Annotated in this window: 43 protein-coding genes and 1 tRNA gene; 24 read left to right on the top strand and 20 right to left on the bottom strand. The window is 62.9% G+C overall.

Going from position 1 to position 54,135, the window contains the following annotated elements:
• The first annotated feature begins 112 nt into the window (after window positions 1-112).
• The 4 genes from EBBID32_RS03205 to EBBID32_RS03190 all read left to right on the top strand — a co-directional run bounded on the left by EBBID32_RS03205 (window position 113) and on the right by EBBID32_RS03190 (window position 5,340).
• Window positions 113-2,152 (top strand): TonB-dependent receptor family protein, encoded by a 2,040-nt coding sequence (locus EBBID32_RS03205; RefSeq protein WP_006950632.1) that lies wholly within the window; start codon window positions 113-115, stop codon window positions 2,150-2,152.
• Window positions 2,153-2,167: 15 nt separating this feature from the next.
• Complete coding sequence (locus tag EBBID32_RS03200) at window positions 2,168-3,430, top strand: PepSY-associated TM helix domain-containing protein (RefSeq protein ID WP_037488463.1); 1,263 nt, start codon at window positions 2,168-2,170, stop codon at window positions 3,428-3,430.
• Between the two features lie 41 nt (window positions 3,431-3,471).
• A complete protein-coding gene (locus EBBID32_RS03195; protein ID WP_006950629.1) occupies window positions 3,472-5,091 on the top strand; it encodes an NAD(P)/FAD-dependent oxidoreductase in 1,620 nt (539 codons plus the stop codon).
• Window positions 5,092-5,154: 63 nt separating this feature from the next.
• The gene (locus tag EBBID32_RS03190; protein WP_006950623.1) at window positions 5,155-5,340 is read left to right on the top strand and encodes a hypothetical protein; all 186 of its coding nucleotides are present in this window, start codon (window positions 5,155-5,157) and stop codon (window positions 5,338-5,340) included.
• A gap of 47 nt (window positions 5,341-5,387) precedes the next feature.
• Here the strand turns inward: EBBID32_RS03190 and EBBID32_RS03185 are convergent.
• The 3 genes from EBBID32_RS03185 to rpoB form a co-directional block, all read right to left on the bottom strand.
• Window positions 5,388-5,461: transfer RNA gene (locus EBBID32_RS03185), tRNA-Gln, on the bottom strand.
• 208 nt (window positions 5,462-5,669) lie between these two features.
• Window positions 5,670-9,926 carry a DNA-directed RNA polymerase subunit beta' gene (gene rpoC / locus EBBID32_RS03180; protein ID WP_006950621.1) on the bottom strand — a complete coding sequence of 1,419 codons (4,257 nt, stop codon included), beginning with the start codon at window positions 9,924-9,926 and terminating at the stop codon, window positions 5,670-5,672.
• 82 nt (window positions 9,927-10,008) lie between these two features.
• Window positions 10,009-14,172 (bottom strand): DNA-directed RNA polymerase subunit beta, encoded by a 4,164-nt coding sequence (rpoB, locus tag EBBID32_RS03175; RefSeq protein ID WP_006950619.1) that lies wholly within the window; start codon window positions 14,170-14,172, stop codon window positions 10,009-10,011.
• 527 nt (window positions 14,173-14,699) lie between these two features.
• On the opposite strand from rpoB, the gene EBBID32_RS03170 reads away from it, so the two are divergent.
• The 3 genes from EBBID32_RS03170 (at window position 14,700) to EBBID32_RS03165 (ending at window position 15,575) form a co-directional block, all read left to right on the top strand.
• A complete protein-coding gene (locus EBBID32_RS03170; protein ID WP_006950615.1) occupies window positions 14,700-15,038 on the top strand; it encodes a DUF6481 family protein in 339 nt (112 codons plus the stop codon).
• Window positions 15,039-15,158: 120 nt separating this feature from the next.
• On the top strand, window positions 15,159-15,299 hold the full coding sequence (locus EBBID32_RS23955; RefSeq protein ID WP_006950611.1) for a hypothetical protein: 141 nt from the start codon (window positions 15,159-15,161) through the stop codon (window positions 15,297-15,299).
• 66 nt (window positions 15,300-15,365) lie between these two features.
• Window positions 15,366-15,575: a hypothetical protein gene (locus EBBID32_RS03165; protein ID WP_006950609.1), complete on the top strand. Its 210-nt coding sequence runs from the start codon at window positions 15,366-15,368 to the stop codon at window positions 15,573-15,575.
• A 9-nt stretch (window positions 15,576-15,584) separates the two neighbouring features.
• Here EBBID32_RS03165 and EBBID32_RS03160 read toward each other — a convergent pair whose 3' ends face one another.
• The 7 genes from EBBID32_RS03160 to hflK form a co-directional block, all read right to left on the bottom strand.
• Window positions 15,585-16,937 (bottom strand): cell wall hydrolase, encoded by a 1,353-nt coding sequence (locus EBBID32_RS03160; protein WP_037488458.1) that lies wholly within the window; start codon window positions 16,935-16,937, stop codon window positions 15,585-15,587.
• Window positions 16,938-16,947: 10 nt separating this feature from the next.
• Window positions 16,948-17,877, bottom strand: a complete 930-nt coding sequence (cysK, locus tag EBBID32_RS03155; RefSeq protein WP_006950605.1) for a cysteine synthase A — start codon at window positions 17,875-17,877, stop codon at window positions 16,948-16,950.
• Window positions 17,874-19,178 carry an MFS transporter gene (locus EBBID32_RS03150; protein ID WP_006950603.1) on the bottom strand — a complete coding sequence of 435 codons (1,305 nt, stop codon included), beginning with the start codon at window positions 19,176-19,178 and terminating at the stop codon, window positions 17,874-17,876. The genes cysK and EBBID32_RS03150 overlap by 4 nt, the downstream gene beginning before the upstream one ends.
• A 211-nt stretch (window positions 19,179-19,389) precedes the next feature.
• Window positions 19,390-21,021 carry a helicase HerA-like domain-containing protein gene (locus tag EBBID32_RS03145; RefSeq protein WP_006950599.1) on the bottom strand — a complete coding sequence of 544 codons (1,632 nt, stop codon included), beginning with the start codon at window positions 21,019-21,021 and terminating at the stop codon, window positions 19,390-19,392.
• Window positions 21,022-21,182: 161 nt separating this feature from the next.
• Entirely contained in the window at window positions 21,183-22,682 is a 1,500-nt protein-coding gene (locus EBBID32_RS03140; RefSeq protein WP_006950597.1) for a Do family serine endopeptidase, read from the bottom strand.
• A gap of 314 nt (window positions 22,683-22,996) precedes the next feature.
• The gene (gene hflC / locus EBBID32_RS03135) at window positions 22,997-23,845 is read right to left on the bottom strand and encodes a protease modulator HflC (RefSeq protein WP_006950595.1); all 849 of its coding nucleotides are present in this window, start codon (window positions 23,843-23,845) and stop codon (window positions 22,997-22,999) included.
• On the bottom strand, window positions 23,845-24,969 hold the full coding sequence (gene hflK / locus EBBID32_RS03130; RefSeq protein ID WP_006950594.1) for an FtsH protease activity modulator HflK: 1,125 nt from the start codon (window positions 24,967-24,969) through the stop codon (window positions 23,845-23,847). The genes hflC and hflK overlap by 1 nt, the downstream gene beginning before the upstream one ends.
• 73 nt (window positions 24,970-25,042) lie before the next feature.
• On the opposite strand from hflK, the gene EBBID32_RS03125 reads away from it, so the two are divergent.
• From EBBID32_RS03125 to EBBID32_RS03085, 9 genes are all read left to right on the top strand, one after another.
• The gene (locus EBBID32_RS03125) at window positions 25,043-26,008 is read left to right on the top strand and encodes an Mrp/NBP35 family ATP-binding protein (protein WP_006950592.1); all 966 of its coding nucleotides are present in this window, start codon (window positions 25,043-25,045) and stop codon (window positions 26,006-26,008) included.
• 170 nt (window positions 26,009-26,178) lie between these two features.
• Complete coding sequence (locus EBBID32_RS03120; RefSeq protein ID WP_006950590.1) at window positions 26,179-26,613, top strand: CoA-binding protein; 435 nt, start codon at window positions 26,179-26,181, stop codon at window positions 26,611-26,613.
• 38 nt (window positions 26,614-26,651) lie between these two features.
• The gene (locus tag EBBID32_RS03115) at window positions 26,652-28,919 is read left to right on the top strand and encodes a molybdopterin cofactor-binding domain-containing protein (RefSeq protein ID WP_006950582.1); all 2,268 of its coding nucleotides are present in this window, start codon (window positions 26,652-26,654) and stop codon (window positions 28,917-28,919) included.
• Window positions 28,916-29,926: a ferrochelatase gene (hemH, locus tag EBBID32_RS03110; protein ID WP_006950581.1), complete on the top strand. Its 1,011-nt coding sequence runs from the start codon at window positions 28,916-28,918 to the stop codon at window positions 29,924-29,926. Before EBBID32_RS03115 ends, hemH begins: the two co-directional genes overlap by 4 nt.
• 18 nt (window positions 29,927-29,944) lie before the next feature.
• Window positions 29,945-30,667: an acetoacetyl-CoA reductase gene (gene phbB / locus EBBID32_RS03105; protein ID WP_006950580.1), complete on the top strand. Its 723-nt coding sequence runs from the start codon at window positions 29,945-29,947 to the stop codon at window positions 30,665-30,667.
• Window positions 30,667-30,963, top strand: a complete 297-nt coding sequence (locus EBBID32_RS03100) for a ribbon-helix-helix domain-containing protein (RefSeq protein WP_006950579.1) — start codon at window positions 30,667-30,669, stop codon at window positions 30,961-30,963. The genes phbB and EBBID32_RS03100 overlap by 1 nt, the downstream gene beginning before the upstream one ends.
• Window positions 30,964-31,025: 62 nt before the next feature.
• Window positions 31,026-33,323, top strand: a complete 2,298-nt coding sequence (locus EBBID32_RS03095; protein ID WP_006950577.1) for a TonB-dependent receptor — start codon at window positions 31,026-31,028, stop codon at window positions 33,321-33,323.
• Window positions 33,324-33,501: 178 nt separating this feature from the next.
• Window positions 33,502-34,269, top strand: coding sequence for an energy transducer TonB (locus EBBID32_RS03090; RefSeq protein WP_006950570.1), 768 nt, complete (start codon window positions 33,502-33,504; stop codon window positions 34,267-34,269).
• A 15-nt stretch (window positions 34,270-34,284) separates the two neighbouring features.
• Window positions 34,285-34,968: a Fe2+-dependent dioxygenase gene (locus EBBID32_RS03085; protein ID WP_006950566.1), complete on the top strand. Its 684-nt coding sequence runs from the start codon at window positions 34,285-34,287 to the stop codon at window positions 34,966-34,968.
• Between the two features lie 3 nt (window positions 34,969-34,971).
• Here the strand turns inward: EBBID32_RS03085 and EBBID32_RS03080 are convergent, their stop codons facing one another.
• From EBBID32_RS03080 to EBBID32_RS03040, 9 genes are all read right to left on the bottom strand, one after another.
• Complete coding sequence (locus EBBID32_RS03080; protein ID WP_006950564.1) at window positions 34,972-35,283, bottom strand: hypothetical protein; 312 nt, start codon at window positions 35,281-35,283, stop codon at window positions 34,972-34,974.
• A 39-nt stretch (window positions 35,284-35,322) separates the two neighbouring features.
• Window positions 35,323-36,192, bottom strand: coding sequence for an FAD:protein FMN transferase (locus EBBID32_RS03075; RefSeq protein WP_037488450.1), 870 nt, complete (start codon window positions 36,190-36,192; stop codon window positions 35,323-35,325).
• A 98-nt stretch (window positions 36,193-36,290) separates the two neighbouring features.
• Window positions 36,291-37,178, bottom strand: a complete 888-nt coding sequence (locus EBBID32_RS03070; protein WP_037488472.1) for a DUF4198 domain-containing protein — start codon at window positions 37,176-37,178, stop codon at window positions 36,291-36,293.
• Window positions 37,179-37,190: 12 nt separating this feature from the next.
• Window positions 37,191-37,715 carry a DUF2271 domain-containing protein gene (locus EBBID32_RS03065; RefSeq protein ID WP_006950559.1) on the bottom strand — a complete coding sequence of 175 codons (525 nt, stop codon included), beginning with the start codon at window positions 37,713-37,715 and terminating at the stop codon, window positions 37,191-37,193.
• Window positions 37,716-37,727: 12 nt separating this feature from the next.
• Window positions 37,728-38,372 (bottom strand): PepSY-associated TM helix domain-containing protein, encoded by a 645-nt coding sequence (locus EBBID32_RS03060; RefSeq protein ID WP_006950558.1) that lies wholly within the window; start codon window positions 38,370-38,372, stop codon window positions 37,728-37,730.
• Window positions 38,373-38,491: 119 nt separating this feature from the next.
• On the bottom strand, window positions 38,492-39,232 hold the full coding sequence (locus EBBID32_RS03055; protein ID WP_006950556.1) for a FadR/GntR family transcriptional regulator: 741 nt from the start codon (window positions 39,230-39,232) through the stop codon (window positions 38,492-38,494).
• A 16-nt stretch (window positions 39,233-39,248) separates the two neighbouring features.
• Complete coding sequence (locus EBBID32_RS03050; RefSeq protein ID WP_006950554.1) at window positions 39,249-40,172, bottom strand: Gfo/Idh/MocA family protein; 924 nt, start codon at window positions 40,170-40,172, stop codon at window positions 39,249-39,251.
• Entirely contained in the window at window positions 40,169-41,746 is a 1,578-nt protein-coding gene (locus EBBID32_RS03045; protein WP_006950552.1) for an aldehyde dehydrogenase (NADP(+)), read from the bottom strand. The genes EBBID32_RS03050 and EBBID32_RS03045 overlap by 4 nt, the downstream gene beginning before the upstream one ends.
• Window positions 41,747-41,891: 145 nt before the next feature.
• The gene (locus EBBID32_RS03040; RefSeq protein WP_006950548.1) at window positions 41,892-43,694 is read right to left on the bottom strand and encodes an IlvD/Edd family dehydratase; all 1,803 of its coding nucleotides are present in this window, start codon (window positions 43,692-43,694) and stop codon (window positions 41,892-41,894) included.
• Between the two features lie 137 nt (window positions 43,695-43,831).
• On the opposite strand from EBBID32_RS03040, the gene EBBID32_RS03035 reads away from it, so the two are divergent.
• The 7 genes from EBBID32_RS03035 (at window position 43,832) to EBBID32_RS03005 (ending at window position 49,959) form a co-directional block, all read left to right on the top strand.
• Complete coding sequence (locus tag EBBID32_RS03035; protein ID WP_006950546.1) at window positions 43,832-44,734, top strand: 2-dehydro-3-deoxygalactonokinase; 903 nt, start codon at window positions 43,832-43,834, stop codon at window positions 44,732-44,734.
• Window positions 44,734-45,363, top strand: coding sequence for a 2-dehydro-3-deoxy-6-phosphogalactonate aldolase (locus EBBID32_RS03030; protein WP_037488469.1), 630 nt, complete (start codon window positions 44,734-44,736; stop codon window positions 45,361-45,363). The genes EBBID32_RS03035 and EBBID32_RS03030 overlap by 1 nt, the downstream gene beginning before the upstream one ends.
• A gap of 66 nt (window positions 45,364-45,429) precedes the next feature.
• Entirely contained in the window at window positions 45,430-46,452 is a 1,023-nt protein-coding gene (locus EBBID32_RS03025; protein ID WP_006950543.1) for a COX15/CtaA family protein, read from the top strand.
• Between the two features lie 5 nt (window positions 46,453-46,457).
• Window positions 46,458-47,246, top strand: a complete 789-nt coding sequence (locus tag EBBID32_RS03020; RefSeq protein WP_006950541.1) for a hypothetical protein — start codon at window positions 46,458-46,460, stop codon at window positions 47,244-47,246.
• A gap of 135 nt (window positions 47,247-47,381) precedes the next feature.
• Complete coding sequence (gene rplM / locus EBBID32_RS03015; RefSeq protein WP_006950539.1) at window positions 47,382-47,861, top strand: 50S ribosomal protein L13; 480 nt, start codon at window positions 47,382-47,384, stop codon at window positions 47,859-47,861.
• Complete coding sequence (gene rpsI / locus EBBID32_RS03010; RefSeq protein WP_006950536.1) at window positions 47,861-48,427, top strand: 30S ribosomal protein S9; 567 nt, start codon at window positions 47,861-47,863, stop codon at window positions 48,425-48,427. The genes rplM and rpsI overlap by 1 nt, the downstream gene beginning before the upstream one ends.
• A gap of 221 nt (window positions 48,428-48,648) precedes the next feature.
• Window positions 48,649-49,959 (top strand): tyrosine-type recombinase/integrase, encoded by a 1,311-nt coding sequence (locus EBBID32_RS03005; protein ID WP_006950525.1) that lies wholly within the window; start codon window positions 48,649-48,651, stop codon window positions 49,957-49,959.
• A 143-nt stretch (window positions 49,960-50,102) separates the two neighbouring features.
• On the opposite strand, the gene EBBID32_RS03000 is transcribed toward EBBID32_RS03005, so the two are convergent.
• Window positions 50,103-50,507, bottom strand: coding sequence for a hypothetical protein (locus EBBID32_RS03000; RefSeq protein WP_037488445.1), 405 nt, complete (start codon window positions 50,505-50,507; stop codon window positions 50,103-50,105).
• A gap of 465 nt (window positions 50,508-50,972) precedes the next feature.
• On the opposite strand from EBBID32_RS03000, the gene EBBID32_RS02990 reads away from it, so the two are divergent.
• Window positions 50,973-54,135: restriction endonuclease (locus EBBID32_RS02990; protein WP_037488466.1), on the top strand; the 3,163-nt coding region annotated here is incomplete at its 3' end.

Raw genomic sequence — 54,135 nt, 5'->3', positions numbered from 1 at the left:
CTCCGTCTGGCCTGCGGCCAGCCACCTCCCCTGCAAGGGGAGGACGTTATTTGTCCGGCCCAATTTCTGACAAATCCGTCATAAAATACATTATATCAATAGGGTACACATAATGCGTCATATCCATGCCATACGCAGCGCCTCGCTCTGCGCGCTCGCATTTGCCCTGTCCACCATCCCCGCCTTCGCCGACGAAGCCGCCGACCAGAGCCGCATCATCGTCACCGCCCGCGCGCTGGTCGAAGATGCCGCCGCCCGCGTCCAGCGCACCCCCGGCGGTGTCGACGTCGTTGGCGCGCAGGATTTCGAGGACAAGTTGGCGGTCTCCCTGCGCGATGCGCTCACTTTCTCGCCGGGCGCCTATACCCAGCCGCGTTTTGGGCAGGAGGTCCGCATATCGATTCGCGGCTCTGGCCTCTCGCGCGGCTTCCACATGCGCGGCCTTACCCTGTTGCAGGACGGCATCCCGATCAACATGGCCGACGACAATGGCGATTTTCAGGAGCTCGACCCGCAAGTCTTTCAGCATATCGAGGTCTATCGCGGCGGCAATGCCCTGCGTTTGGGCGGATCGACGCTGGGCGGCGCCATCAACGCGGTGACCCCGACCGGGCGCAGTGCGCCGGGCGTCGAACTGCGCGTCGATGGCGGCAGTTTCGACACTGTCCGCACCAAGGTCGCCTATGGCTATGCCGACGAAACAGGCGACGCCTTCGCCGCGATCACCAGCGACCGTTCGGATGGCGACCGCGATCATGGCAGGCGCACATCCTATCGCTTCAACGGGAATGTCGGCCTGAAGGTCAGCGACAGGATCGAAACCCGCTTCTACGCCCGCGTCCAGACCATCCGCCAGAAACTGTCAGGATCGCTCAGCGAAAAATCGGTCCTGACCGATCCGGCCAAGGGCAATTTCACCGGCGATCAGGCGCGCGACATAGATTCGATCCGCCTGCAAAACCGCACCACGCTCCAGCTGGATGGCGGGCAACTGACGGTCGGCGTCCATTACAGCGCCAAGCAACTCTTCCATCCGATCTATCAGGTCATCGACCAGAAGTCAGAGGATCGCGGCCTGTTCGCCAGCCTCGCCCTGGCGCGCAATCTCGGCGGCGTGCCGGTCGAAGTCACGTTCGGCAGTCAGGCGCGCTTCGGCAAGGGGACGGCGCGCCAGTTCGTCAATGTCGCGGGCCAATCCGGCGCGCCGACCGCCTATGCCAGGGTGCGCGCACAGACCATCACCAGCTATGGCGAAGTCCGGGTCGCGCCGACGCCCGGCCTGTGGCTGATCGCGGGCGGCCTCTACACCCATGGCGAACGGCGGATCGACAATCGCTTCGCCCCGCAGCGCAGCGGCGACGCCCGTTTCGACGCCTTCGCGCCCAAGATCGGTCTGCTTTATCAACCCAATGAAGCACTGCAATTCTACGCCAATTACAACCGCTCCGTAGAACTGCCGGGCTATAGTGAACTCAGCCAGACACCCGCAGGCGGCGCGCCCGGCTTCACCCCGGTCGGCCCGCAAAAGGCATGGACGGCAGAAATCGGCACGCGGGGCCGCATCGGCATCGCGTCCTGGGACGTCAGCCTCTACCGTGCCGACATCAGGGGCGAGATACTGCAATTTAGCGTGATCGCAGGCGTCATCCCGGCTGCGACCTTCAACGCGGACAAGACCCGGCATCAGGGCGTCGAGGCTGGTCTGGAACTCGCCTTCACCCCCTGGGCATCGCTGCGGCAGGTCTATCAATATAGCGATTTCCGCTTCCGCAATGACGCTATCTATGGCGACAATCGCCTGCCCGTGGTGCCGCGCCATTTCTACCGCGCCGAATTCAGACTGGGCACCGACAGGCTCAGCATCTCCCCCTCGGTCGAATGGCTACCGCAGGGGGCGTGGGTCGACTATGTCAACAGCAAGCGGGTCGGCAGCTACGCGCTGCTCAACCTTGGCGCAAAGGCGACAGTGCAAGATGGCGTCACCCTGTTCCTCGACGCGCGCAATCTGACGCAAAAGCGCGCGATCGGCGACATCAGCGCGCTGGTCCGCTACACGCCCGACGTCGCGGCAACGGCGGCAGACGAAGGCAGCGTCGCCTTCTACCCGCTCGAACGCCGCGCCATTTATGGCGGCGTGCGCGCGCGTTTCTGATCCGGGGGCAGGACGATGAACGATACAGGCTTTTACCGGGCAATGTGGCGCTGGCATTTCTATGCCGGGCTGATCGTCCTGCCGATATTGGCTCTGATGGCCGTGACAGGTGCGCTCTATCTCTACAAGCCGGAGATAGAGGCGCTGCTCTATCCGGTGCATGTCGCCGACACGTCGAAGGCCACGACCCTCCCGCCATCGCGCCTGATCGCGGCGGTGGGGCAGGGGGCCGGCGCGCAGGCGACCCAGATCGTCCGTCCCGCAAGCACCGCTGAAAGCTGGCGGGTGATGACGAAGGTGGAAGGCGGCCCGTCCACCATCCATTTCGTCGATCCACGCGATGGCCGCGTTCTGGGCGTCATGCGCGGTGGCGGCATCATGAAAACCGTCAAGGATCTGCACAGCCTGGCGCTGACCGGCCCGGTCGGCAACCGGCTGGTGGAGGTGGTCGCGGGCTGGGCGATCCTGCTCTGTGTCACCGGTCTCTATCTGCGCTGGCCCCGGCGCGGCCAGCCTGCGCTGGCGATCCGGGGGCGGGCATCGGGTCGCCTCTTCTGGCGCGACCTGCACGGCACGCTGGGCTTCCTGTCGTCCGGGGTGATCCTGTTCCTGGCCGTCACCGGGATGCCATGGACGGACGTGTGGGGTGGCGGGTTGCGCGCGGTTGTCGCGGCCAATGACTGGGGGCGACCCAAAATGGCGGTGATCCCATGGAGCGCGCCGGCAAAGGACGCGCTGCCCTGGACCCTGCGCGAAGGCGGCGGGGCAGCGGGCGGGGCAGGCGACATCGGCGTCGATGAAGCCCTGCGCATCGCCACCGCGCGCGGCATGGGCGGCGTCCAGCTGATTCTGCCCGCTACCCCCGGCGCACCCTATCTGGCGGCATCCATCGTCACAAAGGCACAGGACGCCCGCGCCATCACCATCGATGCGGCGTCCGGCGCGGTGGTGCAGGATATGGACTGGCGCATGTTCGGTCCCGGCGCGCAGGCGGTCGAATGGGGCATCGCCACCCATCAGGGCCAGCAATATGGAGAGGTCAACCGGCTGCTGATGCTGGCGGGGTGCCTGTGCCTGCTGCTGCTCTGCCTGACCGCACCGCTGCTCTGGTGGAAACGGCGGCAACAGGGACGGCTCACCACGCCACCCGCCGCCTCCCCGGCGGCTCGACGCATGGTCGCCGGGCTGATGTTGCTGATCGGCCTGCTGTTCCCGTTGACGGGCCTCAGCATGGCGGCGGCGCTACTCGGCGAATGGATCATGGGCCGGTCCGCCTGACATAGCTTTCGTTTGGCCCGGAGAGGGACTATGGGCCAACCATGATCCGTCTTTCCGGCCTGCAACTCCCGCTCGACCACCCTGTTGAGGCGATCCCCGCCGCCATCTGCGCCCGGCTGGGCATCGCCGCGTCCGATCTTCTGTCGCACAGCCTCGTCCGGCGCGGCAATGACGCACGCCGTCGCAGCGCGATCCGGCTTGTCTATACGTTCGACCTGGCCGTCACTGACGAAGCCGCCATCCTCGCCCGCTTTCCCGGCGACAAGGACATACGCCCCACACCCGACTCCCGCTACACATTCGTCACCCGCGCCCCTGAAGGCGGCCCGGCCCTTCGCCCGGTGGTTATCGGCGCGGGACCATGCGGGCTGTTCGCGGGCCTCATCCTCGCACAGATGGGCTTCCGCCCGATCATTCTGGATCGCGGCAAGGTTGTGCGGGAACGGACCAAGGACACATGGGGTCTGTGGCGTCGCGCGGAATTGAACCCCGACTCCAACGTCCAGTTTGGCGAGGGCGGGGCGGGCACTTTCTCCGACGGCAAACTCTATTGCCGGGTCAAGGACCCGCGCTTTCTTGGCCGCAAGGTGCTGGAGGAATTTGTCGCGGCGGGTGCGCCCGACGACATATTGTGGGAAGCCCATCCCCATATCGGCACCTTCCGCCTCGTCACCATGGTGGAATCCATGCGCCGCCAGATCGAGGCGCTGGGCGGCGAATATCGCTGGCAGACCCGCGTTGACGACATCGCGCTGGAGCCAGCGGGTGACGGCACCCAAAGGCTGCGCGGCCTCCATATGCAGGACGGCAGCTTCCTCGAAGCGGACCATGTCATACTCGCTGTCGGGCACAGTGCCCGCCCGACTTTCGAGATGCTGCACAGTCGCGGCGTCCATATCGAAGCCAAGCCCTTCTCGATTGGCGTACGGATCGAACATCCGCAAAGCTGGGTCGATCGCGCCCGCTATGGCCAATGCGCAGGCCACCCGGATCTGGGTGCGGCCTCCTATAGCCTCGCCCATCACTGCGCCAATGGCCGCACCGTCTACAGCTTTTGCATGTGTCCCGGCGGCCGCGTCGTCGCCGCCACGTCGGAAGAAGGGCGCGTCGTCACCAACGGCATGAGCCAATATAGCCGCGCCGAATTCAACGCCAATAGCGGACTCGTCGTCGGCATCGACCCCGCGCGCGACTATCCCGAAGGACCGCTGGCGGGGATCGAACTGCAACGCCGTTGGGAATCGGCCGCCTTTATCGCAGGCGGCTCCTCCTACTGGGCACCGGGGCAGACCGTGGGCGACTTCATGGCAGGCCGCGCCTCGACCGCGCTGGGAGAGGTCGTCCCCTCCTACAAGCCGGGCGTGACCCCCACCGACCTGTCGCGCTGCCTGCCCGATTATGTGATCGACGCCATCCGCGAGGCACTGCCAGCCTTCGGCCGCCAGATCAGCCATTATGACCACCCGGATGCGGTGATGACCGGCGTGGAAACCCGCACATCCTCCCCCATCCGCATCACCCGCGGCAAGGACTTTCAGAGCCTCAACGTCGCGGGCCTCTATCCGGCAGGGGAGGGCGCGGGCTATGCGGGCGGCATCCTGTCGGCCGCGATCGACGGTATCAAGGTGGCAGAAGCGGTTGCTTTGGGAATGATGCGATAGGCTGGCAAAGTCTGGCGCGCCGTATATGCTCTATCCCGACATTGCATGACGGGAGAGACAGGCATGACCAGCGACGTCCGCGCAGCCCTTGATCGGTTCGAGAATTTTATTGGCCGTTTCAGTCAGAGCGGCATCATCGACGCCACCAGCGGCTTCACCACCGGCGACGCGGCGCTGCTGATCGGCGAAATCGAACTGTCCGAAGCCAATCGCCGCATGAAGGAACATTACCCGCACGATGACACATGAAGCCATCAGGCAAATGAGCGGGGCGGAAAATCACATCAGTAGGGAAATGGATGCCCGACAAGGACTCGAACCTTGATTGACGGAGTCAGAGTCCGCTCTCTTACCATTAGAGGATCGGGCATCAATCCTTAGCGCCATGCGCTTGGGAGGCCGCAGATAGGCGGGGGCAGGGGGCAGGTCAAGAGCATTTTTAGGCCAAAGCATGGCCCGAAAAGAAAAGCCCGCCGGCGCGTCAAACGCATCCGGCGGGCATTTGCGTTGCCCGGTCAGGGGCAACGAGCCTGGGCGCCGATCCCTATATAGGAACCGGCCCCCGTGTTTTCAAAGTGTCAGTCCATGTCCTGCGTGGTGAAATCTTCACCCTGCACCGCGCCCAGCGGATCGTCGCCAATCGCGGCCTCCGGTCCCTGGCGCAGTTCGGCGGCATGTTCGGCTGCCGCGCTGGCTGGCGCGATCAGGTCGACCTGGCTCGACGCCCGCAGCGCGGCGCGCATCGCTGCGTCCCGCGAGGAGGCGGCGACGCGCAGGCGGTTCATGCCCGCGCCCGTGCCTGCCGGGATCAGTCGGCCGACGATGACATTTTCCTTCAGGCCAACCAGCGTGTCCTTCTTGCCCTGAACCGCCGCTTCGGTGAGGACGCGGGTGGTTTCCTGGAAGGATGCCGCCGAGATGAACGAACGGGTCTGGAGCGAGGCCTTGGTGATGCCGAGCAGCACCGGCTTGCCGGCAGCAGGCAGGAAGCCCGGTGCCAGCTTGGCATTGATCTCGTCCATTTCCTCGCGATCGACCTGCTCGCCCACCAGCAAGGTGGTGTCGCCGGACTCGATGATCTCGACCTTTTGCAGCATCTGACGAACGATCGTCTCGATATGCTTGTCGTTGATCTTCACGCCCTGCAAGCGATAGACTTCCTGGATTTCCGCGACCAGATATTCGGCCAGCGGCTCGATGCCGAGAACTTCCAAGATGTCGTGCGGATCGGGCGAACCGCCGATCAGATTGTCGCCGCGCTTGACATAGTCGCCTTCCTGAACGTCGATCACCTTGCTCTTGGGGATCAGATATTCGACCGGCTCGCCGCCATCCTCAGGATTGATGGCGATCTTGCGCTTCGCCTTATAGTCCTTGAGGAACTGGACGCGGCCGGACACCTTGGCGATGATGGCGTTGTCCTTGGGCTTGCGCGCCTCGAACAGCTCGGCCACGCGCGGCAGACCGCCCGTGATGTCGCGGGTCTTGGCAGCTTCGCGGCTGACACGCGCCAGCACGTCACCGGCCTGCACCGTCTGGCCATCCTCGACCGAGAGCATCGCGCCCACGGCCAGCATGTAGCGGGCCGCTTCGCCCGAACCATCGTCCAGCAGGGTCAGGCGCGGACGCAGATCCTCCTTGGTGCGGCTGGAACCGCGATGCTCGGTGACGACGCGCTGCGAAATGCCGGTCGCTTCGTCGGTCTGCTCGGTCAGCGTCTTGCTGTCGATCAGGTCGACATATTTGACGATGCCCGGACGTTCGGTGATCACCGGCATGGTGAACGGATCCCATTCGGCGATCCGGTCGCCCTGCTTCACTGTGGCGTTATTCTCAAAGAGAATGGTCGCACCATAAGGCAGGCGATGCACCGCGCGCTCACGGCCTTCATTGTCGATGATCGCCAGTTCGCCGTTGCGGGCGAGCGACAGGCGGCGTCCACGGCTGTCCGTGATCGTCGGCATGTCACGCAGCTCCAGCGTCCCGTCGGCAATCGCTTCCAGGTTCGACGTTTCATTGAGCTGCGCCGCACCACCGATGTGGAAGGTCCGCATCGTCAGCTGGGTGCCAGGCTCACCGATCGACTGCGCCGCGATGACGCCGACCGCTTCACCGATATTGACCGGCGTACCACGGGCAAGGTCACGGCCATAGCATTTGCCGCACACGCCCATCTTGCTTTCGCAGATCAGGGGGCTGCGGATCTTCACGGCCTGCGTGCCGATCGCCTCGATCTTGGCGATCATCGGTTCGTCCAGCAATGTGCCGATCGGGATGATGACGGTGCCGTCCTTGCTGTCGACAATGTCCTGCGCCGTGGTGCGGCCCAGGATGCGTTCGCCCAGCGAGGCGATGGTCGAACCGCCCTGGACGATCGCCTTCATCTCCAGCGCGCGGTCGGTGCCGCAATCTTCCTCGACGATCGTGCAATCCTGCGACACATCGACCAGACGGCGGGTCAGGTAGCCCGAATTCGCCGTCTTGAGCGCGGTGTCGGCCAGACCCTTGCGGGCGCCGTGGGTGGAGTTGAAATATTCAAGGACGGTCAGGCCTTCCTTGAAGTTGGAGATGATCGGCGTTTCGATGATCTCGCCCGACGGCTTGGCCATCAGGCCGCGCATCCCCGCAAGCTGCTTCATCTGTGCCTGCGAACCACGCGCACCGGAGTGGGCCATCATGTAGATCGAGTTGATCTGCGCCAGGCGGCCGGTCTGCGGGTCCTTGGGCTGGGCGCGGATCTCGTCCATCATCGCGTTGGCGACGCGATCGCCGCAACCCGACCAGGCGTCGATCACCTTATTGTATTTTTCCTGCTGGGTGATCAGGCCGTCCTGATATTGCTGCTCATAATCGGCCACCAGCGCCTTGGTCTCGTCAACCAGGGTCACCTTGCTGTCGGGGATGACCATGTCGTCCTTGCCGAACGAGATGCCCGCCTGGAATGCATGGCGGAAGCCCAGCGCCATGATGGCGTCGGCAAACAGCACCGTGTCCTTCTGGCCGGTGTGACGATAGACCTCGTCGATCACGTCGCCGACATCCTTCTTGGTCAGCAGGCGGTTGACGACATCGAACGGAACCTTGTGGTTCTGTGGCAGACATTCGCCCAGCAACATGCGGCCCGGCGTGGTTTCATACCGCTTGAGGTAGCTGTTGCCTGCCTCGTCGGTCTGCGGCACGCGGCTGATGATCTTGCTGTGCAGCGTCACCGACTTGGTGAACAGCGCCTGATGCACTTCCTGCATGTCGCTCAGCAACATGCCTTCGCCGGGCTCGCCTTCGCGTTCCATCGACAGATAATAGATGCCCAGCACCATGTCCTGCGACGGCACGATGATCGGCTTGCCGTTCGCGGGCGACAGGATGTTGTTGGTCGACATCATCAGCACGCGCGCTTCCAGCTGAGCCTCAAGGCTCAGCGGAACGTGGACGGCCATCTGATCGCCATCGAAGTCGGCGTTGAAGGCCGAGCAGACCAGCGGGTGAAGCTGGATCGCCTTGCCCTCGATCAGCACAGGCTCAAACGCCTGGATGCCCAGACGGTGAAGCGTCGGCGCGCGGTTCAGCATCACGGGATGCTCGCGGATCACCTCGTCCAGAATGTCCCAGACTTCCTTGCGCTCCTTCTCGACCCACTTCTTGGCCTGCTTCAGGGTCATGGACAGACCCTTGGCATCCAGACGCGCGTAGATGAACGGCTTGAACAGTTCGAGCGCCATCTTCTTGGGCAGGCCGCACTGGTGCAGCTTCAGCTCAGGACCGGTCACGATGACCGAACGGCCGGAATAGTCGACGCGCTTGCCGAGCAGGTTCTGGCGGAAGCGGCCCTGCTTGCCCTTGAGCATGTCGGACAGCGACTTGAGCGGACGCTTGTTCGCGCCGGTGATGACGCGGCCACGACGGCCATTGTCGAACAGGGCGTCGACGGCTTCCTGCAACATGCGCTTTTCGTTGCGGACGATGATGTCCGGCGCGCGCAGTTCCATCAGCCGCTTCAAGCGGTTGTTGCGGTTGATGACGCGGCGATACAGGTCGTTCAGATCCGACGTCGCGAACCGGCCACCATCCAGCGGCACCAGCGGGCGCAGTTCTGGCGGGATGACGGGAACGACGTCCAGGATCATCCATTCGGGGCGGTTGCCCGAATCGATGAAGCTTTCGACGACCTTCAGGCGCTTGATGATCTTCTTGGGCTTCAGCTCCGACTTGGTCGTCGCCAGCTCTTCCAGCAGAACCTGCTTTTCGCCTTCCAGGTCGAGGTCCATCAGCATCTGCTTGACCGCTTCGGCGCCGATCCCGGCGGAGAAGGCGTCCTCGCCATATTCGTCCTGCGCGTCGAGCAGTTCGTCCTCATTGAGCAGCTGATATTTCTCAAGCGGGGTCAGGCCCGGCTCGATGACGATATAGCTCTCGAAATAAAGGACGCGCTCCAGCTGCTTCAACTGCATGTCGAGCAGCAGGCCGATGCGCGAGGGCAGCGACTTCAGGAACCAGATATGCGCAACCGGCGCGGCCAGCTCGATATGGCCCATGCGCTCACGGCGCACCTTGCTCACCGTGACTTCGACACCGCACTTCTCGCAGACGATGCCCTTATATTTCATGCGCTTATACTTGCCGCACAGGCATTCATAATCCTTGATCGGGCCAAAGATGCGCGCGCAGAACAGGCCGTCACGTTCCGGCTTGAACGTGCGATAGTTGATGGTTTCGGGCTTCTTGATCTCGCCGAAGGACCAGCTGCGGATGCGCTCAGGCGAGGCAAGGCCGATCTGGATCTGGTCGAAAGTCTCGGTCTTGGCGACCGGATTGGCGAAGTTGGTCAGTTCGTTCATATTCTTTTTCCTCAGTTCCCCTCCCGCTTGCGGGAGGGGTTAGGGGAGGGGATGTCTTGCGCTAGGCTTGGGCCTGAAACCCTTATTCCGCCGCTGCCGCGAAGCCGCCTTCGTCCTCTGGAATCTCGTCGAGCGTGTTCAGCTCCACGTTCAGACCCAGCGAGCGCATTTCCTTGACGAGAACGTTGAAGCTTTCGGGGATACCCGCTTCAAACGTATCGTCGCCCTTGACGATCGCTTCATAGACTTTGGTGCGGCCGACCACGTCATCGGATTTCACCGTCAGCATTTCCTGCAACGTATAGGCGGCACCATAGGCCTGGAGCGCCCAGACCTCCATTTCCCCGAAGCGCTGGCCACCGAACTGCGCCTTACCACCCAGCGGCTGCTGCGTGACGAGCGAGTAGGGACCGATCGAACGGGCATGGATCTTGTCGTCGACAAGGTGATGCAGCTTCAACATATAGATGATGCCGACCGTGACCTTGCGGTCGAACTTGTCGCCGGTGCGGCCGTCGAACAGGTCGCTCTGCCCCGAAGTGTGCAGACCCGCCAGCGACAGCATCGCCGACACGTCCGCTTCCCGCGCGCCGTCGAACACCGGCGTCGCCATCGGGATGCCCCGCTGGAGATGTTCGGCCAGATCGATGATCTGCTCCGGCGTGCGGCCTTCGATCTGCTCGGCGTAGCGCGGACCATAAGAGGTCAGCAGCCGTTCCTTGACCGCGTCGGGCATGTCGCCCGCCGACGGGTTCGGATTGGCCTCGCGCCAGTCCTCCAGCGCGTGCTTGAGCTGCTGGCCAAGGCCACGGGCCGCCCAGCCCAGATGCGTTTCAAAGATCTGCCCGACATTCATGCGCGACGGCACGCCCAGCGGGTTCAGCACGATGTCGACATGGGTGCCATCTTCCAGGAACGGCATGTCCTCGACGGGCAGGATGCGCGAAATGACGCCCTTGTTACCGTGACGGCCGGCCATCTTGTCGCCCGGTTGCAGCTTGCGCTTCACCGCGACGAACACCTTGACCATCTTCAGCACGCCCGGCGGCAGTTCGTCGCCACGCTGCAGCTTGTCGACGCGATCCTCGAACTTGTCGACGATGATCTTCACCGCTTCGTCATATTGCGCCTTGACGGCTTCGATGCCCGCCTGACGGACATCGTCCGCCACCGCGAATTTCCACCATTCATGACGCTCGACTTCACCCAGCAGGGCTTCGTCGATCTCGACGCCCTTGCGCACGCCCTTGGGCGCGGCGGTGGCGATCTGACCCGTCAGCATTTCCTGCAACCGGTTGAAGGTCGCGCGGTTCAGAATGGCGCGTTCGTCCTCGCGATCCTTGGCCAGGCGATCGATTTCCTCCCGCTCGATCGCCATGGCGCGCTCGTCCTTGTCGATGCCGTGGCGGTTGAATACGCGCACTTCAACGACGGTCCCGGCAACGCCCGGCGGCAGGCGCAGCGACGTGTCGCGCACGTCGGACGCCTTTTCACCGAAGATCGCGCGGAGCAGCTTTTCTTCCGGGGTCATCGGCGATTCACCCTTGGGGGTGATCTTGCCGCACAGGATGTCGCCCGGCTCCACTTCGGCGCCGATATAGACGATGCCCGCCTCATCGAGGTTGCGCAGCGCTTCCTCGCCGACATTGGGGATATCGCGGGTGATATCCTCTGGCCCAAGCTTGGTGTCGCGCGCCATGACCTCGAACTCCTCGATATGGATCGAGGTGAACACGTCATCCTTCACGATGCGTTCGCTGATGAGGATACTATCCTCATAGTTGTAGCCGTTCCAGGGCATGAACGCGACGAGCGTGTTCCGGCCCAGCGCCAGCTCGCCAAATTCGGTCGAGGGACCGTCGGCAATGACGTCGCCCGCTTCAATGAGGTCGCCGACCTTCACCAGCGGACGCTGGTTGATGCAGGTGTCCTGGTTGGAGCGCTGGAACTTCTGGAGCGTGTAGATGTCCACGCCCGACTGGCCCGGCGCAATGTCACCGGTGGCGCGGATGACGATACGGGTCGCATCGACCTGATCGACGATGCCCGCCCGCTTGGACGCGACCGCCGCGCCGGAGTCACGGGCGACCGTGCCTTCCATGCCGGTGCCGACGAACGGTGCTTCGGCGCGTACCAGAGGCACGGCCTGACGCTGCATGTTCGATCCCATCAGCGCGCGGTTGGCGTCATCGTTTTCCAGGAACGGAATGAGCGACGCGGCGACCGACACCAGCTGCTTGGGGCTGACGTCCATCAGGGTGATGTGGTCGCGCGGCGCCATCAGGAACTCGCCGGCTTCGCGGCTGGAGATGAGATCCTCGACGAAATGGCCGTCGGCATCGACTTCGGCGTTGGCCTGCGCGATCGTGTGCTTGGCCTCTTCCATGGCGGAGAGATACACGACCTCGTCCGTCACCTTATGGTCGATGACCTTGCGATAGGGCGTTTCGATGAAGCCATATTTGTTCACCCGGCTGAACGTGGCCAGCGAGTTGATCAGACCGATGTTCGGGCCTTCCGGCGTTTCAATCGGGCAGATACGGCCATAATGGGTCGGGTGAACGTCGCGGACTTCAAAACCCGCACGTTCGCGCGTCAGACCGCCCGGCCCAAGCGCCGACACGCGGCGCTTGTGGGTGACTTCCGACAAGGGGTTGGTCTGATCCATGAACTGCGACAGCTGCGAGCTGCCGAAAAATTCACGCACGGCAGCCACGGCGGGCTTCGCGTTGATCAGGTCGTTGGGCATCACGGTCGATACGTCGACGCTCGACATACGCTCCTTGACGGCGCGCTCCATGCGCAGCAGCCCGACGCGATACTGGTTTTCCAGCAATTCGCCGACCGAACGGACGCGACGGTTGCCCAGATTGTCGATATCGTCGATTTCGCCCTTGCCGTCCTTCAGGTTCACCAGTTCCTTGACCACGGCGAGGATGTCCTCGGTCCGCAGCGTCGTCACCGTGTCCTCGGCGTCCAGGTCGAGACGCATGTTCAGCTTCACGCGGCCCACGGCCGACAGGTCGTAGCGCTCAGGGTCGAAGAACAGGCCCGCAAACAGCGATTCGGCGGTTTCCTTCGTCGGCGGCTCACCGGGGCGCATGACGCGATAGATATCGCTCAATGCCTGGTCGCGCTCTTCGGCCTTGTCGGCCTTCAACGTGTTGCGGATCCACGGACCGGTGCCGACATGGTCGATGTCGAGCAGTTCGAGGCGGTCGATGCCCGCCTTGTCCAGCTTCTCCAGATTTTCCGGCGAAACCTCGTCACCGGCTTCGATGTAAATCTCGCCGGTGGTTTCGTTGATCAGGTCGTAGGCGCTGTAGCGGCCATAGACTTCCTCGGTCGGGATCAGCAGCGTGGTCAGGCCGTCCTTTTCCGCCTTGTTGGCGGCGCGGGGGCTGATCTTGTGACCGGCGGCGAACACGACTTCGCCCGAATTGCCATCGACGATGTCGAAGGCAGGCTTCAGGCCGCGCCAGGCTTCGGCCAGATAGGGAATCTGCCAGCCGCCTTCGCTGCGAACGAAGGTCACCTTATTGTAGAAATGACCCAGAATTTCTTCGGCGGTCAGGCCCAGCGCATAGAGCAACGCGGTGACCGGCAGCTTGCGCTTGCGGTCGATACGGACGTTGACGATGTCCTTGGCGTCGAACTCGAAGTCCAACCATGAACCGCGATAGGGAATGACGCGCGCGGCGAACAGATATTTGCCCGACGAATGGGTCTTGCCACGGTCATGGTCGAACAGGACGCCCGGCGAACGGTGCATCTGGGACACGATGACGCGCTCGGTGCCATTGACGATGAAGGTGCCGTTGCCCGTCATCAGGGGCATGTCGCCCATATAGACGTCCTGCTCCTTGATATCCAGAACCGAACGGGTCTCGGTGTCCTGATCCACTTCAAACACGATCAGGCGCAGGGTAACGCGCATCGGCGCTGCATAGGTGATGCCGCGCTGACGGCATTCCTCGGTGTCGTATTTCGGGTCTTCCAGCTCGTAATGGACGAAATCCATTTCGGCGGTGCCGGCGAAATCGCGGATCGGGAACACGCTGCGCAGCGTCTTTTCCAGGCCCGATACATAGCCGATCGACGGATCGGACCGCAGGAACTGCTCATAGCTTTCGCGCTGAACCTCGATCAGGTTCGGCATCTGCACCACTTCGTGGATGTCGCCGAACACCTTTCTGATGCGCTTCTTCGCGCCGGTGTTGCTGATGGAGGGAGCCTTGGTCGCCATGCGTTGTCCTTGCCTTCGTTCGTCGCGTATTTTCCGCATCGCAGCGAAAATTCAGCCCTGACGCGGATGGCAAAGGGGTGATTCGCACCCCTGCATCCACGCAAAAAAGTGCGGGTCGGGACTGTCCGAACCGCACTGCCAGCGTCTTGTAACCCGCCAAATACGCCCCATACTGCCAGTGATCGTGCGCAATGCGACCCTGTACCCCGGACGATTCGGGAGACGGTTCCTGACACGCCGCAAAGCCTGCCTGAACCGGATTTCTAACGGCGCATATAGGACAGGCTTTGCCCTTTGTGAAGGGGTTAAGGGACGCCACCACGCTGGGGCCACAGAGCCGCTTTGGCCCGCACCTTCCCTTTTGCCGCAACAGCTGCTATATGAATTTTGCTTACGTCGCCTTTTGACGGATATCGGACTGCCTTCGGCTTCTCCTCTTGTCCCCCATCGCGCCTCACAAAGCCGGGACGTGCGAATGGTCGCGCGTCCCTCTCATATCATGCGCAATGCAGGACAGATTAGAACGAATGCTGAAATATAAGGAACCCGATTTTCAGGAACGCAGGGCGCTCGCCACACAGGCACGAGACAAAGCGCTTGCCAAGCTGCGCGCCAAGCCCCCGGTCGATCCGGTGCTGGCTGCCGAACGCGCCGCCGCGGCAGAAGCCAAGGCTGCTGCCGAACAGGAAAAGCGCCGACTGGCCAAGCTGGCCCGCGAAGAAGAGCGCGCTGCCAAGGTGGAACGCGCGCGTCTGGAGGCGGAAGCCGCCGCCGCTGCGATCAAGCCGGAATTGACCGAGGAAGAACGCAAGGCAGCGCGCGATGCGCGCTATCAGGCCCGCAAAGCTCGCAAAGGCGGGCGCTAACGACGCCCTCGGTCGCGCCCATGGCGCGACTGACACGATCATCAAGGTCGCATGGGCTGGCATGGTGCCGCCCTGGACCACTACTCACTTGTTACGCGGCACCGGCCGCGAGGAATAATTTTGCATAACCATTCACCCAGAAGCCCACGTCCCACGCTCTCGCTGTTCGACAGGAAGCGCCCCTTTCATCCCGGCCTGGCGCCGGGCGGCACCCTGTCCAGCACACAGCTCAAGCAGATCGTAGCGGACATATTGGGCTAATATCGATCATGTCGGGGGAGCGCCGATCGGCGCTCCCCTTTTTTCTGTCATCCACAAGGAGCCATTATGAGCCGCGCAGCAATTCGACCCTTCCTGATCAGCAAGGATGAAGAAGGCCATTTCCGCCTGACCGTGCGGGAAACCCGCTATAATTCGCAGGGCTATCCGCTGACCTCGTCGCTGCTTCAGGACGAGAAATTCAAGACCGCAACCGCTGTCCGTGCCTTCGCGCGCGACATGTTCAAGGCCGAAGCCGGCCAGTTCGCGACGAAATAATCAGCGGTTTCAGGGTTGGCGAGCGTCGCCTGACGACGTTCCCGGCACTGGCGCGATCTTTACCGTTTCAAAACGGTCCATGCGCCGCACCCCGGCCAGTCCGGTCGGCGATGGCGGCGCAGGCATGGCGATCGGCACGCGCCGACGCATACAGTCACGCTTGTCCGCGCGCGGGTTCTGGTCGCAATTCCACAAGGCCCGCTGCAATCCCGTTACGGCGCTGTGGATATAGGCGAAACTCATCGTCTCTATCTGTCCAGGAGCCAGGGGCAGGCCGGCGGGCGCGCCACCCGGACGCCACGCCATGATGCGGCACCATTGCCGACCGGCGCAAAATGTCCGCGCGATCTTGGGCCAGCTGTCCGCCGACGTCCCGCCGCCCAATTCCACCAGAAACGTATCGGCGACCGGCACGACCCCGATCAGCCGCACACCGGCAATCGTTTTGCCCAGCGAATCGATGCCGATCGCCTCTTGTGGCTTTGCCGCCAGTTCTGCCGCGCCCCCGGCCTTTCCACCGCCCGCGACCAGTGCTTCTGGGGCGTCCAGCATCATGGCTCCGCCCGTCTCATGGGCAGTCGAAAAGCGCGCAATCCGCCCGATCAGCGGCTCACCGCCGCTGGTGCCGTAAGCGCGAAAGGCAGGCGGCGTCCCCCACCAGCCGCGCCAGCGGAAGAAGAGATGCGTGCCGACCCGCGTGAGCTTGTCCAGGCTGCCGCTCCAATAGGGGACGACCCAGTCGGTATGATAATGGGTCGCATAGCCCACCGGCTTGAACACGTCGCCCGCCAGCGCGGCGCGGGCGATGGCGCGCGCCCGATCCCAGACCGCCGGGGATGGTGTGCGGTTCAGCGCCCCGTCGCAACTGAAGGTGAACTGGCAACCGGTGGCGCGTTCCTGTCCCTGAAAAACGACGCCGCAGACCGTGCCGGGGAAGGCGGGGTGGCGCACGCGATTGAGCACGACCTGCGCGACGGCCCGCTGACCGACGGCATCATCGCCCGCCTCATAGATTTGCGCCGCGGCCAGGCAGTCCACGGCGCGGGCCATATCCGTCATGGACCCTTCAAAGTGGAAGGGACGCGCTGCCGGGTTGGACAGCCGGGAAAAGGGGATAGTGGCATTGAGCGCCCGCGCGCGATCGGCTGGCAGCGCATAGACGGCAACCGGTTCGACCGGCGGGGGCGGGCTGGGCGGGCGGATCGCGCGGGATGAGGCGGCATGGGCAAAACGTGCCGCCACCCCCTCCCGCGGCGCACGCGCTTCCCAACCCGCCACAACGGCGGGCAGGCCGACGAACAGCGCCAGCCAGACGAGCCACATCCATGGACGCGGCTCGTTGGAAACTGATCCATTCGTCATCGCGTGATGATCATTCCGGCAGGAAATCGGGCACCGACAGATAGCGCTCGCCGGTATCATAATTGAAGCCCAGTACCCGGCTGCCAGCGGGCAATTCCTTCAGCTTCTGCGCAATCGCCGCCAGCGTCGCGCCCGAAGAAATGCCGACCAGAATTCCCTCCTCGCTGGCCGACCGCCGTGCATAGTCCTTGGCATCAGCCGGATCGACCTGGATCACCCCGTCCAGCAACTGGGTATGCAGGTTCGCCGGAATGAAGCCCGCACCAATGCCCTGGATCGGGTGCGGGCCGGGCTGGCCACCGCTGATAACATGCGACAGGGTCGGCTCGACCGCATAGACCTTGATTCCCGGCCAGGCTTTTTTCAGCACCTCTGCCGTGCCGGTGATATGCCCGCCGGTGCCCACACCGGTAATCAGCACGTCGATCGGCGCGTCGGCGAAGTCGGCCAAAATCTCCTGCGCGGTGGTTTGGGCATGGATGGCGATGTTGGCGGGATTCTCGAACTGCTGCGGCATCCAGCTATTGGGCGTCTGCGCCACCAGCTCCAGCGCGCGCTCGATCGCGCCCTTCATCCCCTTTTCGCGCGGGGTCAGGTCGAAGCTGGCGCCATAGGCCAGCATCAGCCGCCGCCGTTCGATCGACATGCTTTCGGGCATGACCAGCACCAGCCTGTAGCCCTTGACCGCCGCGACCATGGCCAGGCCCACGCCGGTATTGCCCGATGTCGGCTCGATGATGGTGCCGCCCGGTTGCAGGTCGCCCGCAGCTTCCGCCGCCTCGATCATGGCCAGCGCAATCCGGTCCTTGATCGACCCGCCCGGATTGGAGCGTTCCGACTTGATCCAGACTTCTGCCCCATTCGTTTCAGGGCCAAACAGCCGGTTCACCCGGACATGGGGGGTGTTGCCGATGGTTTCGAGAATATTGGCAGCTTTCATGGGGCTTTCTCCTGGCTGAGGTCCGCCGCCCTTATGTCGGGTGGGTCGAAGGTGCGTGCAAGGCGCAATTCGGGAAAGAGCCGCGCCCAGAACAGGGTGATGACAATAGCACCGATGCCCCCGCCAATGACAGCGGCAACCGGCCCGACCAGCGCGGCAAGAAAGCCGCTTTCCGCCTCGCCCAGTTCGTTGGAGGCGGAAATGGTCAGTTGCGACAGGCTCGACACCCGCCCGCGCATCGCGTCCGGTGTGTGCAACTGCACCAGCGACTGGCGCACGAACACCGAAATCATGTCCGCCGCGCCCAGCACGACCAGCGCGCCGATGCCAAATTCCATCGCGATGCTGCGCGGCAGAAAGGCGGTGCAACCAAAGGCGATGGTGGCAATCCCGAACAGGATGACCGCACCCAGCATCTTGATCCCGACTTCATTCTTCAATGGCCGAAACGAGAACCACAGCGCCACCAGCCCCGCGCCGATCCCCGGCGCTGCGGCCAGATGGCCCAGCCCCGTCGATCCCACATGCAATATGTCGCGGGCATAGACCGGCAGCAGCGCGGTGGCCCCCGCCAGCAGCACCGCGAACAGATCCAGCGTGATCGTCGCCAGCACCAGCCGGTTGGTCCGCACATAGGTCAGCCCGTCGATCATCTGGCGGATCGGGTGGCGGCTGATGTCGCGCGCGGGCTGCGGCACCGGGCCGATCAGCATCATCGCGCCCAGCGCCACGCCATAAAGGATAGCCGCCAGCGCATAAGCGCCCCAGGGCGTCGCGGCATAGGCATAGCCACCCAGCGCCGGGCCAACGATCGACCCGGCCTGCCACACCACGCCCGATATGGCGATGGCGTTGGGCAGCACCTCGCGCGGCACCAGGTTGGGGGCCAGCGCGCCATAGGCCGGGCCGTTGAAGGCGCGGGCAATGCCGACGATGACGGCAATGCCAAAGATCAGTGGCAACCCGACCCAGCCCTCGAAGGTCGCAAAGGCCAGCACCGCCGCCGCTGCGGTCAGCAATGTCAGCGTCAGCCGGGTGATGATCCGCCGGTCATAATGGTCCGCGACCCATCCGGTCAGCGGCGTCAGGAAAAACAGCGGCAAAAACTGCGCCAGACCAATCAGCCCCAGCTGCGCCGAAGCACCCGCCGTCGTCATCGTTTCGCGTGCGATATTATAGGCCTGCCAGCCCAGCACGATCATCATGCTGTACTGCGCCAGCACCGCCGCGCACCGCCCGATCAGATAAGCCCGGAAATCGCCGAAGCGCAGCGGATGGCGATGCGGGGAGGGGGCTGTCATGCCGACGGCCTTAGCCGCTGTCCCCGCAAACAGGCAACCATGGGCTGGACAAGGAACGCAGCTTTTCTTCGCCCCGCCGCGCCATGACTTTTGCCATCACCCTCCATCTTCCGTTCGCCCTGAGCTTGTCGAAGGGCTGTACTTCTTGAAGAAAAGACAAGGCTTCGACAGGCTCAGCCCGAACGGGGGCGTGCAGGGCATGTAAATGAACTTACTTGAACAAACTGCCCAAAATCCCGCGCACCAACCGACCCGCAATCCCGCCGCCCGAAGATTTGCGGCTTGATCCGCCGAACACCGCGCGGCCCAGTTCGTTGGCGACCTGTCGCCCGACCGAGGAACCGGCCGCGCGGGTGGCGGACTGGATTGCCTTGTCGATCGCCGATGGCTTGGCGGCTTCGCGCGCAGCGGCAGCGTCGGCGCGCGCCTGTTCCTTCAATTGCTGTTCGCGCTGCTTGGCTTCGGCCTTGGCCTGCACGGCGGCGGTCCGCTCCGCCTCATCCTGCGCTTTCTTGGCCTGCGCGGCAGCCGCAGCGGCATTGCCCCGCGCGGCCAATATTTCCTCCGCCGATTCCCGGTCGATCGCCTCGTCATATTTGCCTGCGACCGGCGAAATCGACTGGATGATCGCCCGTTCCTTGGGGCTTACCGGCCCCAGCCGCGATCGCGGCGGCGCGATCAGCGTGCGCTGGACGATGCCGGGCGATCCATCCTCCTGCAACAGCGACACCAGCGCCTCGCCGACCTTCAATTCGGTAATCGCCGTCTCGACGTCCAGGTCGGGATTGATGCGGAACGTCTCCGCCGCCGCCTTGATCGCCCGCTGGTCGCGCGGTGTGAAGGCGCGCAGCGCGTGCTGCACCCGGTTGCCCAGCTGCCCGGCGACTTCCTCTGGTATGTCTATCGGGTTCTGGGTCACGAAATAGACGCCCACCCCCTTCGACCGGATCAGCCGCACCACCTGTTCGATCTTGTCGGTCAGCGCCTTGGGCGCCTCGTCGAACAGCAGATGCGCCTCGTCAAAGAAGAAGATCAGCACCGGCTTGTCGGGATCGCCCACTTCGGGCAGCGTCTCGAACAGTTCGGACAAGAGCCACAGCAGGAAGGTCGCATAGAGTTTGGGGCTCTGCATCAACTTGTCGGCGGCCAGCACATTGATATAGCCGCGCCCCTGCTCATCCACCTTCAGAAAATCATGGATGTCGAGCGCGGGTTCGCCAAAAAAATGCGCCCCGCCCTGCGAATCCAGTTGCAGCAATTGCCGCTGGATCGCCCCGACGCTCGCCTTGGTGACATTGCCGTAACGCGCCGACAGCGTATCGGCATTGTCCGCGCAATAGGCCAGCATCGCCTGCAAATCGCCCAGGTCCAGCAGCAGCAGTCCTTCTTCATCGGCATATTTGAAAGCGATGGTCAGCACACCTTCCTGCGTTTCATTCAGGCCCATGAGGCGCGCCAGCAATAGCGGTCCCATTTCGCTGACGGTGGTGCGAATGGGATGACCCTGCTCCCCGTACAGATCCCAGAAGATCGCGGGATTATCGGCATAGCTATAATCGGTCAGCCCGATCTCCGCCGCCCGCGCGACCAGCTTGTCGGCATTTTTGGCGGTGGGGGAACCGGCCATGGCGATACCCGACAGATCGCCCTTCACATCGGACAGGAACACCGGCACGCCCAGCGCGGAGAAGCTTTCGGCAATACCCTGCAACGTCACCGTCTTGCCGGTGCCCGTCGCCCCTGCGATCAGGCCATGGCGGTTCGCCCGGCGCAGGTTGAGCAACTGGGCAACCCCGCCATCCTTGTCTGGCGCGCCAAGACCAATGAAAATGCCGTTGCTCATCCGCCCAATCCCCTGACAAAAAACACCCGTTCGCCCTGAGCCTGTCGAAGGGTCATTCTTCTTGAGAAGAAAGACAAGGCTTCGACAAGCTCAGCCCGAACGGGTCTGATATGGCTACATCCACCCTACAGAGCGGAAGCATGTTCCGGCAAGCGCCGCGCTTATTTATCGCGCAAGCGCACCGGCAGGAAAATCGGCTGCTGGCCACGACGCAACACCTGAAGCAGGATGGCGTTGCGATTCTGTGCCGCCACCGCCTTGACCTGCGCATCCAGCTCCGCCTGGCTGGTGACCGGACGGTTGTTGGCACTGATGATGACATCGCCGCGCCGCAGCCCCTTGGCGCCCGCATCGGTCGATCCGTCAACGGCGGTGATCACCACGCCGCGCGTATCGGCGGCCACGCCCAGCTGGCGGATGATGCCGGGCGTCAGCGGGATCGCCGAAATGCCCAGCGACTGCTGCGCCGCCTGACCCGGATTCTGGTCCTGCTGGCTGAAATCCTCATCCTGTTGCGGGGCGAAATTGGTCAGTTCCTCCTCGGACGGACGCTCACCCACGATCGCGGTGACCGTCTGGCGCTGGCCGTTGCGCAGCAGGACGATCGGCACCTTGCTGCCGATCGGCTGGCTGGCGACGATCGAGGACAGATTCTGGTCGGGGTTCACTTCCTGACCATTGACCGCGACGATCACGTCGCCCGCCTTGATCCCGGCCTTGTCCGCGCCCTTGCCCGGCTCGACGCCCTGCACGAATTCGCCGCGATTCTTCGCCAGACCCAGCGAGTCGGCCAGATCCTCGCCCAGCGGGCTGATCTGCACGCCCAGATAGCCGCGCTTGACCGCCTGCCCCTGACGCAGCGTTGCGACAATCGGTGCGGCCTGTTCGGACGGAATGGCAAAGCCGATGCCGACATTGCCGCCCGATGGCGACAGGATCTGGCTGTTGATGCCGATCACATTGCCGCGCATGTCGAACATCGGGCCGCCGGAGTTGCCTTGGTTGATCGACGCATCGGTCTGGATGAATTTCTCGTAACCGCCACCGGTGTTGCGATGAACGGCAGAGATGATCCCGGCCGTCACCGTGCCGGACAGGGCGAAGGGATTGCCGATCGCGACCACCCAATCACCCACGCGCGCCTTCGTGCTGTCGCCGAACTTGACGAAGGGCAGGGGCTTTTTCGCGTCGATCTTCAGCACCGCCAGATCGGTCGCGGGATCGCGGCCCACCAGCTTGGCGGTATATTCTTCCTTGTTGGTCAGCGTCACCGTGATCGAATCGACGGTCGCGCCTTCCGCGCCCGCCGACACGACGTGATTGTTGGTGACGATATAGCCGTCAGCCGAAATCAGGAAGCCTGAACCCAGCGACTGGGCCTGCCGCGTCTGGGGCCGTCCGCCCGGTGCCTGGCCGAACAGGTCGCCAAAAGGCGTGCCGGCAAAGGGGTTCTGCACTGCCACCCGCTGCTTGGTGGAGATATTGACGACCGCCGGTTGCAGCTTCTCGACCATATCGGCCAGGCTCGCGGGCGCGCCCGCGGGGGCGGCGGCCTGCAATCCTTCATTCTGCGCGGTCTGCGCGCCGACATTGGGGGACGTGATGGCGATGGCGGTGCCGCCCAGCAACAGGGCACCGGTAATGGCATAAGCGTAACGCACTCGTGACGGTCCTCTCATGATCTTCAGGAAATGGAAGGCGGGACTCTCGATGGAGAGCCGGACATGCGCCGCCTTGCCTTAACCCTCATTGAATGATGCTGGTTCCGAAATGATCCGGCATGATGTGAAACGATATTCTCGCCCGGCATATCATCCTCCCCTGCAAGGTTCGGCAGAGGCACGTGACTCTGTCGAAGGGGACCGTCGGCGTAGCCGATGGTGGAGGGGTGTCACCCTCTCGATAGGGCGACACCCCTCCGTCTGGCCTGCGGCCAGCCACCTCCCCTTAAAGGGGAGGAAGTGGCCGCCTCCTGTCACTTACGTCCCTGAAACTGTTGCAGAAACTCGTTGTTCGGCGACAGGATGATGTTGGTCTGCCCGGTGCGATCGGGCGAGAAAGTGTAGCGATAGCTCTGCATCGCCCGATAGAAATCATAGAAGGACGGGTCCTTCCCGAAACTCTCGGCATAGATGCGCGCGGCGTTCGCATCCGCTTCGGCGCGGATGATCTGCGCCTGCTTCGCGCCCTGCGCACGGATCGTCAGCGCTTCCTGCTCACGCGCCGTCCGCATCCGGGTGAAGGCGCTTTCCAGCGGCGTGCCATCGGGCAGGTCGGCGCGCTTGATCCGCACATCGACAATCTCTGCCCCATATTGGCGCGCAACCCGGTCCAGCCCGGCCTCGATATTCTGCATCACCTGGCCCCGCTCCGGGCTGAGCAGCGCGGCAAAGGGCCGCTTGCCCAGTTCATTGCGCAGCGCCGACCCCAGGATCGGGCGTAGCGAATCGGCAACCCGTTCCTCATTGCCCGCGGCAATATACATGCGTAGCGGATCGACGATGCGATAACGGGCGAAGGCATCGACCTGCAACCGCAACTGGTCGGTCGACAGCACCTGCTGGCGCTCCATCTCGACCGACAGCACGCGCTTGTCGATCCAAACGATCTGGTCGATGAACGGCCAGCGCAGGATGATGCCAGCGCCGGTATTGCCGAACGTCTCATTCTGGCGATAGCGGTTGATGATCGCCTTGGGATCACCAAAGCGCACGATCACGCCCTGCCGGGTTTCCGGTACGATCGTCACCGTGCTGCCGACCAGGATCAGCAGGAACAGCGCAATCAGCGCAAGCGCAACGGGTTGGCGCAATATGGCTGGCATCACTGGCCTCCCGTGCTGGCGGCCGCGCCGGCGGCGGGGGTCGCCTGCGCCCGGCGCTTGATTTCAGGCAGCGGCAGATAGGGCGTCACATTGCCGCCTTCGACGATGGTCTTGTCGACGTTCGACAACACGCCCTCCATGGTTTCATAATACATGCGGCGGCGGGTCACGTCGGGCGACAGGCGATATTGTTCATAGACCTTGTCGAACGACGCGGCCTCGCCCTGCGCCTTGGCGGTCACCTGCTGCGCGGCGGCGCGCGCTTCGTTCAGATAGGTTTGCGCGGTCTGCTGCGCCGCGGACACTGCCTTGAACGCATCATTGACCGCGCTTGGCGGATCGGCCTGCTTGATCGCGACACCCTGGATACGGATGCCCGAACGATAGCCGTCGAGTATCTCCTGCATCCGCTGCTCGACCTGCTGCTCGATCGCGGTGCGCCCCGCGCCCAGCGCATCGTCCAGGCTGACGCTCGCCAGCACGGATCGCATCGCACTTTCGGCAACCTCACGCACGGCGGCGTCGGGATCGGACAGCTGGAACAGATAGAGTTCCGGGTTACGAATATTCCAGCGCACCGAATAGGCCAGGTCGATGATATTCTGGTCGCCGGTCAGCACCAGATTTTCGCTCTCCGCGTTCGTCGATCCGACGTCGATCGTGCGGATTTCCTCCACATCGACGATGGACACCGTCTCGAACGGCGCGGGCATGGTCAGGCTGATGCCCGGCGACAGGGTGCGGCTATATTTGCCCAGGAAGGTGACGACGCCGCGCTCTTGCGGGCCGACGCGGTGGAAACTGGTCAGCACCAGCCACAAGATGACCAGCAGCGCAATCGCCGCAGGCCACAGCGCCTTGCCATTGGCGCGCGGGGGCAGGCCGCCAAAGCTGCCACCGCCACCGCCCTGGCCAAAGCTCTCACGCCCCCGCCGCAGCAGCTCGTCTATTGCGGACGGGCCTTTCTGGCCGGTAGGCCGGTTGGGCTGGGTCCACGGGTTGCGCGGCCCGCCATCGCCGCCCGACCCTTTCCCGTCATTGCCATCCGGCCCGTCGCTTTTCCCGCCCCAAGGCCCTTGAGCCATGCTCATGATGCCGGGCATCCACCCGAAAATTCTTTTCATGGCTCTTCTATAGGAAGGCTTATCCACGAAAAACAGTGCCCATGGCCGCGATTATTTCCTACAGGGCGTCGCCATGACCGATATCGCCGATTTTACCGCCCGCCTGACCGCCCTGACCGATGGCCGCGCCAGCACCCCGCGCGTCAGGGACGGCGTCATGACCCTCGCGCTCGACGTGGGCGGGCTTGGCCCCGACCAGCGCGACGCGATCCTTGCCGCGATCCGCGAAGGCGGGCTGACCGTGCCGGGCGTCACCGATGTCCGCATCGCCCAAACATCCGAACGCCGCCCGCTGCGCATCATCGCGGTCGCGTCCGGCAAGGGCGGCGTCGGCAAATCTACCCTCTCGGCCAATCTCGCGGTCGCTCTCCACCGCCTTGGCCACAAGGTCGGGCTGGTCGACGCCGACATTTACGGTCCCTCCCAGGCGCGGCTGATGGGCAGCGAGGACCAGAAACCCCAGGCGCGGGAGAAGAAACTGATCCCTGTCACCGGCACGCTCGGCATCCCGATGCTGTCGATGGCGCATCTGGTCGAACCGGGCAAGGCGCTGGCATGGCGCGGGCCGATGGTCGGCAATGCCCTGTCGCAACTGATCGACGCCGACTGGGGTGAAACCGAATTGCTGATCGTGGACATGCCGCCCGGCACTGGCGACATCCAGCTGACCATGGTGCAGAAACATAAGCCAGCGGGCGCGGTCATCGTCTCGACCCCGCAGGATCTCGCGCTGATCGACGCGACCCGCGCGGTCAGCCTGTTCGGGCAGGTCGGCGTGCCGATGATCGGGCTGGTTGAAAATATGGCGGGCTATGCCTGCCCCCATTGCGGCGAAATCTCGGATCCGTTCGGGCAGGGCGGGGCGGAAACGGCGGCGGGCGAGATGGCGATGCCGTTCCTTGGCCGTGTGCCGCTCGCCATCGACATTCGCCGCCAGTCCGACGCGGGCGATCCCCCGGCCGCGGGCGAAGGCATCCACGCCGACGCCTTCCGCGCCATTGCGCAAAAGGTCGCGGACTGGCTCGCGCGCCCGGTTTGACTGTCCTACAGCGGGGCAGGCCGCTATGATGGTGCCGACATCGCGATAGGATCAGCGCCGCGCAACATTATGTCGCATTTACCGGGAAATATGCGAAGTTAAGCGACATTCTCCCGTCACCGGGAACGCCCCTGCCGCCTGCTTCGTCATAGCCGCAAAGGAGAGAACCCATGCCGCTGACCGCCCCGCAGGATATCGCCACCCTGCTCAACGAAACCCGTACCATCGCGCTGGTCGGCATATCCGACCGCCCCGACCGTGCCAGTTACCATGTGATGCAAGTCCTTCAGGACCATGGCTATCGCGTCCTGCCGGTCAACCCGCAGATAGCGGGCGAGCATGTCCATGGCGAATTTGTCTGGGGCCGCCTGTCCGACATCGGCGTTCCGATCGACATGGTCGACATCTTCCGCAACAGCGCGGCGGCTGGCGAGGTGGTGGACGAAGCCATCGCCGCCGGGGCCAAAGCGGTCTGGATGCAGCTGGGCGTCATCAACGAAGCCGCCGCCGCCCGCGCGGAAGCCGCTGGTCTCAAGGTCGTGATGGACCATTGCCCGGCGATCGAAATCCCCCGCCTTGGCCTGACGCCAATCGCCGCGGAATAACGCTTTCCAGCCAGCGCGCGCCTCTCTATCAGGCGGCTATGGCGCGCTTCCCGCGAAAGAAAACAGACCGGATCAAGGGCATCGACCGGCGCACGCTGCTGGTCGGCGGTGGCGCGGCGGCCGGGCTGCTCATTGCCTGGGGCACATGGCCGCGCCGCTACGCGCCCAACCTCAACGCCGCGCCCGGCGAAACCATCGTCAACGCCTTCCTCAAGATCGACCGTTCCGGCCAGATCATCGTCATCGTGCCGCAGACCGAAACCGGGCAGGGCGTCACCACCATATTGCCGCAGATCGTCGCCGATGAACTCGGCGCGGACTGGCGCACCGTCGCGGTGCAGAGCGCGCCGATCAGCCCGCTCTACGCCAACACATTACTGGCCCGCGACTGGCTGGCGAGTGACTGGACCCGGCTGCTGGGCGATGCGGGCGATTGGGCGCTCGGCCAATATGCCACCCGCAACGCGCTGATGCTGACTGGCGGTGGCACCTCTGTCCCGATGTTCCATGCTGCCTGTCGCGACGCCGGGGCAGCGGCGAGGGTCTTGTTATGCAAGGCGGCGGCCGCGAACTGGGACATCCCCTGGGAAAGCTGCGATATCCAGAATGGTCTCATCTCCGATGGCGGCGACCGGCGGACGAAGATTGGTGATGTGGTGGAGCAAGCGATCGGCTTCGACCTGCCTGCCATATTGCCGCTGCGGCAGGGTCAGGACGGGCGCCTGGCTGGACTGGACCTGCCCCGGCTCGACACCCCGTCCAAGATTGACGGCAGCCATAATTTTGCCGCCGACATCCGCCTGCCCGACATGGTTTATGCCTCGATCCGGCAGGGGCCGATCGGCGATGCAACCCTCGCCGGGCTGGACGAGCGGTCAGCGAGTGGCGTCACCGGCTTTCTCAAACTTATCCGGCAGGACCGTTGGCTGGCCGCCGTCGCCACCAACTGGTGGGCCGCGAACAAGGCGCTCGATCTCGCCGACCCCATTTTCACCCTGCGCGGCACCCCGGTCAGCAGCGCGACCATCGACGACGCACTGGAAGCCGCTTTCTCTGGCACATCAGGCCGTCGTCTCTATGCGCAGGGCGATCTGCTCCCGGTGTTTGAGGGCGCGACCATCCTGGCCAGCGAATATCAGGTCGACGCCGGGCTGCACCTCGCCCTTGAACCGCTCTGCGCGACCGCCCGCGTGACCGATGATGGCGCGGAAGTCTGGCTGGCGACGCAAGCGCCCGGCCTGGCCCGCGCCGCCGTCGCCGATGCGCTGGGCCTGCCGGAAAGCGCGGTCACCCTCTATCCGCTTCACGCCGGTGGCTCGTTCGGGCGCAAGATGGACTGGGACGTGGGCGTGCAGGCGGTGCTGATCGCCCGCGACATGGGCCGCCCGGTGCAACTGCTCTGGTCGCGGCTGGAGGATGTCATTCAGGACCGCCCCGCCGCGCCTGCCCATGCCCGCATGGCGGCAAAGCTCGGCCGCACCGGCGCGATCGAAGGCTGGCTGGCCAAGGTCGCTGCCCCCTGCGCCATGACGCAAACATGGGCGCGCATCGCCGACGGCGCACTGCCCCATCAGGCCGCCGCCGATACCGCTGACAAGGCAACCCGGCTCGCCGTGGCGGGCATGGTCCCGCCCTATGCCATTCCCAACTGGGCAGTGGATCATTACCCCGCCGATGTTGGCCTGGCCCTCGGCTTCACCCGTGGCAACGCCCATCTCCACGGCACCTTCTTCACCGAGAGCTTTGTCGATGAACTCGCCCATCTGGCGGGGATGGAGGCCATGTCCTTCCGCATCCAGATGCTCGGCGGCAATCCGCGCCTCGCCCATTGCCTCTCCACCGCTGCTGCCATGGGCGGCTGGCAGGGCGGGATAGCAGGCAGCGGGCAGGGGATCGCCGCCCATATGATGAACGGCGCTTATGGGGCCGTCATGGTCGAAGCGTCGATGCGCGGCAACCGGCTGAGCGTCGGCCGCATCATCGCCGCCGTCGATGTCGGGGATCAGGTCAATCCCGACATTGCCCGGCAACAGATAGAGGGCGGCCTGATCTATGGTCTCGCCACCGCCATGGGCGCATCGGTCCCCTATGAAGGCGGCCTGCCGACCCGCGCCATATTGGGCCGGATGAACCTGCCGCGTCTCGCCGACATCGGTGAAGTGACCGTGGAACTGATCCGCAGCACCGCGCCGCCCGCAGGCGTGACCGATCTCGCCGCGCCACTGGTGGCCCCGGCCATCGCCAACGCCCTGTACACATGGACAGGTCAGCGTTTGCGCAGCCTGCCGCTACTGGGGACCACATGACCCTGCCACCAGACCATCCCGCCATTCCCGCGCCCAGAGTCGGCGTCCTTCTCATCAACCTCGGCACGCCCGATGCGCCCGACGCCAAATCGGTGCGGCGCTATCTGGCGGAGTTTCTGTCCGACCGGCGCGTGGTGGAAATCCCGCCCTTGCTGTGGCAGCCGATCCTGCGCGGCATCATCCTCACCACCCGGCCCAAAAAATCCGCCCATGCCTACAGCCAAGTCTGGACCGACCGCGGCTCACCGCTCGCCTTCCACACGCGCGACACGGCCCATGCAATGCAGGCGGCGATGGGCGATGGCGTGACTGTCGACTGGGCGATGCGTTACGGCAACCCGTCGATCGCCTCGCGTCTAGCCGCAATGAAAGCGGCGGGTTGCGACCGTATCCTGCTCGCCCCGCTCTATCCGCAATATAGCGGTGCGACCACCGCAACCGCCAATGACGCCGCCTTTGCGGCGCTGAAAGCGATGCGCTGGCAGCCCGCCATCCGGACCCTGCCGCCCTATCATGACGATCCGGCCTATATCGCGGCGCTCAAAGTCTCGATCGAGGCGAGCATCGCGACGCTCGACTTCACCCCCGACGCCCTGCTCGCCAGTTTTCACGGCATGCCCGACCGCACCCTGCATCTGGGTGATCCCTATCATTGCCAGTCGGTCAAGACGGTGCGGCTGCTGCGCGATGCGCTATCCCTGCCAGTGCATATGAGCTTCCAGTCGCGTTTCGGCCGGGCCAAATGGCTGGAGCCGGAAACCGAGGCGACACTCGCCAAACTGGTACAGCAAGGAGTCCGAAACATTGCCGTGGCAACGCCCGGATTCTCGGCCGATTGCCTGGAGACACTAGAGGAAATTGCCCTGCGTGCGAAAGAGGTTTTTTTATCCAAAGGGGGTGAAAATTTTGCCTATTTACCCTGTCTAAACGCCTCGTCGGCGGCTATCACTCTGTACCAGAGGCTGTTGGGCCGCGAGCTTTCGGGCTGGATCAACCAGCCCGGTTAGTCAGGGAAGGATGCGCATATGTCGAGAGTAGCGATCGTGACGGGCGGGACACGCGGCATTGGCGAGGCGATCAGCCTGGCGTTGCGCGATATGGGTTATACCGTTGCGGCCAATTATGGCGGCAATGACGCCAAGGCGCAGGCCTTTACCGAAGCCACCGGTATCGCAGCTTTCAAATGGGACGTCGGCGATCATCAGGCTTGCCTTGATGGCTGCGCAGCGGTCGCCGATGCGCTTGGTCCGGTCGATATCGTCGTCAACAATGCCGGCATCACCCGCGACGGCGTGCTGGCCAAGATGAGCTTTGACGATTGGAATGAAGTCATGCGCATCAATCTGGGCGGCTGCTTCAACATGGCCAAGGCGACCTTTGGCGGGATGCGCGAACGCGGCTGGGGCCGGATCGTCAATATCGGTTCGATCAACGGGCAGGCGGGTCAATATGGCCAGGTCAATTATGCCGCCGCCAAATCGGGCATCCACGGCTTTACCAAGGCGCTGGCGCAGGAAGGGGCCAAGGTCGGCGTGACCGTCAACGCCATCGCGCCCGGCTATGTCGACACCGACATGGTCGCCGCTGTCCCCGCGCCGGTCCTCGAAAAGATCGTCGCCAAAATCCCGGTCGGCCGTCTGGGGCAGGCGCATGAAATCGCGCGCGGCGTCGCCTTCTTCTGCAGCGAGGATGGCGGCTTCGTGACAGGCAGCACGCTGTCGATCAACGGCGGCCAGCATATGTATTGATGATGAGCGGCGACGCCATGGACGGGCCGGATGGCCCCTTGGCGTCGCCCTTCGCCCCGCCGGTCAAGCGCAGCGTGACCATTGCGGGGCACCAGACCGCGATCAGCCTGGAACCGATATTCTGGGACGCACTGCGCGATCACGCCCAGCGTGAATCGCTGCCGCTCAACGCCCTCATCGCCCGCATCGATCTTGCCCGCATGGGCGCATCTGATCCCCCCAATCTGGCGAGCGCCATCCGCTGCTGGCTCTTTGCCCGCGCGATTTGCGACAAAGATAATAATTATTCGCAATAGCGTTGACTCTGAGAAAGGTTCGCAATAGCAGCTTCCCCAACATCAAAGGGGATTTGCTAAACATGTCCAACTCACTGTCGCGTTCGTCTTTTCTTGCCCTCGGCTGCGTCGGCGCCATGGCCTTTGCGACCGGCGCCCATGCGCAGGAAGCGCCCGCGCCCAAGCTGGGCGGCATGACCGTCACCGACACCGCGATCGACGAGTCCGAGGTCAAGGTCGAGAAGGCGGAATCGCCCAAATATGTGCGCCCGCTGCTCGATACGCCCCAAACGATCACGGTGATCGGTAACCAGACCATCCGCAAACAGAATCTGCTGACGCTGCGCGACGTGCTGTCCACCATTCCGGGCATCACCTTTGGCGCGGGCGAAGGCGGCGGAGGCTATGGCGACAGCATCAACCTGCGCGGCCAGAGCGCCAATACTGACATCAGCATCGACGGCGTCCGCGACAGCGCGCAATATAGCCGCACCGACCCCTTCAACGTCGAACAGATCGAAGTGACCAACGGCGCCAATTCCGTGTTCGGTGGCTCCGGCTCGATCGGTGGCAATATCAACATCGTGACCAAGCGGCCCAAGGCCGATGACGAAACGCTGGTCCAGGCGGGCGTCGGCACGTCCGATTATTATCGCGCGACCATCGACAGCAATGTCCGCGTCTCGGACTTCGTCGCCGTACGCCTCAACGCCATGTATCATGAAAATGACGTTCCGGCCCGCGATGTCGACCGTTATGAGCGCTGGGGCGTTGCGCCGTCGGTCAAGTTCGGCGTCGATGGTCCGACCTCGCTGACGCTGCTGTTCACGCATCAGGAGGACAAGAATACGCCGCTCTATGGCGTGCCCTATTACAAGAATGCCCTCTATGACGGCCCGCTGCCAGGCGCGCCCTATAGCGGCTATTATGGCTATAAGAATCTGGATCGTCAGGATCAGACGATCGACCAGGCCACCGCCATTTTCGACCATCGCTTCAGCGACCTGCTCGCCGTCCGCAACCTGTCGCGCTGGCAGCGGGTGGAACAGAAGCTGATCGTCAACCCGCCACAGGGCAGCTTCTGCCTCGCCAATGGCCAGACCCCGACTGGCCTGGCCTGTGCTGCCGGACAGGTGCCCGGAACCTATTATCCCAGCGGCCCGCGCGGCGGCTACCGCGATTCCGTCAACGACACGCTGTATAACCAACTCGACCTGACCTTCAATTTCCCCGGCGGCCATACGCTGGTGCTTGGCACGTCGATGTTGCAGGAAGATTATGCGCTGGATAACGGCAATGTCCTGCGCAATGCGGGCGGCGCGCTGCCCAATCCGGTGCTCGACCCGATCAGCATCAGCAACCCCAATGCCATCTACACCGGCCCTGTCAACGCGATCCGCACTGGCCATCAGGATGGCGACCTGTTCAACGTCGCGGCCTACGCCTTTGCAGCGGTCAAGATCGTCGATCAGCTCGAAATCAACGGTGGCGTCCGCTACGAACATAACCGCGCCCGCTTCCGCACCGACACGATCGCAACCCCCGCGACCGGCGGTGCCTACACGGCAGGCGCATCGCAGAATGCGACCGACAATCTGTTCTCCTACCGCATCGGTCTGGTCTACAAGCCAGCGGAAAATGCCAGCCTCTATATTGCTTATGGCAACAGCAAGAACCCGACTGCCACGACCGTCCGCGCAGGGTGCGGGCTGGCAACGGCGGCCAACCTGTTCAACGACCCATGCGAAGCGAAGCCCGAACAGGCCGTCAATTACGAGATTGGTGGCAAGATCGACCTGTTCGACGCGAAGCTGCAACTGACCGCCGCCCTGTTCCGCAACGAGCGGACCAATTATCGCGTCGCCAGCAATGATCCCCTGATCGGCAATCTGCCGGTGAATGACGGTCGCAATCGCGTGGACGGCTTTACGCTGGGTGCGTCGGGCAACATTACCGATGCCTGGACGGTCTTTGCCAACTACACCTATCTGGATACGAAGGTGATCCAGAGCATTTCGGACTTCCAGAAGGCAGCGGGCGTAGTCGATACCCAGGCGGGTAATCCGATGACGAACAATCCGAAACATTCAGGCAGCCTGTTCACCACCTATACGCTCCCGTTCGGCCTCGAACTGGGTTATGGCCTGACCTATCAGGGCAGTTGGTATCTGAGCAACATTACCGGCGCACCAATGTACAAGACCGACGATTATCTGGTCCACCGGGCGATGCTGTCCTACCCGATCACGGAAAAGTTCAGTGCGCAGCTGAACGTCCAGAACTTCACCAACGAAAAATATTACAGCAGCGTCCGCAACAATGGCTGGGCCAACCCCGGCGAGGGTCGCTCCTGGGTGCTGACCCTGGGCTACAAGCTGTAATACTCCAACCCTGTTCTCCCGGCATCAGTCCCTTGCCGGGGGTAGCGGACGGGCGGCGATACACTCCATCCTCCTCGGGTCGCTGCCCGTCCCACCCCTAAGTAAATAACGCAATTGATTCGCATTATGGTTCGCGTTACGAGGCGAGGATCGGGTTCAAGGGAAGAAAGGCGTTGCCATGCTCCATGCTGCAAGTCGGCCAATCGACGATTTCCTGCCCGACCTGACGCATGATATTGTCCGTAAACCTGTTGCCGACGTCGCCAAGCCGCACCCGCAACCGCCTGCACCCGACCGTTATGGTGCACGATCACGCCCCAACATCCCGGTCATCGCGGCGATCCTGGTCCTGCATATCCTGTTGATCGGCGCGCTGATCGAGCTTCGCACCCATGTTCAGCGTGTTCAGGAGACCAAGCTCACGGTCGTCAACCTTTCGCCACCACCGCCACCGCCCTCCGCAGACACGCCGCCGCCGCCACCCTCAACACCCGAAATCGTCGCGCCCCCGCCGATCGTCCAGACGCCGGTGCAGCCCGTCCAGACCGTGCAGACGACGCCCGATCCGGTGCCGGTGCCGACCCCGCAACGCACTGTCTTGGTGACGCCGACCCCGTCACCTGCTGCTGTGTCGCCAGCTCCGCCCAGTCTGATCCAGGGCGGCGATCTCAGCGCGCAGATGATCGCGGGCAAGCCGCCACGCTACCCCATCGAAAGCCGTCGCAAGCGGGAACAGGGCACGGTCGTGCTGACGCTGACGCTGGGCGTGGATGGCGCGGTCGACAGTATCGCCGTGTCGCAGAGCAGCGGCTTTGCCCGGCTGGACGAAGCGGCGCGCGACGCGGTGCGGAAATGGCGCTGGTCCCCGGTCATCCGCAATGGTCAGCCGATGCGGGTCCGGGGCGTGGTCGAAATCCCCTTCGTCCTGCGCAGCGACGCGGCCTGAGATAAAGCGAACTTCATGCTGATTGCCATTCCTGACCTGATCGACGCTGCCAGCGTGGCCGCGATCCGCGCGCTGATTGACGGCGCGGAATGGGTGGACGGCAACGTCACCTCCGGCCCGCAATCTGCCTTGGCCAAACGCAACCTGCAATTGCCGGAGGAGGCTCCCGCCGCCAAACAGGCCGGGCAGATGATATTGGACGCACTCGGCCAGTCGCCCCTGTTCATCGCCGCCGCACTGCCGCTCAAGGTCTTTCCGCCGCTGTTCAACAGCTATGCGGGCGGTCAGGCATTCGGCGTCCATGTCGATAATGCCGTGCGAATTCAGGCCGGGACGGGATTTCGCGTTCGGTCCGACCTGTCGATCACCGTCTTTCTGGAAGAGCCGGACGCCTATGATGGCGGCGAATTGACGATCGAAACCAATTTCGGGGTGCAGAGCGTCAAGCTGCCCGCGGGCCATGCGGTCCTCTACCCGTCATCGTCCCTCCACCGTGTCGAACCGGTGACGCGCGGGCGGCGGGTCGCGAGTTTCTTCTGGCTCCAGTCGATGATCCGCGACGATGCCGCCCGGCAGATATTGTTCGACCTTGATCGAAGCGTGCAGGAATTGGGCGGAACGCTGGGGCAGGACCATGGCGAAGTCATCCGCCTGACCGGAATCTATCATAATCTGCTGCGCCGCTGGGCCGAAAGCTGACGCCTAATTGCCGTCCGCGTCGACGATGAACACCATGGGCTTGCCGCGCGACGATGGTTCCCATCCTGCCAGCAAGGCCGCGCGAATGCCGCGTGCGATGATCGCATCGTTGATCTGGAGGCGCCCGCGCTGCAACCCTTTGAGCAGCCGCTTGGGCGGCGGAAATTCCAGCACCGCGCCGCGCTGGCTATCCTGTTGGGACAGGGCGACGGTCATGCCCTTCCAACCGTCCACATCGCTCCATTGCGGTTCGCTCCGCAATTCCCATTCATAATTGTCCCCATCGACGGAGACGGTCCCGGCCAGATTGTGCATGGGGCTCGCATAGCAGCCTTATGCCCGCACGCCACCCCTTCATTCCAGCATCGCGGCCAGCGCCGGGGTCATATATTCCTGCGCGCCGCCTGGGGTCCGCAGCACCAGTCGGGCGGGCAGGGCGTGGCGGGTGGCCAGCGCCATGCCCCGATCTGGTCCCAGCACGGTAATCGCGGTGGCCCAGGCGTCGGCCAGCATGGCGCTGTCGTGCAGCACGGTGACGGACGCGACACCCGGCGCGATCGGCGCGCCACGCGCTGGATCTATGCTGTGCGATAGCCTTGCTTCGCCATCCATGCGGTAGCGGCGATAGTCGCCCGATGTCGCGACCGAGAGGCCGCACAGGGCGATGCGCAGGACGGGGATGGCAAGGCCCGGAGGTGGCTCGACATCGACCCACCATGGCTGCATGTCGGGCTTCACGCCTTCGCCGTGCAATTCGCCGCCGATTTCGACCAGGAAGTTGGTAACGCCCAGCGCGCGTAGCGCTGCCGCAATGGCATCGACCGCAAACCCCTTGGCAATGCCTGAAAAATCAAGCGCGACATCAGCGAGGCGGCGCGCTTTGTCCCCCTCCAGCGCGATCGCCTGCCATGGCGGGCTGCGAAGCGATGGCGCAGGGTGGGGCAGGCTGGCGGGACCAAAACCCCATTGATCAACCAGATGACCGATGGCGGGATCGAACGCACCGCCCGACAGGCGGGCCATGTCCAACCCCGCATGCAAAACCGTCAGCATGTCCAGCGGAAGGATCATCCATTCCCCGACAGGCGCGCGGTTGAATCGGCTGATGGCGGAATCGGCTTCCCAGTTGCTCATCTGGGCGATGATGCGGGCCAGCACATTCTCGATCACCGTAGCGCAACCGGCGGGCGGATCGACCAGTGTAGCGGACCAACTGGTCCCCATGGTCGGCCCGCCCAGCGTCACGATACGACCCGCCCGCACACGCCCGGCGAACGAGCCGGGCGACAGGTCGGGCGGGATTGCGATGCGGATCGCGATGGTCAGGGGGCCAGGACTTCCAGCGTGCTGACATAAGAGGCGCGGCGCGGCGGCGGGCCAGCCGGACGGGCGGGACGGGGCGCGGGGGCTGCGCCTGGCGCACCTGCACCAGGACCACCGGGGCCGCCGCCTTCGCCGCCCTCACGACCGCCGCCGACACTGGCGTTCAGCCAGTACATGCCCGGCTGTGGCCAGGTGATGGCGACCTTGCCGTCCTGGTCCGCGACAAGGTCCATCTGGCCCAGCGCATCGCGATAGCGGATACCGCCGGGGATGACGGTAACCTTCAGGCCGGACGCAGGCTTGCCGTCCAGCAGGAACTGAAAGCTCGCGGTCTCGCCCGACACCAGATCATTGGGGTGGGTCACCGGGACCAGCTCGATACCCGATCCGGTCGGCTTGAACAGGCCGGTGCTGGGCGCGCCCAGCGTCACGAAAATCTCGTTGCGGTTGGAGGCTTCCGCCACCTGCACGTCGGTTGCGCCCGCCGGAATGACGCTGGCCAGCTTGTCCTTGGTCGTGCCGCGCGGCAGCCGTTCCTGCTTGCCGTTCAGCATATAGCTGCCCATCACCATCGTCGTCGCACTGCCGATGCGATAGGTGCCCGGCTGGGTCAGATGCACGTCGAAGGTTGAGCGATATTTCCCGGTGGCGGCATTTTCGATCTTGCCCGCGCTGCCGTCCGGCTGGGTCACGACGATGCCGTCCGTCCGCATCGGCACATGCTCGAAATAGAAAAGGTCATTGGACACGGCAGCGTCGACCGTGATCCAGCTTTCATTACCCGACAGGGTGGTGGAGGATGGCATCATCCACTGGCGGTGCGCCTGCGCGGTGGCGGGCAGCATCAGGGCGGCCAACGCGCCCGCGATCATCAGTCTGGCTTTCATCATCCTATCCCCTTATTTGCTGAAATTCAGGGCGACGGCGCCCAATTCTGCACTGCCCTGCGCCTTGACGCTCGCGCCGGGCTTGGGCGGCCAGGCGAAGGGCAGGCGGACGACTTCGCGGCCACCGACTTCACGCGCGGCCTCCACGATCAACGTGTAATTGCCGGGGCTGAGTGTACCGAGCGGACCCTTGCCAGCCACGAATGCGATCTTGTTGTCACCCGGCGCGCGGGTTGCGCCAGTCACCCCATCAGCCGGAAAGCGCATCGTCCGCCCCGACGCGCGCCACCATTGCCGCACGTCACGCAGCCATTTGGTGCCTTCGCCCTTCTTCATGTCATAATCGTACCAGACCGACAGGGTACGCGGGGTCGCCCCCTCCTTTTCGACCCAGATGGCGACATAGGGACGGTGATATTCCGCAACTGACAGGCGCGGAATGCCGATCGACAGGTTCAGCGTCTGCGCTGTGACAGGTGCCGCAATTGTCCCCAGCGCGGCGGTGCCGGTCAGCAGCAGGCGATGGCTGATTTGCATGAAAATTCCCCCTTAATGGATGAAGATGATGGCCAGCACCGCTGGCAGGGCCATGCCGATGGCAACCAGTGGCCAGGTGCTGGGACGCTTCTTGGCGTGCAGCTGGAGCAGCAGCAGGCCAGTCAGCGCGAACAGGAAACAGGCGACCGAGAAAATGTCGATAAACCACTTCCACACCGTGCCGGTATTGCGGCCCTTGTGCAGATCATTGAGGTAGCTGACCCACCCCCTGCTGGTCGCCTCGCTCGTCACTGCGCCGTCGTTCCGATCGATCGAGACCCAGCCGTCGCCGCCGGGGCGGGGCAGGGCCAGGTAGATTTCGTCAGCGGACCATTCCGCTTCGCCCGTCCCGCGCTGGCCAATCGCCTTTTCGACCCAGGCCGCGACCGGCGCGGGTAGCGGCTTTTTCGCGTCGGGCGCATCGTCCTGCGCAACCAGTTGGCGCAGGTCAGCAGGCAGGGTCGCGCTCTTTTCGATCGTCTGCGGCGATCCTTCGACATCGGCAGCATGATTGAGCGTGATGCCGGTAAAGGCGAACAGCAGCAGACCGATCAGGCTGACCGCAGAACTGATCCAGTGCCAGCTATGCAGCTGCTTGAGCCAGAAGGATTTGGCGCTCTTTTTCTTTTGCTGCTGAATGCGGGCGGTACCGTGCATCGGAAGGGGGACTGATCCTGCGAGAAATGGTGCCGACCGCATACCGCGAACGATTCGCAATTGCAAACGAGTCGCAGGAAGAAATTTGTATCAAAATGTATAGGGCGGCAAAGGGCCGGTCAGTTGTCGCCGTTCGGCTCCGCCAGCGCGATGTCCATGTCCGCCAGCGCCAGCCGCAGCAGCTCCGCCATAGTCGCCCGCGCTGCTGCCGTGTCGCGCGCGGCAATTGCCTGAAATACGGCGCGATGGTCGGGCAGGGGATCTCGCGGGAGCAGCTTTTTGCGATGCTTGAAGGTCGTGGTCCAACTGACGGCTGCACCGACGGAACTGGCCAGCGCCTCCAGCGCGTCGTTGCGGGTCGCAGCCAGGATCATATTGTGGAAGCGCTGGTCGGCGGCGCGGCCTTCGGGGGTGGAAAGGCCATAGCGCCCCATTTCGGCGAGCGCTGCCTCCATCACCGCCAGTTGATCGTCGGTGCGGCGGCGCGCGGCGAACTCCGCTGCGGCTGGTTCGATTACCCCACGCAGCTCGAACAGGTCGCGGATGAAATTGGCGTCCGGCTCGCCTGCGAACATCCAGGCGAGCATTTCGGGGTCCAGCACGTTCCAGCGGTTGCGCGGCAACACGCGGGTGCCGGCCTTGGGGCGGCTTTCCAACATCCCCTTGGCGATCAGGATACGCACAGCCTCGCGATAGGCGGTGCGTGATACGCCCAGGCGGTCGGACGCCTCAATCTCGCCCTCGAACAATTCGCCGGGCTGGTGACGGCCGGTCAGGATAGCGGTGCCCAGATCGCGCGCGATCGTCTGGTGGATGCGCAGCCCGCTCTCTTCCGACCCGACCTTGCGCCCGCTAGCCACTATTTCCGCTCCCGTTTCAGTCCTCGAACATAGCCGTAGGGCAATGCCGCCCGCAAAGGAAGGCATCCGCTACCAGTCGCAGCGGCGCGGTATCGGCGTCGATCGCGCGGTCCGCAACCAGATCGACGAAGCGGCGATACATGGCCGGATATTCCTCGTCCGGCGCTTTGAGTTGTACTTCGCCGTCGAGGCGCAATGTGTTGCCGCCTTCGGACAAAAGCAGCCCGCCATTGTCGGTATCGACGGCAATGTCCCATGTCTGCGGTCCCGTCTGCCGCCAGTCGAACACGGTGTCGATCGGCGCACCCGACGCCGTCGCCATGGTTAGCGTCGCGCCGATGGGCGCGTCCTTGTTGGACGGCACTTCCAGATTGGCCGACAGGACGGTGACGGGTTCGGCCACGATTTCGGTCAGGATCGAGAGCGCATTGATGCCCGGATCGAACACGCCGAAACCACCCGCTTCCCAGATCCAGGGCTGGCCGGGATGCCAGTGGCGTACATCCTCGCGCCACTGGATCGAGATTCGCTCGATCCTGCGCTGCGCAATCCACGCCTTGGCCTGCGCGACGGCGGCGGCATAGCGGCTGTGCCAGCTGGCATAGAGGGTGACATTCTGCTCTTTTGCCAGCGCGATCAGTGCCTCGACTTCAGATACGGTCGCGCCCGGCGGCTTTTCTAGAAACACATGCTTGCCTGCCAGCAGCGCCTGCCGCGCCGCATGATAGCGGGCCTGGGGTGGCTGGCACAGGATGACGGCATCCAGGTCGGCTTCGCCCGCCAGCATCGCGCCGAGGTCGGGGTAATTATTCACCCCTTCCCCCTGCGCATTGCGGCTGGCGACGGCGATCAGGTCGATGCCGTCCGTCTTGAGGATCGCGGGCAGGTGCTGGTCGCGCGCGATCTTGCCCAGCCCTACCAGACCTGCCCGGATGTTCATGCTGTGACCACCAGCTTGCCGTCGATCCGGCGATTAAGGCCCAACGGGTTGGATGCCTGCAACGCAGCGGGCAGCAGCGCGTCAGGCACATCCTGATAGCAGACGGGGCGCAGGAAGCGCATCATCGCCAATGTACCGACCGAGGTGGAGCGGCCATCGGCGGTCGAGGGGAAGGGACCGCCATGGACCATGGCATGGGTCACTTCAACGCCGGTGGGCCAGCCATTGGTCAGGATGCGGCCAACCTTGCGCGACAGCACCGGCAGCAGCCTGGCGGCGTCTGCGCTGTCGGCGTCGGTCAGTTGCAGCGTCGCGGTCAACTGGCCTTCCAGGCCCGCGATGGTCGCGATGACTTCCTCGATGCTGCTGCACCGGATCAGGACCGACGATGATCCGAACACTTCCTCCGCCAGCAGCGGATTGGCACCAAAGGTCGCCGAATCGGTCGCGAAGAAGGCGGCCTTACCCCGATTGCAGCCTTCCGCTTCCGTGCCGCGCGCGATGGTGGTGACGCCGTCTGCGCCCTCCAGAGCGGCGACGCCCTTTTCATAGGCTTCGTGAATGCCGGGCGTCAGCATGACCTGCGGCGCTGCGCCGGACATGGCTTCCGCCGCCGCCGCAACGAAGGTGTCGAGATCCGGCCGGTCGAGCGCGATGACCAGACCGGGGTTGGTGCAGAACTGGCCAGAACCCATCGTCAGCGAACCGACGAAGGCGGTGCCCATCGCGGCGGCACGGTCGGCCAGCGCGCCGGGCAGCAGGACGACCGGGTTGATCGACGACATTTCGGCATAGACCGGGATCGGTTCGGCCCGGTCGGCCGCGATCTTCATCAGCGCGACGCCGCCGCCGCGCGATCCGGTGAAGCCCACCGCCTTGACGCGAGGATCGGCGACCAGCGCACCGCCCAGCGCCCGATTGGCGCCGGGCAGGTAGGAAAACACGCCTTCATGCAGGCCGCACGCCTTGACCGCCGCCTGGATGGCGCGGGCGACAAGTTCGCCGGTGCCGGGGTGGGCGCTATGGCCCTTGACGATGACGGGCGAACCGGCGGCGAAGGCCGACGCGGTGTCGCCACCCGCGACCGAGAAGGCGAGCGGGAAATTGGATGCGCCGAACACGGCGACCGGGCCGACCGAATGGTTGACGCGGCGCAGGTCTGCACGCGGCAACGGCGCACGATCGGGCATGGCCGGGTCGATGGTGGCGTCCAGCCAGTCACCGAGCCGCACATAGCTGGCGAACAGGCGCAACTGGCCCACGGTGCGGCCACGTTCGCCCTCCAGACGGGCGCGGGGCAGGCCGGATTCGGCCATCGCGGTTTCGATCAGCAGGTCGCCGATGGCGATGATGTTATCGGCAACGGTATCCAGGAAAGTGGCGCGGGCGTCGGGCGTCAGCGTCGAAAAACTGTCGAACGCCGCGTCGGCCAGGGCTGCGGCTTCGGCGACCTCGGCGGGCATGGCGCTGGAAAAGGCGACGCTGCCCTTTTCGCCGGTCGCCGGATGGATGGCGTAAAATGGATCGCCGCCTTGGCGCTCGTTTGCGCCGATGAGAATGGCTCCGTTGAACATGGACGTCTCCTGAAAATGACCGGACTGCTGGCTAGCCGATCGGGCGCAGACGCGCTGATCGTTTTCCGGCACAAGTGATGCAAAATCGGCAATGACGGGGGCCAACGAAGATGGTTCGCCACCCCCCGTCATTCAATGCGGGGCGTTAATGATTGTCGCGTGGCAGGCCCATGGTCTGGGCAATGCGCTGATATTTTTCCGCCCCTTCCAGGATCGCGCCGGTGTCCATCTGACCCACGACCGACCGCTGGATTTCCTGCCAGGGGGTTTGCGAGGCGGGATATTTATACCCGCCAGCCGCTGCCAGTGCGGTGCGGCGTGCTTCCAGTTCCTCGTCGGAAATCAGCACATTCACTGTCCCGGTATTGAGGTCCATGCGCACCCGGTCGCCGGTTTCCAGCAGCGCCAGTCCACCCATCGCCGCCGCTTCGGGCGAGGCATTCAGGATGGAGGGGCTGCCGCTCGTGCCCGACTGCCGACCATCGCCGATGCAGGGAAGGGCAGACACGCCTTCGGTGATCAGATAAGCGGGCGGACGCATGTTGACGACTTCGGCGGCACCGGGATAGCCGATCGGCCCCGCGCCGCGCATGAACAGCAAGGTCTGGTCGGTGATGCCGACCGAAGGATCGTCGATGCGGTGGTGATAATCCTCCGGCCCGTCGAACACGACCGCCGGGCCTTCAAAGGCGTTGGGATCATCGGGGTTGGACAGGTAGCGGTCGCGGAATTCGGCGCTGATGACGCTGGTTTTCATGACGGCGGCATCGAACAGATTGCCCGACAGCACCAGGAAGCCCGCATCCTCGACCAGCGGCTGGTCATAGGGACGAATGACCTTCTCATCCTCAATCTCCACGCCCCGGCAATTGTCGCCCATGGTCCTGCCATTGACGGTCATCGCGCCTTCATGGATCAAGCCCTGCGCGATCAACTGTGCGACCACGGCGGGGACGCCACCGGCGCGATAATAATCCTCGCCCAGATATTCGCCCGCTGGCTGGAGGTTGACCAGCAGCGGAATTTTGTGACCCACCGTCTCCCAATCCTTGAGCGGCAGGTCGACGCCGATATGGCGCGCGATCGCGGCCAGATGGATCGGCGCATTGGTCGAACCGCCGATGGCCGAATTGACCATGATGGCGTTGTGGAAAGCATCCCTGGTCAGAATGTCGGAGGGTTTCAGATCCTCATGCACCATCTCGACGATGCGCTTGCCGGTCAGATAGGCGACTTCCTGGCGATCGCGATAGGGGGCGGGGATCGCGGCGGAACCCGGCAGCATCATGCCGAGCGCTTCGGCCAGGCTGTTCATCGTCGACGCCGTACCCATCGTATTGCAATAGCCGGTCGAGGGGGCCGATGAAGCCACCAGCTTGATGAAGCCTTCATCGTCGATCTTGCCGGCGGCCAGCAACTGGCGCGCCTTCCACACGATGGTCCCCGAACCCGTGCGCTCACCCTTGTGCCATCCGTTCAGCATCGGGCCGACCGACAGGGCAATGGCGGGGATGTTGACGGTCGCCGCCGCCATCAGCAGCGCAGGCGTGGTCTTGTCGCAGCCGGTGGTCAGGATCACGCCGTCGAGCGGATAGCCATAAATCGCCTCGACCAACCCCAGATAGGCAAGGTTGCGGTCCAGCCCGGCCGTCGGCCGCTTGCCGGTCTCCTGAATCGGGTGGACCGGAAATTCCAGCGCGATGCCGCCCATTTCGCGGATTCCGTCACGCATTCGCTCCGCCAGCACCATATGATGGCGGTTGCAGGGCGACAGGTCGCTGCCGGTCTGGGCGATGCCGATGATCGGCTTGCCGCTGCGCAGCTCGTCCAGGCTCAGCCCGAAATTCAGATAGCGTTCCAGATAGAGCGCGGTCATGTCGATATTGTCTGGGTTGTCGAACCAGGCGCGGCTGCGCAGTTTGGGGGCGGGCTTGGACGAATCGCTCATTGGGGCATCCTGACGCTTGAAAGGCTATGGCACGTTGACGCGCTTGTCCTCCTGATATACTCAGACAAATAGAAATTCAAGAAGCTGTGTCGAGGAAGTGTGAGCGCTATCAATATTTTTCTGCACTGCCGCCACTGATGGTCGGCTATGCGGTCATCGGCGACTGGGGGACCAGCAATCTGCGCCTGTTCCGGATTGAGGACGGGCAGATTGTTGCGCGCCGCGACGGGCCGGGCATCGGTGCTGTAGGACAGGCAGCGGAAGCAGCTCTTGCCGATACGGTCGCACCCTGGTTGGCGGACGGGGTGCCACAGTCCATCACGCTGTGCGGCATGGTCGGCGCGCGCGATGGCTGGGTGGAGGCGCCCTATGCCGATTGTCCGGCTGACGCTGACGCCTGGCGCGCCGCCGCCGTGCGGTTCGACTGGCGTGGCGCACCCACAGCGATCATGGCGGGATTGGCCTGCACCGGCACGGACGGCATCCCCGATGTGATGCGTGGCGAGGAAGCGCAGATTTTCGGTGCCTGCGCGCTTGATCCGGCGCTGGCGCAGGGCCGCCGCCTGATCGTGCTGCCCGGCACCCACAGCAAATGGGCCTTGGTCGAGGATGGCCGGGTGCTGGCGTTCCGCACCGTGCCCACCGGCGAGATGTTCGCCTTGTTGCGGGAACGATCGACTCTGGGGCCCAAGGACGCGGTCGGCGATGCCGTAGAAGAAGCAGCAGGCTTTGCCGAAGGGCTGGCGCGGGCGGGCGACGGCGCTGTGCTGGCCGGGCTGTTTGCGGCGCGGGCGATGCGGTTGCGCGCCGGGCGATCGGCCGACTGGGCGCTGGGCTATTTGTCGGGGCTGCTGATCGGCGGCGAGATCATGGAGGCGCGCGCATTGTTGCAGGCAGACGATGGCGTGACGCTGATCGGCGACGCGCGGCTTGCGGATCGTTATGCCCGCGCGCTGGCGGCGCAGGGTGTTGTATCCCGGCGTCTGGATGGCGACGCCTGTGCGCTGGCCGGGCTGGGCTATGTTGGAGAAATGGCATGATGACGATGGACGAACTGCTGGCCGATGGCGCGCCGCCGATCGCCGCCATATTGCGCGGCATCCGCCCGGCCGAGGCGCTGGACGTCGCCGCCGCACTGGTCGATGCAGGCATCCGCATCCTGGAAGTCCCGTTCAATTCGCCCGACCCGCTGGCCAGCATCGGCGCGATGCAAAAGGCCTTTGGCGATCGCGCGATCATCGGCGGTGGCACGCTGCTGAGCGTCGAGGCGGTCGAGCAATTGCATGGCGTGGGCGGACGCATCATGGTGACCCCGAATACCAACCCCGCCGTCATCGCGCGCGGCGCGGAACTGGGTCTTGAACTGCTGCCCGGATTCATGACCCCCAGCGAAGCCTTTGCTGCGATCGCCGCTGGCGCGCGCCGGATCAAGCTGTTCCCCGCCGCCCGGCTTGGCCCGGCCTATGTGAAGGCGGTCAAGGACGTGCTGCCCAAATATGTCGGTGTCTGGGCCGTCGGCGGCACTGGCGCGGACACGATCGGTGAATGGCTCGCGGGTGGCTGCGAAGGGATTGGCGTGGGCGGCGCGCTCTACCGCCCCGGTGACGACGCGGCGCTGGTCGGCACGCGCGGGCGGGAACTGGTCACGGCCTGGAAAGCGACGCTTTGAAGGTTGGGACAATCTGTCCCTATCGCCCTGCTTGAAACGATGCGGGGTTGAGGGCATGGACCGGTCATGGCCAATCCCTTTCCCCGCCCGGTGGCGATCGCCCGCTGGTTGCTGTTTGTCGCCGCGCTGGTGTTCATCATGGTCGTGGTCGGCGGCATCACCCGCCTGACCGAATCGGGCCTGTCGATCACCCAGTGGAAGCCGATCACCGGCGCCATCCCGCCGCTGACGCATGACCAGTGGATGGAGGCGTTTCGGCTCTACCAGCAAATCCCCGAATATCAGCAGATCAACCGGGGCATGAGTCTGGCCGATTTCCAGTTCATCTTCTTCTGGGAATGGTTGCACCGGTTGCTGGGACGACTGATCGGTATGGCCTTCGCGCTGCCGCTGGCGTGGTTCGCGTGGAAAAGGGCGATCCCGGCGGGCTATGGCGGGCGGCTGGTCGCGCTGCTGGCACTGGGCGGATTGCAGGGGGCGATCGGCTGGTGGATGGTAAAATCCGGCCTGTCGCTGCGCACCGATGTCAGTCATTACCGGCTGGCGGTGCATCTGCTGACCGCGCTCTTCATCATCGGCGGGCTGGTCTGGACAGCGCTCGACCTGCTGGCCCTGTCCCGCAATGGCCGCGCGCACCCGGCACGATTGCGCCCACTGGCACTGGTCGCGCTGCTGGCGTTGTTCGTGCAACTGATGCTGGGTGCCTTCACCGCCGGGCTGGACGCGGGCTATGTGTCCAACACATGGCCGCTGATGAACGATCATCTGGTGCCCGAAGGGATTAGTTGGCTTGGTTCGCTATGGGCCACCGTGTCGAGCGACCCCTATCTGGTGCATTTCCTGCATCGCTGGTGGGCATGGGGTGCGGCGCTGGCGCTGATCCTGCTGGCGCGACAGGCCAAGCGCGCAGGGCAACGCGCGCCGTCGATCGCGATCAACGCGACGCTGGGGACGCAGATCATACTGGGCATCGCCACCGTGCTGAGCGGCATCGCCCTGCCGCTTGCCGTCCTGCATCAGGCGGTGGGCGCGCTGCTGGTGGCATCGGCGGCATGGGGTGCCCATGCCATTGGCGTGCGCCGCATATGAAGGGGATGCATGCGGCGGCGCTGTGTCTGGCGCTGCCGGTGCCGGGTATCGCCTATGCCGAAACCATCGCCATCCCTTTTGCGCCGCCGGTTGACCAGCGCCTTGCCTATCATATCGAGCAGCATCGCCCCGTCGAAGGCAAGGTCAGCCGGTTCAGCGCCACCCGCGACCTGCGGTTCGAGAAGGTGGCGGATGGCTATATTCTCCACGCCACGTTGCGCGCCATCGACAGCGATGCGCCTGCACCGGGCGCTGAACCCTATGCCGCCGCGCTGACGCCGCTGATCGGGGTGGAGCATGATTTCCGCATTGATGCGGCGGGGCAGATCGTGGCGCTCGACAATATGGATGCGGTCTGGAGTGCGGTGCAGGCCGGGCTGGCAAAGATGCTGACGGCATTTGCGCCGGACACGCCGCGGCACAAGGCGCTATTGTCGGTGCAGGCTTTGCTGTCGGGCCTGTCGCCTGACGGGCGGCTGGCGTTGCTGGCCGGGGAATTGCGGCCGCTCTTTCTGTTCGCGGGCGGCAAGGTGGAGGATGGCGCTGGCCGGGGCGTGCGGACGGTGGCGGGCGCGCCGCTGGGCCGTCCGGTCCCGGTTGAAGGCACGCTCCGTGTCACGGCGCAGTCCGATCTGGCGCTCGATCTGGATGAGCAGTTGGCCGGGCAGGGCATCGCAGTCGGCATCACCTATCGCCTGTCGCGGCGCACCGGGTTGATCGAAAATCAGCAGCGCAGTCTGGCGCTTGGAAGCCGTGCGGTGACGGAAAAGCGGGAGCTGACACCAGTCAATTAATGACGGGTATTATTTTACCCGTCAGCAAAGCCGCCGAATCTCTTGACTTGTGACCTGCCACCGGTCATTAGCGCCCCACTTCCGGGCGTCGGCAACGGCGTCCGGTTTCCTTTTTCATTCTGGAGAATTGGCACCATGAAGGCGCTGATGAAGACCACCAAGTCGGCCACGCCGGCGACGGTCGAAAAAAAATGGGTCCTGATCGACGCGGAAGGCCTTGTTGTTGGCCGTCTCGCTTCGACCGTGGCGAATATCCTGCGCGGCAAGCACAAGACCAGCTTCACACCCCATGTCGATTGTGGTGACAATGTCATCATCATCAACGCGGGCAAGGTGAAGTTCACCGGCAAGAAGCTGACCGACAAAGTCTATTACAAGCACACCGGTTATGCCGGCGGCATCAAGGAAACCACGCCTGCCAAGATTTTGGAAGGTCGTTTCCCTGAGCGCGTGCTGGAAAAGGCGATCGAACGCATGATCCCGCGCGGCCCGCTGGGTCGCCAGCAGATGCGCAACCTGCGCGTGTTCGGCGGCGCCGAGCATCCTCATGAAGCCCAGAACCCGCAAGTGCTCGACTTCGCGTCGCGCAACCGCAAGAACAAGGTGGGTGCATAATGTCCGATAACCGCCAGTCCCTGTCCGATCTCGCACAGATCGCCGCCGAAGCCGCTGCGGCTCCGGTTGCCGCTCCTGCCGCTGCGCAGGCTCCTGCTGCTGAAGCTGACGTCGTTGCCGATGCGCCGATCGCGCCGCCGGTTTCGACCATGCCGCTGCGCCAGCAGGAAATCGACAATCTTGGCCGCGCCTATGCGACCGGCCGCCGCAAAGATGCCGTCGCCCGCGTCTGGGTGAAGCCCGGCACCGGCAAGATCACGGTCAATGGCCGCGATCAGGAAATCTACTTCGCCCGTCCCACCCTGCGTCTGGTGATCAACCAGCCGTTCGGCGTGACCGATCGCAATGGCCAGTATGACGTGATCTGCACCGTCAAGGGCGGCGGTCTGTCGGGTCAGGCCGGTGCGGTGAAGCATGGCATCGCCCAGGCGCTGACCAAGTACGAACCGGCGCTGCGCAGCGCGGTCAAGGCCGAAGGCTTCCTGACCCGCGACAGCCGCGTCGTCGAGCGTAAGAAGTATGGCAAGGCGAAGGCTCGCAAGAGCTTCCAGTTCTCGAAGCGCTAAGCTGGAATCTCCGCTTAAACGCTTGGAAATTAAGGAAAAAGGGGTCGGAAACGGCCCCTTTTTTTGTTTACACGTTCTTACACGTGACCCGCAGAACAGCGCTGCCACGGGTTAACGAATAACACGTTCTTAGCACGTGCAATTACACGTGTTCTGGTTTTGGTCGCGAAAATGAGCGAGCAGCTTACGGTTTAGTCATCTTTGCACGTGAGGATGGCTAAATGACGCAGACGCAGACGCAGAAAAAGCAACATCAGGAAGACACGATCAAGCTGCTTGACGGCGCAATCGTGCTTTACAAGCGCGGCGATCTCCAACGGAAAGCATCGTGGCAATGTCGTTTGGAACTTGGCGACGGCAAGCGCACGCGAAAAAGCCTGAAAACAGGCAATCAGGCTGTGGCAGAACGGCTTGCAATGGATCTCTATACGCAGCTTAAGGGGCGCGTAGCTGCTGATCTTCCCATTACATCAACATCGTTCAACGATTTTTGGGACAAGCAATGGCTGCCGTATGTTGAAAAGAACTTATCGTCGCATCGCTATAAACTGCATTTTGGAACTGGCGAACGTTACATAAAGACGTATTTTGCAAACTGTTCGCTGGACGCAATCAATGTGAACAAGGCTGAAAGCTACGTAGATTGGCGGCGCAATGAAGGCAAAACGCGACCATCCAAAAAAACGCTGATAATAGAACTTGGTTTAATCAGGCAGGCACTTGATCGTGCAGCAAGATGGAGCCTGATAAAACCAATCCCAAAAATTAAAATGCACGCGCTTGCGACAGACCCAAACAGAGAGCGGCGTTATGGCTTCACGGCAGATGAGTGGCAGAAGTTAACGCAGCATATGGAAGGCTGGTGTCGCGAGGGGCAACACAATCTGCACAAGCGGCAACGTCAAATCGTAAGATGCCTGATCTGGTTTTACAGGCTGACGGGTATGCGGCCTAATGAAGTGGCGCAGTGCAAATGGGAACACATTAGCTGGACGGAGGAAGGTCTGGCAAAAATTCAGGTCCAAAAAGAAACTAAGACTGGCGAGCGCCTTTGCATAAGCTTGCGAGGATTGGCAACAATTTTGGAGGAACTAAAATCGTTAAGGGCAGTAGAAAGCGATACGGACGAAGGCAGGCAATGGCTGTTTAAGCGCGGTTGGGATGCATCACATACAATACGAAAACTTCTTAAAGAATGCGGTTTGTTGAAAGGACCTGATGGAAATAATCGCACGGCTTATAGCTTGCGACATACACACATCACAGATCGTTTGGTGAACGGTGTTTCACACGCGGATATTGCACGCAACTGCGGAACGTCGATCGTACAAATTCAACGGCACTACGATCACGTTATTCCAGAGGAACGCATCGTAGAACTGACGAAGCATCGCGGATTGAGCGCAGATGAGGAAATTACAGCGGCGCATTGGCTTGGTCAGTTGGAAAAGCTGCTGAGCGACGAGGATTTAAAGGCATACAAAGCGCTGATCGCGAAAGCGGATGCACAAAAGAGGCGGGATGCTGCCTGAAATGCGCTGTCGCGCGGTCTGAGCGCTGGCAGCACGCTTTGGGGTAGTCAGGCAGGGCGGCAATGTTTCTGGCGCTGTCTGATGCTCAAAAAAATGCCCACCAATTTTAGGCGGGCATTTTTCGTGCAAGCTGGCAGCGAGTATCACGGCTTGGCAGCAGCTTTCTCTTTGCGCGAAGCGGCCATAGCTTGACCACGCTTCTTTGCGTTGGCGGCAAGTTCAGCAATCTGCGCGTCGAACTCTCCATTCAACACGGCTTCCTTGATCGCTGCATACACGCTTTCAAACTTGTCAGCGACAGCGACGAATTGCGTGTCGCTGTCAACGAGCGTGAGGGCGCGATTGCCATAGCGAACGCAGAAGCGAACTTCGCTACCTTTCTGAACGATGGCAGAACGCTTCTTGGTGCTCTCACCATTCTTGAACGCAGCAAGCGCAACGTCCATTCCGTTTGCGATGCGTTCAGCGGGTTTCATCTGCACAGCGACGGACTTGAATTCCACACTCTGAGCAGCAGGCTTGATAGCGGTCTTCCAATTCACAGCCACAGCATTTTCCTTTCCAATCTTTAGCACTAAGCGACGATCTATTTTCGTCGTTCATTCTGTCGATCAGAAACAGAAACGACCGCAGAAGAGCAGAAACGTGCATAGCTGCTGCGGCTTCAGATTGACTGTCTGCGTGTGATGCGTTCGACGAAAGCGGCAACAATGGAGGACGGACATGCGACAGGAATACAGGGACAGAACGGGAAAGCTGCATGGTTGGCGGGAGCAATCAGGCAGGAAGATTATGGGGCGCAATCATGCGGGCGCACTGGTGGGCTGGTATGATACGGTGGCGAACGAGACGAGGGATCACGCAGGTAGGCTTATTGGCAAGGGCGATATGCTTGCGACATTGATCGTCAGGTAACGCTGGATTTACGAAAGCGCAGGGCCATTTTCGCACTGGCCTGCAACGATTTTTGCAACTACGCTGCTCATCAAATTTACACAGGATGAGCAGCTTTTATGTCAGCTTTAGACCGTTTGTTGGCATCGTATCGTGATGTGGCGGTGACGGAACGGGAAAAGGGGACATACTTTGAACGCTTGGCGGTAGCGTATCTTCGTAATGACCCTGTGCAAATCCAACAGTTCAGCGAAGTGTGGCACTATGCGGATTGGGCAAAAGCGCACGGCGTAGATGGACGCGACACGGGCATTGATCTTGTCGCGAAGCTGCGTGACGAGGATGGCTTTGCTGCAATCCAGTGCAAATTCTATTCTCCAAAACACACGATACAGAAGAAGGACATAGACAGCTTTCTGTCTGCGTCTGCGAAACCACCATTTTTGCGGCGGGTGTTCATTGACACAACAGAGGTCAATTGGAGCGGCAACGCAGAGGACACGATACGCGATCAGCACATTCCAGTGGTGCGGGTTGGCTTGGACGCACTACGCGAAAGCGCGATTGACTGGAGCGCGTTTGAGGCGACGGCACAGGTCAAATTGCAGGCTAAGAAGGCGCTGCTGGATCATCAACGGCAAGCGCTGGAGGAAGTAGAGCGCGGATTTGCTGAGCATGATCGTGGCAAGCTGCTGATGGCTTGCGGCACGGGCAAAACGTTTACGGCGCTTAAGATCGCGGAGCATTATGCTGGCAAGGGCAAGCGTGTGCTATTTGTCGTCCCATCATTGGCTTTGATCGCGCAGACAGTGCGCGAGTGGACGAAGGACACGGATACGGAATTGCGGTCGTTTGCGGTGTGCAGCGACGCGCAGGTGGGCAAGCGGCGCAAGGACGCTGACGATGTTGCGGAGATTGAGGTCCACGAGCTGGAATTTCCAGCAACGACGCAACCAGCGAAACTGGCGCAGAAGGCGGGCAGCATAGATGCTGAACGGCTGACGGTCGTATTCAGCACATATCAGAGCATTCCAGTGCTTACGGCGGCGCATCAGCACGGCTTGCCACAGTTCGATCTTATCATCTGCGACGAGGCGCACAGGACGACGGGCGCGACGATAGACGGCGAAGAAGCGAGCAACTTCGTCAAAATCCACGATAATCAATATGTTCAGGGTGCGAAGCGGCTCTATATGACTGCTACGCCCAGAATTTTTGGCGACAGTGCCAGGGCAAAAGCAGCAGATGCATCCGTGTCACTTTGCGACATGGACGACGAAGCGATCTACGGCCCCACATTCTACACACGCGGCTTTAGCTGGGCGGTGGAGAATGGGCTGCTGACGGATTACAAGGTCGTCGTGCTGGCTATGGACGAAGCGATCGTCAGCAAGAGCGTTCAGAGCAGGCTTGCGGACGCAGGCAACGAGCTACAGCTTGACGACGCGACGAAGATTGTGGGCTGCTACAAGGCGCTGTTGAAACAGGGCGATGCTGACGGCTTTGGCGCTGACAGTCAGGCGATGCGGCGCGCAATTGCGTTTTGTAAGGACATTCGTTCCAGCAAACTGATTGCCCGTGAGTTTGGCGCGGTCGTGGACGAATTCAACGAGGCCAGCGCGAACGACGCTGACAGGGATAATGCTGTTCGTTGCGATGTTGAGCACGTTGACGGCACGTTCAACGCGAAAACACGCGGCGAATTGCTGCACTGGTTGAGCGATGACGTTGATGATCATCACTGCAAAATCCTGAGCAACGCACGTTGCTTGAGCGAGGGCGTGGACGTTCCAGCGCTTGATGCGATTATGTTTCTACATCCGCGAAAATCACAGATTGACGTGGTGCAGAGCGTTGGTCGTGTGATGCGACGGGCAGCAGGCAAGAAGCTTGGCTACGTCATTCTTCCTGTAGTTATTCCAGCAGACAAAACACCAGAAGAAGCGCTGAACGACAATGAGCGTTACAGGGTAGTATGGCAAATCCTGAACGCGCTTAGGGCGCACGATGATCGTTTTGATGCAACGATCAACAAGCTGGAATTGAGCAACGACGCAGGCGGCAGGATTGAGGTCATTGCCGTTGCGGAAAATCTTCCAGCACAGCGCAATGGCGAGAACAAGGGCATTGGCATTGGGCACGGCGGCGATGGCGAGGAACGCGAACGCGATGCACGGACGCGGCCAGAGGAGCAGCTAAACTTCATCCTTGATGAGTTTCCAGCGGCCATACGCGCAAAAATCGTGCAGAAATGCGGTTCACGGACATATTGGGAAACTTGGGCAAAGGACGTTGGCGATATTGCGAAAGCGCACATCGCACGCATCAAGGCGGTGCTGGAAACGGGCGACAACGAACGGGCTGTCTTTGAGGAATTTCTGGCTGAAATCCGCGACGATCTAAACGGCAGCGTTACGAGAGACGAGGCGATTGAGATGCTGGCACAGCATCTTGTCACAAAGCCAGTCTTTGACGCGCTGTTTGAGGGCTACGATTTTGCGGCGCATAATCCAGTTTCACAGGCAATGCAGAACGTGCTTGCTGTGCTGGAACCTCAGAACATTCAGAAGGAAGCGGCTTCGCTTGAAAGCTTTTACGACAGCGTGAAGCGCCGTGCGAGCGGCATTGATAACGCAGAAGGCAAGCAGAAGATTATCGTGGAACTCTACGATAAATTCTTCAAAACGGCGTTCCCTAAGCTCACTGAAAAGCTGGGCATCGTCTATACACCTGTTGAGGTGGTGGATTTCATCATTCATTCCGTAAACGACATTTTGCAGCAGGAGTTTGGGCAGACGCTGGGAAGCGAAGGCGTCCATATTCTCGATCCGTTTACAGGCACAGGGACGTTCATCACACGCTTGCTGCAAAGCGGGCTGATTTCAGCAGATGAGCTTGAACGCAAATACAGGCAGGAGATACACGCTAACGAAATCGTGCTGTTGGCCTATTATATTGCGGCGATAAACATTGAGGCGGTCTATCACACACTTTCAGGCAAATCATACGAACCGTTTGAAGGCATTTGTCTAACAGATACATTCAAGATGTATGAGAGCGACGATATGGTCGCGGCGCTGATGCAGGACAACAGCGCACGACGCACGCGACAGAAGGCGTTGGATATTCGCGTTATCATTGGCAATCCACCATATAATGTAAGCGACACGGGTGCGGATTATCCACATTTCAACAAGCGGATTGCGGACACATATGCACGCGAAACAATGGCGGCGAACAAGAACTCGCTATACGACAGCTATGAGGTGGTGCCGGTTTTCT

The sequence above is a fragment of the Sphingobium indicum BiD32 genome, assembly GCF_000382885.1.
In the GTDB taxonomy this organism is placed as follows: domain Bacteria; phylum Pseudomonadota; class Alphaproteobacteria; order Sphingomonadales; family Sphingomonadaceae; genus Sphingobium; species Sphingobium japonicum_C.
This window is presented reverse-complemented; position numbering and strand designations above follow the sequence as displayed.

Excerpts from the sequence above, each read along its gene's own strand:
- EBBID32_RS03205 (WP_006950632.1), top strand. The coding sequence starts at position 113 with ATGCGTCATATCCATGCCATACGCAGCGCCTCGCTCTGCGCGCTCGCA.
- EBBID32_RS03200 (WP_037488463.1), top strand. The coding sequence starts at position 2,168 with ATGAACGATACAGGCTTTTACCGGGCAATGTGGCGCTGGCATTTCTAT.
- EBBID32_RS03195 (WP_006950629.1), top strand. The coding sequence starts at position 3,472 with ATGATCCGTCTTTCCGGCCTGCAACTCCCGCTCGACCACCCTGTTGAG.
- EBBID32_RS03190 (WP_006950623.1), top strand. The coding sequence starts at position 5,155 with ATGACCAGCGACGTCCGCGCAGCCCTTGATCGGTTCGAGAATTTTATT.
- rpoC (WP_006950621.1), bottom strand. The coding sequence starts at position 9,926 with ATGAACGAACTGACCAACTTCGCCAATCCGGTCGCCAAGACCGAGACT.
- rpoB (WP_006950619.1), bottom strand. The coding sequence starts at position 14,172 with ATGGCGACCAAGGCTCCCTCCATCAGCAACACCGGCGCGAAGAAGCGC.
- EBBID32_RS03170 (WP_006950615.1), top strand. The coding sequence starts at position 14,700 with ATGCTGAAATATAAGGAACCCGATTTTCAGGAACGCAGGGCGCTCGCC.
- EBBID32_RS03165 (WP_006950609.1), top strand. The coding sequence starts at position 15,366 with ATGAGCCGCGCAGCAATTCGACCCTTCCTGATCAGCAAGGATGAAGAA.
- EBBID32_RS03160 (WP_037488458.1), bottom strand. The coding sequence starts at position 16,937 with ATGACGAATGGATCAGTTTCCAACGAGCCGCGTCCATGGATGTGGCTC.
- cysK (WP_006950605.1), bottom strand. The coding sequence starts at position 17,877 with ATGAAAGCTGCCAATATTCTCGAAACCATCGGCAACACCCCCCATGTC.
- EBBID32_RS03150 (WP_006950603.1), bottom strand. The coding sequence starts at position 19,178 with ATGACAGCCCCCTCCCCGCATCGCCATCCGCTGCGCTTCGGCGATTTC.
- EBBID32_RS03145 (WP_006950599.1), bottom strand. The coding sequence starts at position 21,021 with ATGAGCAACGGCATTTTCATTGGTCTTGGCGCGCCAGACAAGGATGGC.
- hflC (WP_006950595.1), bottom strand. The coding sequence starts at position 23,845 with ATGCCAGCCATATTGCGCCAACCCGTTGCGCTTGCGCTGATTGCGCTG.
- hflK (WP_006950594.1), bottom strand. The coding sequence starts at position 24,969 with ATGAAAAGAATTTTCGGGTGGATGCCCGGCATCATGAGCATGGCTCAA.
- EBBID32_RS03125 (WP_006950592.1), top strand. The coding sequence starts at position 25,043 with ATGACCGATATCGCCGATTTTACCGCCCGCCTGACCGCCCTGACCGAT.
- EBBID32_RS03120 (WP_006950590.1), top strand. The coding sequence starts at position 26,179 with ATGCCGCTGACCGCCCCGCAGGATATCGCCACCCTGCTCAACGAAACC.
- EBBID32_RS03115 (WP_006950582.1), top strand. The coding sequence starts at position 26,652 with ATGGCGCGCTTCCCGCGAAAGAAAACAGACCGGATCAAGGGCATCGAC.
- hemH (WP_006950581.1), top strand. The coding sequence starts at position 28,916 with ATGACCCTGCCACCAGACCATCCCGCCATTCCCGCGCCCAGAGTCGGC.
- phbB (WP_006950580.1), top strand. The coding sequence starts at position 29,945 with ATGTCGAGAGTAGCGATCGTGACGGGCGGGACACGCGGCATTGGCGAG.
- EBBID32_RS03100 (WP_006950579.1), top strand. The coding sequence starts at position 30,667 with ATGATGAGCGGCGACGCCATGGACGGGCCGGATGGCCCCTTGGCGTCG.
- EBBID32_RS03095 (WP_006950577.1), top strand. The coding sequence starts at position 31,026 with ATGTCCAACTCACTGTCGCGTTCGTCTTTTCTTGCCCTCGGCTGCGTC.
- EBBID32_RS03090 (WP_006950570.1), top strand. The coding sequence starts at position 33,502 with ATGCTCCATGCTGCAAGTCGGCCAATCGACGATTTCCTGCCCGACCTG.
- EBBID32_RS03085 (WP_006950566.1), top strand. The coding sequence starts at position 34,285 with ATGCTGATTGCCATTCCTGACCTGATCGACGCTGCCAGCGTGGCCGCG.
- EBBID32_RS03080 (WP_006950564.1), bottom strand. The coding sequence starts at position 35,283 with ATGCACAATCTGGCCGGGACCGTCTCCGTCGATGGGGACAATTATGAA.
- EBBID32_RS03075 (WP_037488450.1), bottom strand. The coding sequence starts at position 36,192 with ATGGGGACCAGTTGGTCCGCTACACTGGTCGATCCGCCCGCCGGTTGC.
- EBBID32_RS03070 (WP_037488472.1), bottom strand. The coding sequence starts at position 37,178 with ATGAAAGCCAGACTGATGATCGCGGGCGCGTTGGCCGCCCTGATGCTG.
- EBBID32_RS03065 (WP_006950559.1), bottom strand. The coding sequence starts at position 37,715 with ATGCAAATCAGCCATCGCCTGCTGCTGACCGGCACCGCCGCGCTGGGG.
- EBBID32_RS03060 (WP_006950558.1), bottom strand. The coding sequence starts at position 38,372 with ATGCACGGTACCGCCCGCATTCAGCAGCAAAAGAAAAAGAGCGCCAAA.
- EBBID32_RS03050 (WP_006950554.1), bottom strand. The coding sequence starts at position 40,172 with ATGAACATCCGGGCAGGTCTGGTAGGGCTGGGCAAGATCGCGCGCGAC.
- EBBID32_RS03045 (WP_006950552.1), bottom strand. The coding sequence starts at position 41,746 with ATGTTCAACGGAGCCATTCTCATCGGCGCAAACGAGCGCCAAGGCGGC.
- EBBID32_RS03040 (WP_006950548.1), bottom strand. The coding sequence starts at position 43,694 with ATGAGCGATTCGTCCAAGCCCGCCCCCAAACTGCGCAGCCGCGCCTGG.
- EBBID32_RS03035 (WP_006950546.1), top strand. The coding sequence starts at position 43,832 with ATGGTCGGCTATGCGGTCATCGGCGACTGGGGGACCAGCAATCTGCGC.
- EBBID32_RS03030 (WP_037488469.1), top strand. The coding sequence starts at position 44,734 with ATGACGATGGACGAACTGCTGGCCGATGGCGCGCCGCCGATCGCCGCC.
- EBBID32_RS03025 (WP_006950543.1), top strand. The coding sequence starts at position 45,430 with ATGGCCAATCCCTTTCCCCGCCCGGTGGCGATCGCCCGCTGGTTGCTG.
- EBBID32_RS03020 (WP_006950541.1), top strand. The coding sequence starts at position 46,458 with ATGCATGCGGCGGCGCTGTGTCTGGCGCTGCCGGTGCCGGGTATCGCC.
- rplM (WP_006950539.1), top strand. The coding sequence starts at position 47,382 with ATGAAGGCGCTGATGAAGACCACCAAGTCGGCCACGCCGGCGACGGTC.
- rpsI (WP_006950536.1), top strand. The coding sequence starts at position 47,861 with ATGTCCGATAACCGCCAGTCCCTGTCCGATCTCGCACAGATCGCCGCC.
- EBBID32_RS03005 (WP_006950525.1), top strand. The coding sequence starts at position 48,649 with ATGACGCAGACGCAGACGCAGAAAAAGCAACATCAGGAAGACACGATC.